General features: G+C 65.2%; 49 protein-coding genes (1 of these 49 running past the window's edge). 33 read left to right on the top strand and 16 right to left on the bottom strand.

The features are described from left to right. The 5 genes in view from AB4Y43_RS02295 to AB4Y43_RS02275 are tightly spaced (at most 49 nt apart) and all read right to left on the bottom strand, a layout consistent with a single transcriptional unit that may run on beyond the window. A protein-coding gene (locus AB4Y43_RS02295) for an NAD(P)/FAD-dependent oxidoreductase (protein WP_368726937.1) crosses the window boundary here: on the bottom strand, positions 1-761 show its 5' portion. Its footprint begins 382 nt before the window's first position; 761 of the gene's 1,143 nt are visible here — the first part of the coding sequence; its start codon is at positions 759-761; its stop codon lies beyond the left edge, outside the window. Beyond that, positions 758-1,555, bottom strand: a complete 798-nt coding sequence (locus AB4Y43_RS02290; RefSeq protein WP_342948888.1) for an ABC transporter permease — start codon at positions 1,553-1,555, stop codon at positions 758-760. The genes AB4Y43_RS02295 and AB4Y43_RS02290 overlap by 4 nt, the downstream gene beginning before the upstream one ends. 12 nt (positions 1,556-1,567) lie before the next feature. Continuing rightward, positions 1,568-2,440, bottom strand: coding sequence for an ABC transporter permease (locus AB4Y43_RS02285; RefSeq protein ID WP_368618659.1), 873 nt, complete (start codon positions 2,438-2,440; stop codon positions 1,568-1,570). Then, positions 2,427-3,497 carry an ABC transporter ATP-binding protein gene (locus tag AB4Y43_RS02280; RefSeq protein WP_368602571.1) on the bottom strand — a complete coding sequence of 357 codons (1,071 nt, stop codon included), beginning with the start codon at positions 3,495-3,497 and terminating at the stop codon, positions 2,427-2,429. Before AB4Y43_RS02280 ends, AB4Y43_RS02285 begins: the two co-directional genes overlap by 14 nt. A 49-nt stretch (positions 3,498-3,546) precedes the next feature. Beyond that, entirely contained in the window at positions 3,547-4,614 is a 1,068-nt protein-coding gene (locus tag AB4Y43_RS02275) for an ABC transporter substrate-binding protein (RefSeq protein ID WP_342948887.1), read from the bottom strand. 180 nt (positions 4,615-4,794) lie between these two features. Here AB4Y43_RS02275 and AB4Y43_RS02270 point away from each other — a divergent pair, with 180 nt between their 5' ends. Next, positions 4,795-5,742 (top strand): LysR substrate-binding domain-containing protein, encoded by a 948-nt coding sequence (locus tag AB4Y43_RS02270; protein ID WP_069263667.1) that lies wholly within the window; start codon positions 4,795-4,797, stop codon positions 5,740-5,742. 20 nt (positions 5,743-5,762) lie between these two features. Here the strand turns inward: AB4Y43_RS02270 and AB4Y43_RS02265 are convergent, their stop codons facing one another. Beyond that, entirely contained in the window at positions 5,763-6,692 is a 930-nt protein-coding gene (locus AB4Y43_RS02265; RefSeq protein ID WP_368726936.1) for a LysR family transcriptional regulator, read from the bottom strand. Between the two features lie 127 nt (positions 6,693-6,819). On the opposite strand from AB4Y43_RS02265, the gene AB4Y43_RS02260 reads away from it, so the two are divergent. The 3 genes from AB4Y43_RS02260 (at position 6,820) to AB4Y43_RS02250 (ending at position 10,541) form a co-directional block, all read left to right on the top strand. After that, positions 6,820-7,770: a hydroxymethylglutaryl-CoA lyase gene (locus AB4Y43_RS02260; protein ID WP_368726935.1), complete on the top strand. Its 951-nt coding sequence runs from the start codon at positions 6,820-6,822 to the stop codon at positions 7,768-7,770. A gap of 16 nt (positions 7,771-7,786) precedes the next feature. Then, on the top strand, positions 7,787-8,938 hold the full coding sequence (locus tag AB4Y43_RS02255; protein ID WP_368726934.1) for a CaiB/BaiF CoA transferase family protein: 1,152 nt from the start codon (positions 7,787-7,789) through the stop codon (positions 8,936-8,938). Between the two features lie 163 nt (positions 8,939-9,101). Then, positions 9,102-10,541 (top strand): MFS transporter, encoded by a 1,440-nt coding sequence (locus tag AB4Y43_RS02250; RefSeq protein ID WP_368726933.1) that lies wholly within the window; start codon positions 9,102-9,104, stop codon positions 10,539-10,541. A gap of 49 nt (positions 10,542-10,590) precedes the next feature. Here AB4Y43_RS02250 and AB4Y43_RS02245 read toward each other — a convergent pair whose 3' ends face one another. The 3 genes from AB4Y43_RS02245 to AB4Y43_RS02235 form a co-directional block, all read right to left on the bottom strand. Next, complete coding sequence (locus AB4Y43_RS02245; protein WP_368727040.1) at positions 10,591-10,929, bottom strand: DUF2322 family protein; 339 nt, start codon at positions 10,927-10,929, stop codon at positions 10,591-10,593. A 180-nt stretch (positions 10,930-11,109) separates the two neighbouring features. Then, positions 11,110-11,541, bottom strand: a complete 432-nt coding sequence (tssE, locus tag AB4Y43_RS02240; RefSeq protein WP_342948882.1) for a type VI secretion system baseplate subunit TssE — start codon at positions 11,539-11,541, stop codon at positions 11,110-11,112. 29 nt (positions 11,542-11,570) lie between these two features. After that, positions 11,571-11,690 carry an AAA family ATPase gene (locus tag AB4Y43_RS02235; protein WP_368726932.1) on the bottom strand — a complete coding sequence of 40 codons (120 nt, stop codon included), beginning with the start codon at positions 11,688-11,690 and terminating at the stop codon, positions 11,571-11,573. A gap of 133 nt (positions 11,691-11,823) precedes the next feature. On the opposite strand from AB4Y43_RS02235, the gene AB4Y43_RS02230 reads away from it, so the two are divergent. From AB4Y43_RS02230 to tssJ, 4 genes are all read left to right on the top strand, one after another. Then, entirely contained in the window at positions 11,824-12,633 is an 810-nt protein-coding gene (locus AB4Y43_RS02230) for an ImcF-related family protein (protein WP_368726931.1), read from the top strand. A gap of 142 nt (positions 12,634-12,775) precedes the next feature. Then, positions 12,776-14,590, top strand: coding sequence for a type VI secretion system baseplate subunit TssF (gene tssF, locus AB4Y43_RS02225; protein WP_368727039.1), 1,815 nt, complete (start codon positions 12,776-12,778; stop codon positions 14,588-14,590). After that, positions 14,554-15,711 carry a type VI secretion system baseplate subunit TssG gene (gene tssG, locus AB4Y43_RS02220; RefSeq protein ID WP_368726930.1) on the top strand — a complete coding sequence of 386 codons (1,158 nt, stop codon included), beginning with the start codon at positions 14,554-14,556 and terminating at the stop codon, positions 15,709-15,711. The genes tssF and tssG overlap by 37 nt, the downstream gene beginning before the upstream one ends. A 14-nt stretch (positions 15,712-15,725) precedes the next feature. Further along, the gene (gene tssJ, locus AB4Y43_RS02215; protein WP_368727038.1) at positions 15,726-16,256 is read left to right on the top strand and encodes a type VI secretion system lipoprotein TssJ; all 531 of its coding nucleotides are present in this window, start codon (positions 15,726-15,728) and stop codon (positions 16,254-16,256) included. Positions 16,257-16,384: 128 nt separating this feature from the next. On the opposite strand, the gene AB4Y43_RS02210 is transcribed toward tssJ, so the two are convergent. Further along, a complete protein-coding gene (locus AB4Y43_RS02210; RefSeq protein ID WP_368685316.1) occupies positions 16,385-17,851 on the bottom strand; it encodes an MFS transporter in 1,467 nt (488 codons plus the stop codon). 206 nt (positions 17,852-18,057) lie between these two features. On the opposite strand from AB4Y43_RS02210, the gene AB4Y43_RS02205 reads away from it, so the two are divergent. Next, a complete protein-coding gene (locus AB4Y43_RS02205) occupies positions 18,058-19,662 on the top strand; it encodes an EAL domain-containing protein (RefSeq protein ID WP_368726929.1) in 1,605 nt (534 codons plus the stop codon). 168 nt (positions 19,663-19,830) lie between these two features. Here AB4Y43_RS02205 and AB4Y43_RS02200 read toward each other — a convergent pair whose 3' ends face one another. Then, complete coding sequence (locus tag AB4Y43_RS02200) at positions 19,831-20,367, bottom strand: hypothetical protein (RefSeq protein ID WP_368605216.1); 537 nt, start codon at positions 20,365-20,367, stop codon at positions 19,831-19,833. Positions 20,368-20,714: 347 nt separating this feature from the next. Further along, positions 20,715-22,142: a PLP-dependent aminotransferase family protein gene (locus AB4Y43_RS02195; protein WP_342947602.1), complete on the bottom strand. Its 1,428-nt coding sequence runs from the start codon at positions 22,140-22,142 to the stop codon at positions 20,715-20,717. 366 nt (positions 22,143-22,508) lie between these two features. On the opposite strand from AB4Y43_RS02195, the gene AB4Y43_RS02190 reads away from it, so the two are divergent. From AB4Y43_RS02190 to AB4Y43_RS02180, 3 genes are all read left to right on the top strand, one after another. Continuing rightward, a complete protein-coding gene (locus AB4Y43_RS02190; protein WP_368685325.1) occupies positions 22,509-23,840 on the top strand; it encodes an amino acid permease in 1,332 nt (443 codons plus the stop codon). Then, a complete protein-coding gene (locus AB4Y43_RS02185) occupies positions 23,840-25,072 on the top strand; it encodes an NAD(P)/FAD-dependent oxidoreductase (protein ID WP_368726928.1) in 1,233 nt (410 codons plus the stop codon). The genes AB4Y43_RS02190 and AB4Y43_RS02185 overlap by 1 nt, the downstream gene beginning before the upstream one ends. A 77-nt stretch (positions 25,073-25,149) precedes the next feature. Beyond that, positions 25,150-26,298: a branched-chain amino acid ABC transporter substrate-binding protein gene (locus AB4Y43_RS02180; RefSeq protein WP_368726927.1), complete on the top strand. Its 1,149-nt coding sequence runs from the start codon at positions 25,150-25,152 to the stop codon at positions 26,296-26,298. Positions 26,299-26,315: 17 nt separating this feature from the next. Here the strand turns inward: AB4Y43_RS02180 and AB4Y43_RS02175 are convergent, their stop codons facing one another. Further along, positions 26,316-29,252: a PAS domain S-box protein gene (locus AB4Y43_RS02175; protein ID WP_368726926.1), complete on the bottom strand. Its 2,937-nt coding sequence runs from the start codon at positions 29,250-29,252 to the stop codon at positions 26,316-26,318. 245 nt (positions 29,253-29,497) lie between these two features. Between AB4Y43_RS02175 and AB4Y43_RS02170 the strand changes: the two genes are divergently transcribed. From AB4Y43_RS02170 to AB4Y43_RS02120, 11 genes are all read left to right on the top strand, one after another. Then, the gene (locus AB4Y43_RS02170; protein WP_368726925.1) at positions 29,498-30,358 is read left to right on the top strand and encodes a Ku protein; all 861 of its coding nucleotides are present in this window, start codon (positions 29,498-29,500) and stop codon (positions 30,356-30,358) included. Positions 30,359-30,399: 41 nt separating this feature from the next. Beyond that, positions 30,400-33,003, top strand: coding sequence for a DNA ligase D (gene ligD / locus AB4Y43_RS02165; RefSeq protein ID WP_368726924.1), 2,604 nt, complete (start codon positions 30,400-30,402; stop codon positions 33,001-33,003). Between the two features lie 177 nt (positions 33,004-33,180). Then, a complete protein-coding gene (locus AB4Y43_RS02160) occupies positions 33,181-34,593 on the top strand; it encodes a PLP-dependent aminotransferase family protein (protein WP_069263710.1) in 1,413 nt (470 codons plus the stop codon). Positions 34,594-34,701: 108 nt separating this feature from the next. Further along, positions 34,702-35,682, top strand: coding sequence for a hydroxyectoine utilization dehydratase EutB (gene eutB, locus AB4Y43_RS02155; RefSeq protein WP_368726923.1), 981 nt, complete (start codon positions 34,702-34,704; stop codon positions 35,680-35,682). 1 nt (position 35,683) lies between these two features. Next, positions 35,684-36,709: a cyclodeaminase gene (locus tag AB4Y43_RS02150; RefSeq protein ID WP_368726922.1), complete on the top strand. Its 1,026-nt coding sequence runs from the start codon at positions 35,684-35,686 to the stop codon at positions 36,707-36,709. Between the two features lie 9 nt (positions 36,710-36,718). After that, entirely contained in the window at positions 36,719-37,927 is a 1,209-nt protein-coding gene (gene doeA, locus AB4Y43_RS02145) for an ectoine hydrolase DoeA (RefSeq protein WP_368726921.1), read from the top strand. Between the two features lie 5 nt (positions 37,928-37,932). Then, positions 37,933-38,961, top strand: a complete 1,029-nt coding sequence (doeB, locus tag AB4Y43_RS02140) for a N(2)-acetyl-L-2,4-diaminobutanoate deacetylase DoeB (RefSeq protein ID WP_368726920.1) — start codon at positions 37,933-37,935, stop codon at positions 38,959-38,961. 7 nt (positions 38,962-38,968) lie between these two features. Further along, a complete protein-coding gene (locus AB4Y43_RS02135) occupies positions 38,969-39,451 on the top strand; it encodes an Lrp/AsnC family transcriptional regulator (protein WP_368726919.1) in 483 nt (160 codons plus the stop codon). A 129-nt stretch (positions 39,452-39,580) separates the two neighbouring features. Then, complete coding sequence (locus AB4Y43_RS02130; protein WP_368726918.1) at positions 39,581-41,059, top strand: NAD-dependent succinate-semialdehyde dehydrogenase; 1,479 nt, start codon at positions 39,581-39,583, stop codon at positions 41,057-41,059. A gap of 20 nt (positions 41,060-41,079) precedes the next feature. Further along, the gene (locus tag AB4Y43_RS02125) at positions 41,080-42,474 is read left to right on the top strand and encodes an aspartate aminotransferase family protein (RefSeq protein ID WP_368726917.1); all 1,395 of its coding nucleotides are present in this window, start codon (positions 41,080-41,082) and stop codon (positions 42,472-42,474) included. Between the two features lie 361 nt (positions 42,475-42,835). Next, positions 42,836-43,492, top strand: a complete 657-nt coding sequence (locus AB4Y43_RS02120) for a helix-turn-helix domain-containing protein (RefSeq protein ID WP_028203801.1) — start codon at positions 42,836-42,838, stop codon at positions 43,490-43,492. Positions 43,493-43,550: 58 nt separating this feature from the next. Here the strand turns inward: AB4Y43_RS02120 and AB4Y43_RS02115 are convergent, their stop codons facing one another. Then, complete coding sequence (locus tag AB4Y43_RS02115) at positions 43,551-45,200, bottom strand: alkaline phosphatase family protein (RefSeq protein WP_069263722.1); 1,650 nt, start codon at positions 45,198-45,200, stop codon at positions 43,551-43,553. A 275-nt stretch (positions 45,201-45,475) separates the two neighbouring features. Here AB4Y43_RS02115 and AB4Y43_RS02110 point away from each other — a divergent pair, with 275 nt between their 5' ends. After that, positions 45,476-46,471, top strand: coding sequence for a Gfo/Idh/MocA family oxidoreductase (locus AB4Y43_RS02110; RefSeq protein ID WP_342947589.1), 996 nt, complete (start codon positions 45,476-45,478; stop codon positions 46,469-46,471). 22 nt (positions 46,472-46,493) lie between these two features. Here AB4Y43_RS02110 and AB4Y43_RS02105 read toward each other — a convergent pair whose 3' ends face one another. After that, positions 46,494-47,429, bottom strand: a complete 936-nt coding sequence (locus AB4Y43_RS02105; protein WP_342947588.1) for a LysR family transcriptional regulator — start codon at positions 47,427-47,429, stop codon at positions 46,494-46,496. Between the two features lie 138 nt (positions 47,430-47,567). Here AB4Y43_RS02105 and AB4Y43_RS02100 point away from each other — a divergent pair, with 138 nt between their 5' ends. From AB4Y43_RS02100 to AB4Y43_RS02090, 3 genes are all read left to right on the top strand, one after another. Then, positions 47,568-48,404, top strand: a complete 837-nt coding sequence (locus AB4Y43_RS02100) for an MFS transporter (protein ID WP_069263730.1) — start codon at positions 47,568-47,570, stop codon at positions 48,402-48,404. A gap of 49 nt (positions 48,405-48,453) precedes the next feature. After that, the gene (locus tag AB4Y43_RS02095; protein WP_342947587.1) at positions 48,454-48,975 is read left to right on the top strand and encodes a hypothetical protein; all 522 of its coding nucleotides are present in this window, start codon (positions 48,454-48,456) and stop codon (positions 48,973-48,975) included. A 98-nt stretch (positions 48,976-49,073) separates the two neighbouring features. Continuing rightward, positions 49,074-49,502 carry a nuclear transport factor 2 family protein gene (locus tag AB4Y43_RS02090; RefSeq protein WP_342947586.1) on the top strand — a complete coding sequence of 143 codons (429 nt, stop codon included), beginning with the start codon at positions 49,074-49,076 and terminating at the stop codon, positions 49,500-49,502. Positions 49,503-49,581: 79 nt separating this feature from the next. On the opposite strand, the gene AB4Y43_RS02085 is transcribed toward AB4Y43_RS02090, so the two are convergent. Then, the gene (locus AB4Y43_RS02085; RefSeq protein WP_342947585.1) at positions 49,582-50,988 is read right to left on the bottom strand and encodes an MFS transporter; all 1,407 of its coding nucleotides are present in this window, start codon (positions 50,986-50,988) and stop codon (positions 49,582-49,584) included. Between the two features lie 469 nt (positions 50,989-51,457). Here AB4Y43_RS02085 and AB4Y43_RS02080 point away from each other — a divergent pair, with 469 nt between their 5' ends. The 6 genes from AB4Y43_RS02080 to AB4Y43_RS02055 all read left to right on the top strand — a co-directional run. Next, positions 51,458-52,426 (top strand): AraC family transcriptional regulator, encoded by a 969-nt coding sequence (locus AB4Y43_RS02080; protein ID WP_342947584.1) that lies wholly within the window; start codon positions 51,458-51,460, stop codon positions 52,424-52,426. A 135-nt stretch (positions 52,427-52,561) separates the two neighbouring features. Then, on the top strand, positions 52,562-53,620 hold the full coding sequence (locus AB4Y43_RS02075; RefSeq protein WP_342947583.1) for a sugar ABC transporter substrate-binding protein: 1,059 nt from the start codon (positions 52,562-52,564) through the stop codon (positions 53,618-53,620). A gap of 60 nt (positions 53,621-53,680) precedes the next feature. Then, a complete protein-coding gene (locus AB4Y43_RS02070) occupies positions 53,681-54,526 on the top strand; it encodes an ATP-binding cassette domain-containing protein (RefSeq protein WP_342947582.1) in 846 nt (281 codons plus the stop codon). 11 nt (positions 54,527-54,537) lie between these two features. After that, positions 54,538-55,833: a sugar ABC transporter permease gene (locus AB4Y43_RS02065; protein ID WP_342947581.1), complete on the top strand. Its 1,296-nt coding sequence runs from the start codon at positions 54,538-54,540 to the stop codon at positions 55,831-55,833. A 34-nt stretch (positions 55,834-55,867) separates the two neighbouring features. Next, positions 55,868-56,596, top strand: a complete 729-nt coding sequence (locus AB4Y43_RS02060; RefSeq protein ID WP_342947580.1) for an SDR family oxidoreductase — start codon at positions 55,868-55,870, stop codon at positions 56,594-56,596. A 45-nt stretch (positions 56,597-56,641) separates the two neighbouring features. Continuing rightward, positions 56,642-57,671, top strand: a 1,030-nt coding sequence (locus tag AB4Y43_RS02055) for an FGGY-family carbohydrate kinase (RefSeq protein ID WP_368726916.1), incomplete at its 3' end; no start/stop codon positions are given.

The raw sequence follows: 57,671 nt of genomic DNA, 5'->3' as shown, positions 1-57,671 counted from the left end.
ACATTGATGGTCGGAAAGCGCAGAAACGGCTCGACGCGCTCGCTCACGAGTACCTGGCCGCGATTGGGCGCAACGGGGGCATTGAGGCCCACGTGCGGCGCGAGCGCACGGTTGCCGAGGCCGGCCGCGAGCACGACGCGTGCAGCGTGATACACGCCGCGCCGCCCTTGCACGCTGAACCCGCCCGGCCCGGTGGCAATACGCTCGGCGCGCTCGCCCGAGACTAGCCGTACGCCGCGCCGCTGCATGGCGACGTGCAGCGCGCGCAGCAGCTTGAGCGGGTTGACGTGGCCGTCCATCGGCGTATAGCTCGCGCCAACGACCGCGGGCCCGATGCCAGGCAGCCGCTCGCGCAGTTCGGAATGATTTAGCAGTTCGAACGGATAATCGCCGATCTCGGCCTGCAGGGTGGACAGCCGTTTGTGGCGCTCGGCGAGTTCTTCGTCCGAGAAGCAGATGTGAAAGCCGCCAGGCTGGCGTAGCGCGACGTCCACGCGCGCCTCGTCGGCGAGGCTTTGCGCGAGCAGCGGCCAGCGCTGCGCCGAGCTGCGCGACCAGCGCGCGTAGGGCGAAAGGCCGTAACCCTTGCCCTGAATCCAGACGAGGCCGAAGTTGCCGCGCGAGGCGCGAAAGCCGCCGTCGTCCTCGTCGAGCACGGTCACGCGTGCGCCTTCGCGGGCGAGCCCGTAGGCCACGGCGGAGCCGACGAGGCCGCCGCCGATCACGAGCACGTCGGGGCTCGCGGTGGAGTTTTGTGTCATCGGGCTTCTCCGATCAGGATGCGGTCCAGCCCGACCATGCGATCGAGCAGCAGCATCAGCAGGATCGTGCCGACGATCAGCACCGCCGACACCGAGGTGACGAGCGGATCGATCGTCTGCGCGATCTGGTTGTACATGGCGACGGGCAGCGTGGTGGTGCCTGGCGTCGCGACGAAAATGGTCATGGTGAGCTCGTCGAAGCTCTGGATGAACGACAGCACCCAGCCGCCCGCCACGCCCGTGCGGATCATCGGCAGTACTACGCGGCGGAATGCCGTGAAGCGGCTCGCACCGCAGGAAAGCGCCGCGCGCTCGGCGTCGCGATCGAGGCCGACCGCCGAAGAAAGCGCGAGACGCAGCGCATACGGCAGCACGATCACCACGTGGGCGGCGACGAGCGCCCAGAACGAGCCGTTCAGGTTCAGCAGCGAGAGAAAGCGCAGAAACGCGATGCCGAGCACCACGGCAGGAATCATCATCGGCGAGAGGAAAAAACTCACCAGCGCGCCGCGGCCCGGAAAACGGTAGCGCGCGATGGCGAGTGCGGCAGGCACCGCGAGCGCCACGCCGATGGTGGCCGCCGCGAACGCGAGGCGCACGGAGAGCCAGAACGCGGAGACGATGTCGCCGTTCAGCCAGATCGCGCGAAACCAGCGCAGCGAGGCGCCGTCGAACGGCATGGAGATATAGCCCTTGTCCGTGAAGGCCACGAGCAGCACCACGACGATCGGCGCGAGCATGAAGGCGAGAAAGAGCGCGTTGAATGCGAGCCCAAGGAATCCGTTGCGTTTCATTGCGGAGCCCCTTCAGTCGAAGATGTGCTTGAAACGGCGTTCGGCGAGACGGCTGCAGCCCATCACGATCGCCACGTTGGCGATCAGCAGCAGCACGGCAATGCTCGCGCCCAACGGCCAGTTCAGGGTGCCGAGGAACTCGTCGTAGGCGGCCGTGGCGACGACCTTCAGACGTCGTCCGCCGATCAGCGCGGGCGTGGCGAATGCGGAGGCCGAAAGCGCGAACACGATGATCGAACCCGAGAGCACGCCCGGCATGATCTGCGGCAGGATCACGCGGCGGAACACGCGCAGTGGCGAGGCGCCGAGCGAGCGCCCGGCCCATTCCACCTGCGGATCGAGCTTTTGCAGCGTCGCCCAGACCGACATCACCATGAACGGCACGAGCACGTGTGTGAGCGCGATGATGGTGCCCGTCATGGTAAAGACGAGGCGAATGGGCTCGTCAGTGATGTGGAGTGCCTGCAGCGCGTTGTTGAGCACGCCGTTATTGCCCAGCAGGATTTGCCAGCCGAGCGTTCGCACCACCACCGAGATCAGCAGCGGCCCGAGCACGATCAGCAGGCAAACCGACTGCCAGGGTCTGCGCATGCGCGCGAGCACCAGCGTTTCGGGCACGCCCAGCACGACGGAAAGCAGCGTGACGGCGAATGCGAGTCCGGCAGTGCGCAGGAAGATTTCGCCGTAGTAGGGATCGCTCAGGATCTCCAGGTAATTGGTGACGGTCCAGCCGCGTTGCACACCCGCGATGTCGCTGAAAACATGAAACGAGAGCACGAAGGTGAGCAGGAGCGGCACCAGCAGCAGCGCGAGAAAAAGCAGCAGCGCAGGGGCGGAGAGCAGCCACGGCGCGGCGCCCGCGCGCGAGTCGTCAAGCGTTGCCATGGGTGCCCTCCCGCGTGAGCACGCGCAGATCGTCGTCGGTCCAGGCGAGTCCCACTTCGTGGCCTTCCTCCGGCGGCGGTGCGCCGTGGTTGGGCTGTGCGACGTGGAGCTTGCCGAGTGAGGTTTCCACCGCGAGCAGCCATTGATTGCCGACGAACACGCGCGTCGTCACACGCCCTCTGAGGCGCGCGTCGCCGTTGGCCAGATGCACTTTTTCGGGGCGGATGTACACGTTCACGGCGCCCGCCACCTCGCGGCCTTCATGGGGCACGTGCAGCATCGTTCCGCCGACCTCGACCTCGGCGCAGCGCGGATTGCGGCGCAGCACTTCGCCAGCGAGCGTATTAGTGCGGCCAAGGAAGGTGGAAGCGAAGGGTGTGGCCGGGCGCTCGTAAGCGTCGAACGGCGTGCTCAGCTGCGCGATGGTGCCGCGGTGCATGACGGCGATGCGGTCGCTCATCGTCATCGCTTCCACCTGGTCGTGCGTGACGAGCAGGGTCGTGATGCCAAGGCGTTTCTGGATCGCGCGCAGTTCGATATGCATCTCTTCGCGCAGCTTGGCGTCGAGGTTCGACATCGGCTCGTCGAGCAGCAAGAGTTCGGGCTGCATCGCAAGGGCGCGGGCGATCGCCACGCGCTGGCGCTGGCCGCCCGACAGCTCCTTCGGGTAGCGCGCGTCGAGTCCGCGCAGACGCACGAGTTCGAGCGCCTCGGCAATGCGCTCCGCGCGTTGCGCACGCTTCATTTTCTGCATCTCGAGACCGAAGCCCACGTTGCCGGCCACGGTCATGTGCGGAAAGAGCGCATAGCTTTGGAACACCACGCCGATGCCGCGCTTCTCCGGCCGTTCGTTTGTGATGTCGCGGCCGTCCAGCATGATGCGGCCCGTGCTCGGCGTGACGAAGCCCGCGATCATCTGCAGCGTGGTCGTCTTGCCGCAACCCGAGGGACCGAGCAGCGAGAGAAACTCGCCGCGCTCGACCGAGAGGTCGAGCTGCTCGATCGCCGTGAAGTCGCCGTAGCGCTTCGAGATGCCTTGCAGGGTGAGGAAGCTCATGAGCGTCGGTCCTCGCTGTGCGTTGGGTGCGGGGCGGAGAGCGCGCGCATCAGCGCTCGACCGAACGGTTCCAGCGCTCGGTCCACTCGGTGCGATGCTCGTTGATGGTGGTCCAGTCCATCGCCGTGAGCTTCGCGATCTGGTCAGGACCGTAAGGCACGCGCGCGGCCACTTCAGGCGTGAGCTTGACGTTCTTGTTGACGGGGCCGAGGCCGATGTCCGCCGCCTGCTGCGCCTGCACCTCGGGGCTCAACAGGAACTGGATGAACTGCTGCGAGAGCTGCGGCTGGGCGTTCTGCGCAATGGAGCACGCGGCCACCTGCAGCGCCACGCCGCCTTCCTTCGGGTAGATGAACTTGAGCGGGAAGCCGGTGTTTTGCAGCGCCACCGCGCGGCCGCTGCCGTAAGGCGCGATGATCACGTCGCCGGACTGCATGAGGCCGTCCATTTCGCCGGGCGTGGGTGCCCACGAAAGCACGTTGGGCGCGACCTGCTTCGTCATGGCCTTGAAGCCGGGGTCGATGTCCTTCTCGCCGCCGCCGTTCAGGCGCGCGAGCATCACGAGCGTATGCAGGCCGTAAGTGTTGGTGATGGGCGGCACGCCGAGCTTGCCCTTCACGCGCGCGTCTTCGAGCGACTTCCACGAATCGGGCGCGGGCAGGCCGAGCTTTTTGAACGCCCGTTCGTTATAGCCGATGCCGGTCGCCACCATGCCCACGCCCACGGCGGTCGGGCCGATGTGCGCGAGCGGATAGAGGTCCTTCATGACCGGGGCGTCGTCGAGCTTGCCGCACAGGCCGAGTTGCATCGCCTGATACATCGGGCCGTCGTCCATCACGGCGACGTTGATCTGCTCGTGGCCCTTTTGGGCCTGGAGCTTGGCGAGCGTGTCGCTCGAATTGCCCGCTACGTACACGATCTTGACGTCATGCGCCTTTTCGAACGCCGGGATGATCTTCTGACGATAGAGCTGCTCGTTGGAGCCGCCGACGTTGGCGACATACAGCGTGGTTTCGGCCTGGGCGAGCGAGGCCGCGGCGAGCGTGCCGGCGACGGCAAGTGCGACGAATGCGGCTTTGGGAGGGAAGGTTGAACGACGGCGCATCGCGGCTCTCATGACGACGATCTCCATTCGAATGTGGGGAGCGGCGAACCGGACAGTGCGCCGATGCATCGCAGTCTGTGCCGGGCTGGCCATATCGTCCAATACGAATAAAATGCCAACCTATACGGGAATGATATGGACCAGGGTTACGCCCTGGCGCACGAATCAGGGTTAAGCCCAGGGGAGATCACCTTGAATCTGAAGCACGTCGAGGCGTTTCGCGCAGTGATGGTGTCAGGCTCGATGACGGCCGCCGCGAAGGCGCTCTACACCTCCCAGCCCAACGTGAGCCGCCTGATCGGGCAACTGGAGCGCGAGACCGGGCTTACGCTGTTTCAGCGCGTGGGCATCCGCCTGATTCCCACGAGCGAGGGCAATGCGTTTTTTCGCGAAGTCGAGCGCGCGTACGTGGGCCTGCAGGGACTCAGTAACGCCGCCGCGCAAATCCGCAATCTCGGCAGCGGGCGTTTGCGCATTGCCGCCATGCCATCCGCGGGGCTCACGCTCGTGCCACACGCCATCGACAAGTTTCGCCGCCTCTTTCCGGGCGTGACGGTCTCGCTGCACGTGAATACGTCGGGCACGGTGAACCACTGGACCGGTTCGCAGTTCTGCGATCTGGGTGTGGCGGTGTACATCAGCGAAGCGTCGAACTGCGAGGTCGAACTGCTTTCGAAGGTTGCGGCCGTCTGCGTGATGCCTGCCACGCATGCGCTCGCGAAAAAGGCCACGATCCGGCCTGCCGACCTGGAAGGTGAATCGTTCATCTCGCTGTGCCACGGCGACGGCACGCGTACGCAAATGGACGAAGTGTTCCAGCGTGCGGGTGTAGAGCGCGTGCTCGCCATCGAGGCCCAGTACACGGCGATCTGTTGCGAGATGGTCCGCTGCGGCATGGGCGTGACGCTCGCGCATCCCATCGTCGCGCGCGATTTCGCGGGGCCGGACATCGCGATCCGGCCGTTCTCGCCGGCGGTGCTGTTCCCCACATACCTGCTGTTTCCGCCGAATCGGCCGCGCGAGCGTCTCGTGGCCGAATTCGTCGAGGTGCTTCGCGAGCACCACGACGGTTTGATTGCGCAGATGAAAACCGCCGATCGCGAGCCCGCGCGCAAACGCGCGAAGAAAGCGGCGGCTTGACGGTGGCTTGAGGCGCGCGCTCAGGCGTTGCTCTTCGCGCCGCGCTTCTTCGGCGCCGCGCGCTCCACGAGATGTTCGACCATGCGCTGCGCCGCGGGCTGAAGCGTGTCGAACGCACGAAAGCAGACGATGAAACGCCGCCGCGCCCAGGCGTCGGTGAGGGGAATGGTGTGCACGTCCATGATGCGCCGGTAGGTGTTGCTCACCTCCTGGGGCACGACGCTGATGCCGAGATTGGCGGCCACCACGCGAAACGCAGCGTCGAGCGTCGAGACCACCGCGCGATAGGCGACCGTGCGCCCGCCGCGCGCCGCCGACTGCCGCAGCATCGTATGCACGGCCGTGGAGGTCGGCAGGCCCACGTGCTCGTAATCGAGCGTTTCCTCGAAGGCAATCGTACGGCGTTTCGCGAGCGGGTGCTCGGGATGCACGGCGAGCACCAGCCGGTCTTCGCGCCAGGGGCGCGATTGCAGCCCCCCGAGATCAACGTTGTCCCAGCACACGCCTAGCGAGGCCGCGCCGTCGCGCACACGTTCCACGAGTTCGTGCGAGGTACGCTCTTCCACGTTCACGCGAATGTTCTTGTAGGCAGGCAAGCGCATGAACGACGCGAGATCGTCGAGCAGGGCCTCGGCGATCGCGGAGGCCGAGGCGCACACGCTCACGCTGCCCGAGAGGCCGCTGCCGAGCGCGGCGACGTCGCTGGCCGCGCGCTCGAGCGTGAAGATCACGCTGCGCGCGTGTTCGAGCAGAGCGACGCCTGCCGCTGTGGGTTGCACGCCGCGGCGCGAGCGCGTGAGCAGTGGCACGCCGAATTCAGTTTCGAGCTGGGCGATGCGCTTGCTGATGGCCGAGGGCTCGATGTGTTCCTCGCGCGCCGCGCGCCCCATGTTGCCGTACTCGCACACGCTCACGAGAAGGCGAAGGGTCTTGAGGTCGATGTCGTGCACGGTGTCTCCTTGCCGCGTTTTCTGTGTTTCCGAATTGGAATCTTGAGACTTCCAAAATACCGCTTTATGTATTTTGCGGAATGCCTAAAGTTAGCACATCGCTGGAGACAAAAACGGAGACACCCTCATGCCCCCATTACCTCAATGGGCCCGGACGCGTGCCGTGATACGCGAGGTCGGCCTGCGCGACGGCCTGCAGAGCATCCAGACGGTGCTGCCGACCGAGCACAAGATCGAATGGATCCGCGCGGCGCACGAAGCCGGACAGCGCGAGATGGAGGTGGGTTCGTTCGTGCCCGCGCGCCTCCTGCCGCAACTCGCGGATACGGCGGAACTCGTCGCTTACGCAAAGACGCTGCCGGACCTCTTCGTCTCGGTGCTAGTGCCGAACCTGAAGGGCGCCGAGCGAGCGCTGGACGCGCAAGCGGACCTGCTGCTCGTGCCCCTTTCCGCTAGTGAGGCGCATAGCCTCGCGAACCTGCGCAAGACGCCCGATGAAGTCGTGGCCGAAGTGGCGCGCATCCGCGCCGCGCGTGACGCGAGCGGCGCGAAGACGCTGATCGAAGGCGGCATCGGCACGGCGTTCGGCTGCACGCTGCAAGGGCGCGTCGAACCCGCCGAGGTGCTGCGCTGCATGCAGGCGCTGCTCGACGCGGGCGCGGACCGCGTGAGCCTCGCCGACACCGTGGGCTACGCCAATCCCGCCGCCGTGCGCGAACTCTTCGAGGCCGCGCGCGAGATCGCGGGTGAGCGGCTGTGCTGCGCGCATTTTCACGACACGCGCGGCCTCGCGCTCGCCAACGTCTATGCGGCGCTGGAGGCGGGCGTCACGCGCTTCGACGCCACGCTCGGCGGCATCGGCGGCTGTCCGCATGCGCCGGGCGCGAGCGGCAATGCATCGAGCGAAGACCTCGCGTTCATGCTCGCCGACATGGGCATCGATACCGGCATCGACATCGAACGGCTGCTGGCGCTGCGCACGCGCGTGGCCCAGTGGCTGGCGGGCGAAACGCTGCACGGCACGCTCTGGCGCGCCGGCCTGCCGAAGACCTTTGGCGCAATTGCACAGCACGTCTGACTAGTTTGAGATCCTTATGAATACGCAAAACCGTTTGCCGCTCGAAGGCGTGCGCGTCGTCGAATTCACGCACATGGTCATGGGCCCAACCTGCGGGATGATCCTCGCGGACCTGGGCGCCGAAGTCATCAAGATCGAACCGCCCGGCGGCGACAAGACGCGCAACTTGCCGGGTCTCGGCATCGGCTTTTTCCGCTCGTTCAACCGCAACAAGAAGAGCGTGATGCTCGACATCAACACCGAGTCGGGCCGTGCGGCAGCCGTCGAGCTGATCGGCGAGTGCGACGTGATGCTCGAAAACTTCCGTCCCGGCCTGATGGAAAAGTTCGGCCTCGATTACGTCACGCTCTCGCAGCGGTACCCGCGCCTCATTTACGTCTCGCACAAGGGCTTTTTGCCCGGCCCTTATGAAAAGCGTCTCGCGCTCGACGAAGTCGTGCAGATGATGGGCGGCCTCTCGTATATGACCGGGCCTGCGGGGCGGCCGCTGCGCGCGGGGACATCGGTGAACGACATCATGGGTGGCATGTTCGGTGCGATCGGCGTGCTGGCCGCGCTGCGCGAGCGCGACGCGACCGGGCGCGGCCAGGAGGTGCAGAGCGCGTTGTTCGAGAACTGCGTGTTCCTGAGCGCGCAGCACATGCAGCAGTACGCCATGACGCACGAAGCGCCGCCGCCCATGCCTTCGCGCGTGTCGGCGTGGAGCGTGTACGACGTGTTCACGCTTGCCGAAGGCGAACAGCTCTTCATCGGCGCGGTGAGCGACAAGCAGTTCGTGACGCTGTGCGACGTGATCGGCTGCCCGCAGCTCGCCGACGAGCCGCACTTCGCGAACAACGCGCTGCGCGTGGCGGTGCGGCCCGAACTGCTCGAGCGTCTCGGCGCCGTGCTCGCCACGCAGCAGGTGGCCGAACTCATGCCGCGTCTCGAAGCGGCCGGCATTCCGTACGCGCCGATCGTGCGCCCCGACCAGTTGCTCGACGACCCGCACCTCAAGGCGAGCGGCGGACTCGTGCCGATGCAGACCGACGACGGCGGCATGACCGAAGTCGTACTGCTGCCGCTCATGATGGGCGGTCGCCGTCCCGGCGTGCGTCAGCCGCTCGCAAAGGTGGGCGAGCATACCGAAGAGGTGCTGGCGGGCCTGAAGTCACACGCAGCGCCCTGAGCGAGCGGCAGACGAAGTAGAAGTAGTAGGTTCGCAGTTCCCCCGCCGGTCTGCCATATGGTTGCGCGTGCCACGAGCCGGCAGAAGCTCGCACGCGCCGCACGCTCGCGGCCCCGGCGTTCACAAGAATGACGCCCGACGAGGCGTCGTCACGGAGACAAGCATGCAACGAACCCTCGGCGCGGACGCCCCGCTCGATGCCGTCACGGCCCCACCCACAGGCAATCGCGCAGCGGCAGCGCTTTCCGCGCGGCTCGACCGCCTGCCCGCCACGCGCCAGCTCTGGATGCTGGTCATGCTGATCTCGCTGGGCGGCTTCTTCGAGGTCTACGATCTCATCTTCACGGGCTATATCGCCCCAGGCATGGCAAAAAGCGGCATGCTGCAAACCACCACGCATGCATTCTTCGGCTTCGACGGCATCGGGGCCTTCGTCGCCGCGACCTTCGCGGGGCTTTTCGTCGGCACCTTCTGCTTCGGCTGGTTGCCCGACCGATTCGGACGACGAAGCGTCTTTACTTTCTCGCTGCTCTGGTATTCGGTGGGCTCGGTGGCGATGGCGTTTCAGCATACCTCGCAGGGGCTGATCCTGTGGCGCTTCATCACCGGCATCGGCGTGGGCATCGAGATCGTCACCATCGACAGCTATGTCACGGAGCTGGTCCCGCAGCAGATGCGCGGCCGCGCCATGGCGCTGAATCAGGCGATCATGTTTGCTGCGGCGCCCATTTCGGCGCTGCTGTCGTGGTGGCTCGTGCCGCAGGCGCCGCTCGGTCTCGACGGCTGGCGCTGGGTCGTGCTCGCCGGATCGCTCGGTGCGGCGATCGTGTGGTTCGTGCGCCGCGCCGTGCCGGAAAGCCCGCGCTGGCTCGTCACGCACGGTCAAACCGAAGCGGCCGAACGGGTGATCGCGCATATGGAGCAACGCGCCTTGCGCGAAAGCGGCAAGCCCTTGCCCGAGCCTTCGCCGACGCTCGTGCTGCCCGCGCACCGGCGCGCTTCGCTCGCGGAACTCTGGAAGCCGCCGTATCGGGCGCGCCTCATCATGCTGATCGCGTTCAACCTGTGCCAGGCCGTGGGCTATTACGGCTTCGCGAACTGGGTGCCCACGCTCCTGATCGGGCAGGGCGTGACCGTCACCAAGAGCCTGCTCTATGCGGTCGTGATCGCCATTGCGCTGCCGTGCGGGCCGCTGCTCGCGATGCTTGTGGCCGATCGCATCGAGCGCAAGTGGCTCATCGTCGGTTCGGCCTTTGCGGTGTTCGTGTTCGGCTTGCTGTTCTCGCAGGCGCGCGGGCCGCTCGCGCTGATTTCGCTCGGTGTCCTGATCAGTCTGGCGGGGCAGACCATATCTGTGTGCTATCACGCTTATCAGGCCGAGCTTTTCCCCACTGCGGTGCGGTGCAGCGCTAACGGCATCGTTTATTCCGCGAGCCGCGTGGGCGCGATGATGTCGGGTTTCATCATCGCCGCGTTGCTGCGCGATTTTGGCGTGAGCGGTGTGTTCGCCGGCATCACCGTGTGCATGCTCGCGGTGATGATTTCGATCGGCGGATTCGGGCCGCGCACGAATGGCGTTCGGCTGGAAGAACTTTCGGCTTGAGTTGCCAGGCAAGGAGGCGCGCCGGCTGGCACGCCTGCGAAGGCAACGCTCAGGCTGCGGCGATCACGTCGATGCGCAGCGTCGGGCCGCCTGCTGCGATTTCGAGCAGACGATCGACGTTCGGGTGTGCGCCCGGACGGTTGCTCGCGTCGGCGGTGTGCTCGGCGAATACGGCGAGGCCATGCTCGGCGGCGTTGGAGTCGAGCGTGCCGAAAGCTTCGCGCAGATAGTGGTAGACCGCGAGCGAGCCCTGCTTGCCGGGCTTGTTTTCGATGCTCGCGGCGATGTTGCCCTGAGCGTCCACGAGATCGATGCGCTCGATGCCGTCGATGCCCGGCAGCAGTGCGAGATTGTCCTTGAAGGCGGCGCCCGGTTGAATTGCCTGAATCACTGAAAACACTCCGTTGGTTCGAAAAATGGCTTTTGTGGAGCCGTATCTTAGCTGATCGGCGCGGGCGCCGTCGGGCATCGGGCTCGATGTGGCGATTTCCTGTGAAAGGCTACTGTAAATCTCCCGTTGCCACATTTCGGACTCGAGGCCCCGTCGCGCAAGTTGATCGAAAACGCGCTAGCGCTTAGGCTCACGAATGACGAGCCGCTCGATACGCATGCGCCCGGGTGGCTCGAAGTAAGTTCCGAACCGAACCAGCCCGGCCTTCCGGAGATGGCAGACCATCGTAAAGCTCACCAGAAGCCCTGGATCGGGCTTGTCGCTGATCTCGATGTCAATCGAACGCAGACGTGGCTCGAACTTGAGCAGCGTCTTCTCCATCTGGTTGCGCAAATCGTGGACTGACGCTGGCAGGTTCTTGTAGACGTCGGTCAGGTCCGGCAATCCGAAGTCGGGCACATGCTTGAGCGCACCCGCACGCGTGTTCAGGATTCGCCCAATGTTTGCCTGGACGCTCAGGATTTCGAGCGTATTGTCATCGTGGTTTTCGAGTGCCTCGCCATTGATGTGGCCAAGCAGCATGTCATAGAGGGACGGGCCTGTCGGCATGGCGAGGGCTCCATTAGCCGGATGTTGTTTCAGTCGTGATTGCGACCGGCTGAGCGCTGTCGCACCGTCTCCGTGAGCACGCCGCCGCGGCCAAAACCGACATAGCCCGGAGGCGAGCCCTTGAGCTGCGAAACCGTGTGGGCTGCCATTCACCGGACTTCTGTGCCAGCCTTACCTTCGAGATCATTGTCTCGGAGGGCTTGTTTGGGCTGACGTCCACCCCCAAGGGTAGCGCGCTGTCGGGACTCGTGTTGCAGACGTCCCGCTCGCGCTACTGGCGCCATGCCGTGCACGGGCTGCTGTTTGCACCACTTTTCAAGGCGCAGGAACTGGCGCGACCCGCAGCCACGGAAGATCCGGCGGACGCAGGAGAAGGCGATGCCGTTACGCTGCAACCGCGCACGATCTGGCAGACCGTTGCCGACCACAGCCGCAAGATTCACGGCCGCCGTGTCGGCCTTTCGTTTTCCACGATCGCCGCCTGGATCACAACGGCTGCGATTGGCCTCTGGATCGTCGGCACGATGGCATCGGGTTTCACAAACCGCGCAACGATCGGTGCAGCGCAGGACACGCTCGCGAAACTGTCGGGAAGCGGAACTGCGTCAACGCTACTTCGACGACTATGCGCGCGCATGGGCGCAGTTCCTCAACAGCCTGCGCTGGCAGAGCGCCTCGACACTGTCTGCCACCGCCGACCAGCTCTCGCTGCTGGGCGACCCGCAACGCTCGCCGCTGGTTACGCTCATGAATGCCATCGTGTATCAGGCCGGCGCGGGCGTCACGGCGCAATCGCTTTCGGATACGCTGGTCAGCAAGGCGCAGCACCTGGTCGGCGCCGACGAGAAAGATCCGTCGAAGCGGGCACAGCCCCAGCTCGCCCCCCTCGCGAATGCATTCGGTCCGATCCTGCGGCTCAGCGGCAGCGATCCTGCGCTCGTCTTCGAGGTGAAGCATCAACTGCTGCGGGCGCTGAAGGCGGCGAGCAACCGCAAGGATGCCGACAAGCCAGCGCTCGCGCGTCGCATTGGCGAACTGCAGGGCGAGATGACGGTACTCGACCCGGCACGCGCACTGGCGCTGGCCCAATAAGGCGCGCGGGATCCGTGCGGCGGCCATCGGAAAGCGTGGCCTGGTGCATGCGAGCCCGACACTGACCGGCACCTGAAACCTGTAGATGAGGGAAGAGCATGGATTTCGGTCTGATTTGTACTGCGAATTAAAAACAGGAAGTATTGCGATGGACAATCCGATTCTGCGCTACTACGAAGCCCAGATGCGCTATCTGCACGAATCCGGCAAGGAGTTCGCGAAGGCGCATCCCGACCGGGCGCGCCTGCTCAATCTGGATCGCGTGGGCGATCGCGATCCGTACGTCGAGCGTCTGCACGAGGGCTTTGCTTTTCTGACCGGCCGCCTGCAGCAGAAGCTCGACGACGAATTGCCGGAACTGACAGAAGGGCTCGTGAGCCTGCTATGGCCACATTATCTGCGGATGATGCCGTCGCTGTCGGTCGTCGAGCTGATTCCGCTGCGGGAGAAACTCCAGAGGACTGAAATGGTGCCGGTGGGTGTGCCGGTGCGTTCCGCGCCCATCAGTATGCCGTTCGCCGCGGGCGCCGAGGGTACGACGGCCCGCACCGTGCAATGCCTTTACCGGACCACCCAGTCAGTGACGCTGCAGCCGCTCACTATCACGCATGCCGGACCGTCGGTGCGGCACGACGGCCGCTCGGTCATCCGGCTGGGGTTCGAGCTCCATCATTCAGCGCGGCGCGAAGAAACCGACCTGTCGCGCGTGCGCCTGCACCTGAACGCCGATCTGCCAGTGGCGTTTTCCATGCACCTCGCGCTTACACGCCAGGTCGACTCGATCCTTTGGCGTATCCCGGAACTGCGCGACGGCGAAGCGCTGCCGCTGTCTGGCGTCACGCTGGAGCCCGCGGGTTTTTCACCCGAAGAGCGGCTGTGGCCCAAGGCCGACGCGGCGTTCTCGGGATACCAGCTCCTGCTCGAATATTTTTCTTTCAGGGAAAAGTTCCTTTTCGTCGATCTGTGTGGACTCGACGTGGCCAGGTTGCCCGCGGGAACGACACGCTTCGAGCTGGAATTCGTCCTGAGGGAGGCCTACCCGTCTGACCAGCGTTTCAGCCGTGACAACGTGCGACTGTTCTGCTCGCCGGTCATCAATCTCTTCGAACTCGACGCCGAGCCCATCGAGATCAACCACCACGAGACGGAATACCGTGTCGTGCCGGGGGGCCATCAGGGTGAACACGTCGAAACGTATGCAGTCGATGCGATCGAGGCCTTCGACCATGTGACGGCAGAGCGCTACGAATACGTCCCGTTTGCCACGTTCCGGCATCGCGGGGGCATGCTGCGTCACGAGGCGCCGGAGCGGTATTTCCACGCGCGGGTGCGCCCCGGCATGTCGGGACTACATGATACGTGGGTCGTCCTGGGTGGACACGCCTGGGAGACGATGGAGACGTTGCCGGAAGAAAGCCTCTCGCTGCGCGTGACCGGCACCAACGGGATGCTGCCGCGCAAGGGGCTGCGCGAGGCGAGTCTCAGTGAACTCGCCACGAGCACGCCGAACGTCGCCGGCGTGCGCAACCTCGTCGCGCCGACGCTGCCGCTCTATCCCCCGACGGATGACCGGTTTCAGTGGCGGGTTTTATCTCATCTGGCGCCCAACTTCCTGTCGCTGATGGATGCGGAGGTGCTGCGCGGCGCGCTCGGCCTCTACGACTGGACCGACGACGAACTGAACCGGCGGCGCCTGGACGGCATCCTCTGGGTTTCGGAGGAACTACTCGAGGAGGTTTCGGGCGGCTCGGTCGAGCGTGGCGTGCTGATCGAGGTTACGCTCGATTCCCATGCGTTCGCGGGTGAGGGCGACGTGATGCTGTTCGGCGAACTGCTGCACCGGTTCTTCGCGCTGTACGCGGAAATCAACCTGTTCACGAAACTTTCGATCGTAAGCCTGCCATCGCAGACCCGCACAGTATGGCCGCGCAGCAAGGCAGAGCGCTCCCCGCTATGAAGCCAGAGGAGTTTCCCAATCTCGAGCCCCTGGTTGCGTCGCTGCTGGCCCGCGCGCCCCGGATGAACTTCATGCAGTTGTGCCGCCTGCTCGAGGTGAGCGTGCCGGATCGAGCGGGCTTGGGCACGCGCGACACGCCCGAGCACGAACCCGTGCGGTTCGGGTCGTGGCCGCGCGTCGGATTTCCTGCGGGCGAAGTCGCCGCGGTCGACTTCGGCGACGCGGCAGATGAAACCGCGCGGTCGGTGCGGCCCACCGTGCGCACGACCTTCATGGGTCTGTACGGCGTCGACTCGGCGGTGCCGCCGCACATGATCGACGACATCGTCCTGCGCGAGGAGGGGCATGAGGCGGTCGAGTCGTTTCTCGACCGGTTCGATCACCGCTTCGTCACGATGCTGTACCGCGCATGGAAGAAGTACCGCTATCCGGAGAGTTTCCGGCCGGGCGGGACCGACGCTCATTCACGCAACCTGCTGAGCCTGGTCGGATTTGGCTGGGGCGGCAAGCCCGGGCGCGCGGGCTTGCCTGATTGCCGCATGCTGGCGCTGCTGGGCCTGCTATGCCTGAAGACCCGCACGCCAGAGGGCCTTGCGGGAGTGATTGCGCTGGCCGTTCCGGGCGTGGATGTGCGCGCCGACGAGTTTTTCCCGGTGTACGCCCGTCCCGGCCAACCGAGGCCGCTGGGCTCACGTCCTCCGGCGCAGGAATCGGGGAGCGGCGCCCAGCAGGGACTGGGTGGGGGCTACGTGCTGGGCAGGCGGCTGGCCTGGCGTGGTCGTGCGGTTCGGGTGACGCTGCGTCCCGCCAACGCACAACAGGCACACGATCTCCTGCCGGGGGCGTGGATGAACCGTGAACTGCTCGCATTCGTGCGCCTTTACGTGGGTGTGAAGGCCGACGTTCATCTGCGCATGCAGGTGTCGTCGCGGATCGCGCCTTTGCCGGCCATCGGCACGATTGGCACTATCAGCACGGCATCGGCCACGCCAGCGCCGCGTCTTGGCTGGACCACGGTGCTGCCTGCCGGGGAAGAGCGCACGATTACCATTCCGCTAGGTGTGACCGAGGCGTTCCCCGCACCGGCGCCCAATCCTTACCTGAGTCCGAAACGCACATAACCGGGGAAACCATGATGTCTATCCGCCTGGCCATTGCCACTGTTGCATCTGCCTTTCTGCTGTCGGCCTGCGGGGCCTGGCAGGCCGTGTCAGACACGTCGTCGAGTGCCTGGCACGCCGTGTTCTACAAACAGGTCAAGGTACTCAACGTCGATCTGTCCGCGCGCGAGGCCCTGAATCCGGACGATGCCGGCCGGCCGACATCGGTCGCGGTACGCATCTACCAGCTCAGGGACCGCAAGCTGTTCGATGGCGCATCCTATGACGATCTCCTGAAAAACGACCGCACGGTACTCGCGCAGGACCTGCAGGACGGCATGGCCGCTGCGTTGAACCCGGGGGCGTCCGCGAGTCTCTCGCAGCCGATGAAAGCCGACACGAAGTACGTGGCCATCGTCGCGTTCTACCGAAACCCGGGTAACGGCAACGGCTGGAAATACGTGATCGAGAAAACGAAGCTCGACGCCGATAAGCCGCTGAACCTCCAACTCGTCGACCAGCTTCTGCTCGCCGCAGACGACTCGTCCCGGAAAGCCTCACAGTGAGATCAGCGATAGCCGGGTGTCGTTCAATATTCCTGAGATGAAGAAATCATTGCCCGAGCTGTTCGTCGAACTCGACGCGCTGGACCGCGACGCACCTCCACAAAAGGCAACGCAGTAACGCCGCGAACCTACTCCTCGCCGACAGACGAAAGCGGCGCGGCCACATGTTCGAGCGACTTGCGCTCTGCGTCCACGCCCCAGATCGCGGCCACGAGTGCAGCCGCGATCATGAGCGCCGATCCCACCGCATAGCCCGTGAACACTTCGCTGCGCTGGTGTGTATCGATCAGTCGTCCGAAGAACGCCGGGCCGATGATGCCGCCCAGCGCCGTGCCGAACGCATAGAACACGGCGATGGCAAGCGCCCGGATCTCCAGCGGAAACGATTCGCTCACGGTCAAATAGGCGGAACTCGCGGCGGCCGAGGCGAAAAAGAAAATCACCATCCACGCGGCGGTTTGCATCGTCGCGGTGAGCATGCCTTGCTCGAACAACCAGCCGCTCGCCGTGAGCAGCACGCCCGAGAGCGCGTAGGTCGCGGCGATCATCGTGCGCCGGCCGATCACGTCGAAGAGCCGCCCCAGCACGATCGGACCGAGGAAGTTGCCGAGTGCGAACGGCAGCAGATAGAGGCCCACGTCGCCTCCCGGCACGTGATAGAACTCAGTGAGCACGAGCGCGTAGGTGAAGAAAATCGCGTTGTAGAAGAAGGCCTGCGCGGTCATGAGCGATAGACCCACCAGCGCGCGACGGCGGTGCCGCACGAATATGGCATGAAACACCGCGCCCAGCGGGGTATGGCCGCGCGCATGCAGACGCAGCGGGTCGTCAGGCGGGTCTTCCAGCGTATGGCCCGCATCACGAAAACGCGTCTCGATGCCTTCCACGATGTGCTTCGCCTCGTCGTGCTCGCCGTGCGTGAGCAGCCACCGCGGGCTTTCGGGAATCCAGCGGCGCATGGGCAAGATGATGAGCGCGAGTACCGCGCCGATGAAGAAGCACACGCGCCAGCCCCAGTCCGCGGGCAGCAGGTGCGGGTCGAGCAGCACGAGCGAGCCCGCCGCGCCGATGGCCGCGCCCACCCAGAACGTGCCGTTGATGCTGAGGTCGGTCCAGCCGCGCACGCGCGCGGGCGTGAACTCCTGGATCGTCGAATTGATGGCGGCGTACTCGCCGCCGATGCCCGCGCCCGTGATCGCGCGAAACGCGACGAAACTCGCGAAGCTCCATGAAAACGCTGTCGCGGCGGTGGCCAGCAGATACACGGCGAGCGTGATGAAAAAGAGCTTGCGGCGGCCCAACCGGTCCGTGAGCCAGCCGAAGCCGAGCGCACCGCACACCGCGCCGGCAATATACGCGCTGCCGGCCAGGCCCACCTGCGCATTGTCGAGATGCAGCACCGGGCTTGTTTTCAGCGCACTCGCTACCGCACCGGCCAGCGTGACTTCGAGACCGTCGAGCAGCCAGGTGACGCCCAGCGCCACGACGATGAGCACGTGAAAGCGGCCCCACGGCAAGCGATCGAGGCGCGCGGGCAGCGTGGTTGCGATGATGGCGGGCTTATCAGTCGTCTCGGTCGTATTGGGAGGATTCATCGGGCAAGGCCGGGTTCAGCACGGGATGCGTAGTAGCATGCGCCGTTCCCGGAAGGCGGGGCGCGCGTGAAAACAGAAAAATCAACATGTGAGGAAGCGGTTGACGTAACGTATCGTCTGTTCATACAAAAGGCGGGTGACGTGCAGGGAGCCTATGCCCGGATCATGTCCGGAACGGGGCACGCCATCCATGCACAGGTGTGCCCATGACAAAACCAGCTACGTGGTCTTCGATTCGCAAGTCCCTTTGGTCGGGCCTCACGCCCACGCTCGCCGCCATCGTCACGTTCGTGTGCGCCGCAAGTCTGCTGTTGCTCGCGGCGGCCGCCGGCGTGAGGGAAGGCGACAAGTCGATCCGCAAGCATGAAGGTCTGATCGCGCAGGATATGGTGTCCGCGATCGAGCACATTCTCGATAGCGTGCTCACCGCACAAAGTGCCGCGTTGGCCGCACTTCCGGGGCAGCCTTGCGAGCGTGTGGCGCGGCAGTTCGCCGAGCTGAGAACGCACGTCAACTACGTGCGCGGCATCAATCTCGTGGCGAACGGGCGGCTCTACTGTTCGTCTGCGCTCGGCCCCTACGACCTGCCGCTCGCTCCGTTCTTCGCGCATGTACCTGCGAGCACTGCGGTCACGCTGATCGGCGGCTCGCCCTGGCAGGCCCACGTGCCGGTCATGCCGCTCTATGTACCCACCGGCGAGAACGTTGGCCTGCTTTACGTGATCGAGTCGGCGTATCTGACCGATGCGCTCGCGCACGGCGTGCGCTACGGCGCGGGCCGCGTCACGCTTTCCGTGCCGGGCGCTGCGGCGATAGACGACCGTGGTGCGCTGCTCGCCGCCGGCGACGCGGCGCGCCACGCGGGTGCGCGTGCCACATCTTCGCGCTGGGGCTTCGCCGTCGACGTGGCGTTCGCGGCAAGCGCGCATCGCGACGCACGCTGGAAATACGGTCTGCGCTTTGGCGCGGCGGCGCTGCTCGTCGATCTGCTGATCGGCGCGGCCTGGCTCATCGCATTCGCGCCGCGCCGGCTGCTGCTCTCGGCGGTGCGCCGCGGCCTGCGGCACGGCCAGTTTCATGTGGTCTACCAGCCCGTGGTCGAACTGGCGACCGGCCGCGTGAGCGGCGCAGAGGCGCTCATTCGCTGGACCCATCCGAAATTCGGCGCAGTGAGTCCCGCCGTGTTCATGACCGACGTAGAGGGTAGCCACCTGCTCGGACCGGTCACGCGCTTCGTGCTCGAACGCGCAACCACAGAGATGGTGCGCGCGACGAGCGAGCGTCCGTTTCACCTCGCCGTCAACGTTGCGCCGCTGGACTTCGAACGCAAGGATTTCGTGGCGGACGTGCTCGGCGCGGTCGAGCACCTGCCGCCGGACATCATCCTGATTCTCGAAGTGACCGAGCGTTTCCTGCTCGAACAGCGCGCTCGCACCGAGGCGGTGTTCGAGACGCTGAAGGCGCGCGGCGTGAAATTCGCTATCGACGACTTCGGCACGCATCACAGCAACCTCGACACGCTCGGGCGCTTTCCGTTCGACTACGTGAAGATCGACGGGCAGTTCGTACGACAACTCGAGCGGCGCGGCGATCAGCTTGTCAAGGGGATCGTGGCGCTGGCCAGTCACTTCGAAATGGAAATCATTGCAGAGGGTGTCGAGACCGAGGCGCAACACGAGATGTTGCAACGTCTGGGCATTCGCTATGGGCAGGGGTATTTCTACCGGCGGCCGGGCTCCGCTGCGAGTATTGCCGAAATGCAGCGCGACGCGAGGCTCGTGCGTTATGCGGTGTCGTCGCCGGTGCGCTAGCGCGAATACGTATGAACGGTCTTGAATAACGAATTCCGTAAGCCGAAGTTGCGAAGTCTGCAATCCTTACCGAAGGTTGTCTGCAAAAGCGCACTTGCTTCCGGTTGCGCCATTTCCTGTTTCGATTATTGTCTTTCTCGATTCGACAGTTAAATCAGATACGCGGATCTAGAAGCCGCGCCGAACGGTAACCGTTGCGCCTGTGCTATGCGAATGAAGAATGGCGACGCGTGCGGTGGCGGAAAACACCCACTCGTCGACGGTCAGCGAGAGCCTGCGCTGAGGCTGCGCGCCGATGTTCAGCGTGCTGTCCGGCACCTGAAGAATCGAGATTTGCGGCGCTGTGGAAGGGCCCATCTGCAGATAATCGGCACTCGACCGTGCAGCCTGCTGCTCACCGTAACGGCTTCCGGGCGCGGATTTCACGAAGTCGTAATGGTATTTGTCCTGTGCCACCGGCGCGCTATAAAAGCTTTCGACTTCCGCGTAAAACGGCTTTGACTGATTCGCCTGATATTCCATTTCGTACCGGTGGAGGTACGCCTGGGGTTCCGGTGGCAGCGCTGGAACCACTTCCATCGGCATTGACGGGATATTGGCGACCGTCATGGTTTCGGGAATGTTCAAACCGGTGCTCTGAGCGAATGCGTAACCGCTCAGCATAAAAAAGGCTGCACCGACAATCTTTTCGTTCAGGCACGTCATGAGCATGCCTCCAATGACGAACTCGAAACATCAAACTGTCGAACGTTCCTGCCGAACTGACTGCCTTTGCATCACTTGCACCAATGCATTCTAGTACCTGATTTGCTTCCTGCCAGCCGAATGTGTGCGTACGCGATGCAGATGGATGCGAAGTCCACCAGAGCGCGGTTGACGTGCACCGTCGTTGCCTAACATCGCGGACGTTATGACCGATTCGAGCTGCGCGAGGCGCACTCGCAGCGGAAGAAATTGCGCATGGACGTGCGCATGCTCGATGGGCTCACGCAGCAGGCGAGCCCATCGACGCCACATCGACGCCAACCCATTGGGGAAAATCCGGGTGCGGCCTAGATCGTGCCGAAGAGCGCGCGCGGCCGGTCCTGCAGTGTGCGAGCGAGAACCTTCAGTGCGCGCGCGAGTTGCTCCCGCGAGGTTGCACACGCGAGGTTGATACGCACGCCGTGCTCGAGCGTCGAGCGGTCCACCGCGAAGGCCGAAGCGGGCATGGTATTCACGCCGCGCGCGAGCGCGTTCGCGGCGAAGTCGTCGGAACGCCACGGCGCCGGTACGCGCAGCCAGACGAACATGCACGCCGGGTCGCTGTTGAGCAACTCGCGCGGCAGGATCTGGAGAGCGAGTTCCTGGCGCGCCTGCAGCTCCGCACGCTGCGCTTCGAGGATGAGGTGCGCGGTGCCGTCCTCGATCCAGCGCGTGGTGATGAGCGTGGTGAGCGGCGCAGGCATCCAGGCCGTCGTACGCACCGCTTCGGCTGCGAGCGGTGCACCGTGCGGCGGCGTGAGCAGATAGCCGATGCGCAGCCCGGGCGCGAGCACCTTCGAGGTGGAGGCCACGTGGAAGGTCAGCTCGGGACACAGGCTCGCGATGGTCGGCAGGCGCTTGCGCAGCAACGGCCCGTACACGTCGTCCTCGATGATGGCGACGTGATGTCGCCGGGCGATCTCCACGAGCGCGAGGCGCCGCTCGAGGCTCATCGTGACCACGCTGGGGTTCTGCAGGTTCGGCACGGTGAAGATGGCCTTCACCGGCATGCGGCGGCAGGCATCTTCGAGCTGGTCGGGCAGGAGGCCTTCGGCGTCGCTCGGGATACCGACCAGCTCGAACTGGAATACGGGCGCGAGCGCCTTGAGGCCGTAGTACGTCAGCTTGTCGGAAAGGATCACGCCTTCGTGTCCCATCAGGCTGCTCAGGACCGCATAGAGGCCGTGCTGCGCGCCGCTCGTCACGACGAGATTCTCGGGCGAGGGCGTGAAGCCCGGAGCGGCGATCCACTGCGCGCCCGCGGCGCGCGCCCATTCGGCGCCCTGGGGCGGCTGGTATTCCTGGGTTTCCGCAAAGCGCGGGTCGCGCGAGATCGACGCCATCGTGCGGGCGAGCTGCGCGAGAAATTCGCCGGTCGCCGGCCGGTTGACGGTGAGGTCCACCACGCCACCCGCTTCAGCGCCGCTCGCCTGGCTGCCGCGCTGCGCCGCCGCGCCGACGGCAGGCATGGCGCCGCCGGTGACGATCGAGCCGCGCCGCTTGCTCGCCACGATCAGCCCACGCGCCTGCAATTCCTTATACGCGCGCGAGACCGTGGAGACGTTGATGCCCAGTTCCACGGCCAGATCGCGCTGCGGCGGCAGGCGGCTGCCGGGTGGGTACTGACCGCTGCGCACCTGCTCCTCGAGATTGCGGGAGACCTCCAGATACGTGGCTTGACGACCTTTTGTCTGGAGATCGTCATCCGATTTTGTCTGGTAATCGTCGGCTTTCATGCAAGTAGTAACTCCATACAAAATTCGATCGTTTGCCACGTTACCTTGCTGCTGTGAGATGGGCTGCCAGCGCCGCCACCGCATCGTTACGTCAATAGTACGATATCTGGCCGGAGTTTGGCTGCCTTTGTCCCGGGCCGAAAGGTCACCCACCAGGGAATTTCCTGGTCTCCACACAAAGCATTTTTAATTGCACACAAAAAATTATTGTGTGAGTATGAATTCAAGGTTTTGTTCGGTCGGCAGTTCGGCGCAACACGCACTGTATTACAGGAGGACAGGCTCGTGGCAACCCGGCAACCCACACCCGCTTCAGACGCAACATCCACACCCCTTGGCCACTCGCTGCGCAAGCGGCACGTCACGATGATTTCGCTCGGCGGAATCATCGGCGCGGGGCTCTTCGTCGGGAGCAGCGCGACCATCAGCGCGATGGGGCCGGCTGCCTGCCTGAGCTATCTGCTGGCCGGCATCGTCGTGCTGTTCGTCATGCGTATGCTCGGCGAGATGGCGCTCGCGCATCCGGGTGTCGGCTCGTTCACGGAGTTCACGCGCATCGGTCTCGGCGACTGGGCCGGTTTCACGAACGGCTGGCTCTACTGGTACTTCTGGGTCATCGTGGTCGCCGTGGAGGCGGTGGCGGGCGCGGGCATCCTGCAGCGCTGGATTCCCGCACCGGTCTGGGTAATCGGGCTCGTGCTCCTGTCGCTCATGACGGCCGTGAACCTGCTCTCGGTGAAATCGTATGGAGAATTCGAGTACTGGTTCGCGTCGATCAAGGTGGCGGCGATCATCGTGTTCATCGTGGTGGGCGCGAGCTATCTGTTCGGGTTCAGCTCGTGGCACCAGACCGTGAACAACCTGAGCGGCGACCACGGGTTCATGCCGTTCGGCGCGATGTCGATCTTCGCGGGCGTGCCCACGGTGATTTTCGCGGTGGGCGGTGCGGAGATCGCGACCATTGCCGCGGCCGAATCCGACGATCCGGGCCGCAACGTGGCGTCGATGACGCGCTCGGTCATCCTGCGCGTCATCACGTTCTATGTCGGCTCGCTCTTCGTGATCGCCTGCATCGTGCCGTGGGCGAGCATCAAGGTGGGCTACTCGCCGTTCGTGGCCGCGCTCGAAACCATGCATATTCCGGGCGCCGCGGACATCATGAATGCAATCGTTCTGGTGGCCGTGCTCTCGGCGCTGAACTCCGGGCTCTACGTGTCCTCGCGCATCGTGTTCCGGCTCGCCGAGCGCCGCGACGCCCCGCGCGCGCTGCTCACGCTCTCGAAGAGCCGCGTGCCGCGCCTCGCTGTGCTCGCGAGCAGCATCGTCGGCTACGTGGCCATTGTCGCGGCCATCGTTTCGCCCCAGGGCGTGTTCCTCTATCTCGTCAGTGCATCGGGCGCGATCATGCTGTTCGTGTATCTCTCCATCGCCGTTTCGCAGATCGTGATTCGCCGGCGCCTCGAGGCGACGGCGCCCGAACGGCTCACATTCAAAATGTGGCTCTTTCCCTGGCTGTCGTGGGCCGTGGTGGCCGCGATTGCCGGCGTGCTCTGCGCGATGGGCTTCGACCATGCGCTCGCGGGCCAGCTCATGGCGAGCCTGGCGAGCCTGGCGGTGGTGTCGGCGGCTTACCTGCTCACACGCAAGAGGACTCACGTGCAGGAATTCCGTGAGCCTGCAACCAACTGGAAGAAGTAATGGCGCAAGTGGCTGTCATCGGCGCGGGCTTCGTGGGGTTGTCGTGCGCGTACTGGCTCATGCGCGACGGGCACAGCGTGACGCTGTACGACGCGCAGGGGCCGGGCGAGGGCGCCTCATACGGCAACGCGGGCACATTCGCGAACTATGCGTGCATTCCCGTGAACAACCCGGACGTGTTCCGCAACATCCCGCGCTTTCTATTCTCGTCGACGAGCCCGCTGCGCATCCGCTGGGGCGACGTGCCGGCGCTCGCGCCCTGGCTCACGCGTTTCCTGCTGAGCGCGACGCCCCGCCGCTATGAGGGCAGCGTGAATGCGCTCGCGCAATTGCTTTCGCGCGCCTTTGAAGGCTACCGCGAAATGCTGGCCGTCGACACGCTCGCGGCCTTCGTGCGTGAACGCGAATGCCTTTACCTGTATTCGAGCGCAGCGTCGTTCAAGGCCGCGCAGCCGGCGCTCGAGCTACGGCGCTCGCTCGGCGTGGCGTTCGAAACGCTCGCGCGCGATGAGATAGCGCAACTGGAGCCCGGCCTCGCGCCGCTCTTTTCTCAAGGCACGCTCTTCAAGGGCAGCTGGTTTCTGAGCGATCCGCGCGGCTTTCTGCAGGCCTTGCACGCGATGTTGACGCAGCGCGGCCTGGTGCACCGGCGCGTGGCGGTCGATACGCTGAAGCCAACGTCTGGTGCGGTGAAGCTGATCGATACGGCGGGCGAGGCGCATGACGCGGAACAGGCCATTGTCTGCGCGGGTGCGTTTTCGGGGCGCCTCGCGCGCCAATGCGGCGACGCAGTGCCGCTAGGTGTGGAACGTGGCTATCACGTGCGCTTTCCTGGCACCGCTAATCGAATTTCGCGTCCGTGCGGCTGGGCCGAACGCGGCTTCTACATGACGCCGATGGACGGCGGCATCCGCGCGGCGGGCACCGTCGAGCTGGCGGCCAGCGGAGCGGGCAAGAATGCGGACCTGCTGCGCCTCTTGACGCGCTCCGCGCAGGAGGCACTGCCTGGACTGCCCGAGCCGGACAGCGACTGGCTTGGCTTCAGGCCGAGCCTGCCCGACGCGTTGCCCGTAATGGGCGCGTCGAGCCGCTCGCCGCGCGTGATCTACGCGTTCGGGCACCAGCATCTGGGCGTGACGCTCGGCGGCGTGACGGGCAGCGTGGTCGCCGATCTCGTTGCAAGGCGTGCGCCTCCTTTCGATCTTGCGCCTTATAGTCCGCGACGCTTTTAACCCGTGATTCAAGCCACTTTCCAGCCAACCGCCACGTAACCACCCACCGCAACAGTCTCCCAGCGAGGATGAGCATCATGAACCGCCGCACTCTCGTACTAACGATGGCCCTCGGGCTGATGGGCTTGCACGGCCCCGCGCAGGCGGCCGACCCCGAGGTTGTGAAGATCGGCTTCGCGGGTCCGCTCACCGGCCCGGTGGCGCGCGTCGGCAAGGACTTGCAGTACGGCGCGCAGCTCGCGATCGACGAGGAGAACGCCAAACACCCCATAATTGCGGGCAAGCCGGTGAAGTACGTGCTCGACGTGCAGGACGACCAGGCCGATCCGCACGTGGCCGTGCAGGTGGCGCAAAAGCTCGTGGACGACGGCGTGGTCGGCGTGATCGGCCACTACAACTCGGGCTGCAGCATTCCCGCTTCGACGGTGTATCACAATGCGAATGTCGCGATGATCACGCCGGGCTCGACGAATCCGGCGCTGACCCAGCAGGGCTACGCGAACGTGTTTCGCACCATGGGCAACGACGGCATCGGCGGCGTGATCGCCGGCAAGTTCGCGGTGGAGCAGTTGAAGGCGAAGCGCATCGGCATCATCGACGACCGCACGGCCTTTGGCCAGGGGCTCGCCGACGCGTTCGAGAAAGGCGCGAAGGAGGCCAACGGCAATATCGTCGACCGCGAGTTCACCAATGACAAAGCCGTCGATTTTCGCGCCATTCTTACCTCGCTCAAGCAGAAGAACGTCGACGTGATTTTCTTTGGCGGCCTCGACGAACAGGGCGCGATGCTCGCCAAGCAGATGCGCACGCTCGGCATGCCGGCGCGCCTGTTCGGCGCGGGCGCATTGAAGAGCAATGCCTTCCTGCAGATCGCGGGCCCGGCGGGCGAAGGCACGCAGGACCTCGAACCGGGACCGGCGCTCGACAAGCTGCCTTCCGCGCAAGCATTCGCGAAGCGCTACAAGGCGCGCTTCAATCAGGATGTCGAACTGTATGCGCCGTTCGCCTATGATGCCGCGCTCGCGATGATCAAGGCGATTCGCGACGCCGATTCGCTCGACCGCGCAAAGATCGTCGCGAGTTTCCCGAAGGTGACGGTGGTGGGCGTGACGGGCAATATCGCGTTCGATCCGCACGGCGACCTCATCAAGCCGCCTTATACGCTCTTCGAGGTGCAGCAGGGCCAGTGGAAGAGCCTCAAGACGCTCGGGGGCAATGGCGTGTAAAGCGCGTGAGGGGCCTTTCAGCGCGCGACCAGCAGCTCGAATAGCGTGTGGAAATCGACCGGCTTCGTGAGATGCGAATCGATTCCGCTCATGCGCGAGCGCAGCCGGTCGGCGTGCTGGCCCCAACCCGTTAGCGCGATGATCTGCAGGCCGGCGTACCGCGGGCTTTGACGAATCTGTCGCGCGATTTCATAGCCGTCCATGCCGGGCATACCGATGTCGAGCACGACCGCATGTGGCACCGACTGCGCCAGCGCACCGAGCGCGGCGGCGCCGTCGTAGACCACGCGCACCTGCGCGCCTTCGCCCGAGAGCACCATGGCGAGCGAATCGGCGGCGTCGCGGTTGTCGTCGACCACGAGAATGCGCTTGCCCGCGAGCGGCTTCGCAGCGCGCGCCACGCTCGCCGGGGTCTCGCGCGCTTCCGTGGGTGTCTGCTGCGAGAGCGGCAGGCGCACCGTGAAGGTGCTGCCTTTGCCGGGGCCGGCGCTTGCCGCCTCGACGGTGCCGCCGTGCATGCGCACGAGATGTCGCACCATGGTGAGGCCAATGCCGAGGCCCCCCTGGTTGCGGTCGGCTGGGCGGCTGACCTGAGTGAACAGTTCGAACACCTGATCGATCTGCCCCGCCGACATGCCGATTCCGGTATCGCTCAGTGCGACGACGACCCACTCGCCTTCGCGCGTGGCGTCGAGCCGGATCTGGCCGCCCGTGTCGGTGTAGCGCGCCGCGTTGTTGAGCATGTTCGCGAAGACCTGCGTGAGCCGCACGCGATCGGCATCGAGAACGAGCGGCGTGTCGGGAAGCGTGATGCTCAGTTCATGATGGGCCTGATCGATGGCGGGGCGGCTCGTCTCGACGGCATTCTCGATGATTTCCGCGAGCGCCACGGGCGCCTTCACGAGGCCGATCTTGCCGCGCGTGATGCGCGACACTTCCATCAGGTCGTCGATCAGCCGCACCATGTGATGCACCTGACGATCGAGCATGTCGAGGATCGGCGCGGAGTCCGGTGGAAACTCGCTGTGCCGGATGAGGTGCAGCGCATTGGCGATCGGCGCGAGCGGATTGCGCAGTTCGTGCGCGAGCGTGGCGAGGAATTCGTCCTTGCGCCGGTCCGCTTCCTTGAGCGCGTCTTCGGCGTTCACGGCTTCGGTCACGTCGATCGATACACATACGTGGCCGCGAAACTCGCCGTTCGCGGAAAACCACGGCGCACAACAGGTTTCGAACCAGTGCCAGCCTGCATCCTTGATTTTCACGCGCAGCCGGCTCTGGAACGCGCAATGGTCGAGTTGCGCAGCCTGTAGGCGCGACAGAAAGCCGGGCAGGTCGCGCGGATGCACGATGGTTTGCCAGCCGGTTTCGAGCAGCTGTCCGGGCGTGAGGCCGATCGCCGTGAGATAGCGCTGGTTCAGATAGACCGTATTGCCTTGCGTGTCGATTTGCCAGATCAGTGCGGGCGACGCTTCGGCTAGCGCGCGAAAGCGCGCCTCGCTCTCGCGCAGCGCTTCCTGTGCGCTGCGGCGGTCGTCCACGTCGATATTCATGCCCACCCACTTGCGCACCGTGCCGTCCGGATTCCAGATCGGCGCGGCGCGCACGTTGGTCCAGCGCCAGCCACCCGCGGCGACGCGCAGGCGATATTCCGCGTTCACCACGCGTTGTGCCGCAATCGCGTCTTTCCATTGGCGCAGCGCGTAGGCGCGGTCATCGGGATGGACGGCGTTCGCCCAGCCTTCGCCGAGCCATTCTTCGCCGGGCTGCCCGGTATATTCCGACCAGCCCGGCGAGACCGACTCGGCCTGACCTTGGGCATCGGCTTCCCATACGGCCTGCGCAAATCCTTCCACCAACGCGCGAAAGCGCTCCTCGCTGTCAGCGCATTCAGTTTCCACGCGCTTGCGTTCCGTAATGTCCAGTGCGAATTCGGCGCACCTGGAAGCCATGCCCGTGCCCGAGATCCGCGTGGGCGCGAAAAGGCCCCACCAGCGCGTGCCGTCCTTGCGGATCAACTGCCGTTCATAAGGCTGTGTGCGTCCGGTGGTGGCGAGGTCGGTGACCGCACGCGTCGTGACGCCGAGAAATTCGAGCGGCACGAGCCGGTCCCAGTGCGCCGCGGCGCGCAAATCCTCGCGGCTATAGCCGCTCATCTGCTCGAAAGCGCCGTTGGCGTCGGCCATGGTGCCGTCGAGGTCGAAGAACAGCACGCCCACGGTTTCGATGGAGATGGCGGCCTGCAGGCGCGCCTCGCTCTCGCGCAGCGCCTCTTCGACCTGCTTGCGGTGCTCGGCTTCGTCGTGGAGCTTCGTATTGATGTTCTGCAGCGTGCGCGTGCGTTCGGCCACCTGCTGCGCGAGATTGCGGCCCGCGTCCTGGGCGTCGCTCAGCGCGCTCGTCAACTGGTGGGCGGCGCTCGCGCAGGAGGCGAGACCTTGTAGCTGGCGCGCGTCCTCGGCGTCGAAATGTCTTTCTTCGCCGTGCGTCACGGCCCAGACCGTGCCGACCACCGTGCCGTTGACGCGCCATGGCACGTGCAACGCCTCGCTGATGGGTGGATCGATCGCGCGGTACGAAGCAAAGCTGCGTGCCGGCCGGTCGAAGAGAAGCATGGTATTGCGCCCCTCGGTCACGCCGCAGGGACAATCGTCGCCGGGAAGCGTGCGGTCCACGTCGGCAGCCAGTTCGCCGGCCACCGCGCCCCAGCGGAAGCGGGCCGTGGGGCCGTCGCGCTCGGGCACGCTCACGCCGGCCGACTCGGCGCGGCAAAGCGTGAGGGCGAGCCGCGCGAGCATAGGCAGCACACCTGAGGGATTGTTCGCCATTTCATGCGCGAGCGCAGCAAGCGCACGGCTCTCGCCCTGGTAGTCGGGCAGTCGGTTCGGGCGGTTCACCAGGGCTTCGGTGATCAGCGTTTCCTCGACCGTGAGCGCAGGTGCGCCGTTGTCTTGCATGCTGCCTCCGCTTTAGTCGTCCGCCGCCCCGGCGTTCGCATCTTCGGTGCAAAGTTGCTAACGCAGGTGGAGCCCATTGTGTTTGCGGGTAAGCATCGCGTATTCCCGTAGATAAAAACCGGGAGATGCCAGCACGTTTTGTTGCGTCCCTTTGAACACAGCGCACTTCTGAACGGGCCGCAAGGGCGGCGGGCATTGTATTTGCGTGATGGCCGCACGATACGGAAGGCGAGGAGGATGCGAGCATGCCACGCGCGATATGGAAAGGCGCCATCACCTTCGGGCTCGTGTATGTGCCGGTCGAAGTGTTCCCGGCTAAGCAGAGCGAGCGTACCGGCTTCAACCTGCTCGATCGGCGGACGCTGGACCCAGTCGGCTATCAGCAGATCAACAAGCGCACGGGCAAGGCGGTCCAGCACGCCGACATCGTGCGCGGCTACGAGTATGAAAAAGGCGCCTACGTGGTGATGTCCGACGAGGAGATCAAGGCCGCGAGTCCCGAATCGACGCAGACGGTCGAGCTGCTCGCGTTCGTCGAGGCGTCGCAGGTCTCCTTTCTCTACCTCGACACGCCGTACTGGCTCGCCCCCGATAAGCGCGCGGGCAAGACCTACGCGCTCTTGCGCGACGCGCTCGCGGCGAGCGGCAAGCTCGGCATTGCGAGCGTCGTGCTGCACAGCCGGCAGCATCTCGCGGCGCTCGTGGCGGTGGGCCCCGCGCTTGCGCTGCAAACGCTGCGGTGGGCCACCGAGGTGCGCGAGTTCGATGCGGTGAAGCGGCTGCCCAGCAGTGCAAAAGCCGCGGGCGTGAGCACACAGGAACTGCAAATGGCGCGCAAGCTCATCGACGACATGAGCACGGACTGGGACCCCGAAACGTATCGCGACACCTACCTCGACGCGATTCTCGAACTGGCCGGGCGCAAGGCGCGCGAAGGCAAGGCGCACGAACTCACGCCCGTTGCGGCACCCGCGCCCGAGCGGCGCGGCGCGGATATCGTCGACCTTTCCGAGCTGCTCAAGCGCAGTCTCGGCAAGCGCAGCGAGCGCGGCGCGAGTGCGCCGCCGCGGAAAACGGCGCCGAAGCGCGGACGGCGCGCGGCATGATGAACGCAAATGCGGCTCAGAGAGCGCAACAAGGGTGAACGATGAAGCACAAACTCGAAGTCTACGAACAGAAGCGCCGCTTCGATGAAACTCCGGAGCCGCGTGGTCGCACTGCGCGACGCAGCGCGAAACCGCGAGAGGGTGAAGGATCGTTCGTGATACAGCGTCACGATGCGCGGCGGCTGCACTACGACTTTCGCCTCGAGCTGGACGGCACGCTCAAGTCGTGGGCTATTCCCAAGGGCCCGAGCCTAGACCCGACGGTGAAACGGCTCGCCGTGCATGTGGAGGATCATCCGCTCGAATATGGCTCGTTCGAAGGGCGCATTCCGGAAGGCAGCTATGGCGCAGGCACGGTGGCGATCTGGGACCACGGTGTGTGGCGCCCCGAGGGCGGTTTGCGCGGCGCGCGCGAAGGGTATGCGCAAGGCAAGCTCAAATTCACGCTGGAGGGCGAGCGGCTGCACGGCGGCTGGGCGCTCGTGCGGAGTCCCATGCACGACGGCAAACAGGAGAGCTGGTTGCTGATCAAGCAGCGCGACGACGAGGCCATGCCTGAAGACAAATTCCATGTAGTCGAGGACGAACCTGCTACGTCGAATACGTCGAAAACATCAAAAAAGGGCGCCCGCGCGGGCAACCGGGCCGCGAAGCAGGAGGCAGCCACGGCACTGGAAGGCGCAGTGCGCGCATCGATGCCAGAGACACTTGCCCCGGAACTTGCTACGCCGGTCGACGCTCCCCCGCACGGCGACAACTGGCTCTACGAAATGAAGTTCGACGGCTACCGCGTGCTGGCGCGCATCGACCGCCACGCGCGCGGCAAGGGCGATGTGCGTATCTTTACCCGCACCGGCAACGACTGGACAGCGAAGTTTCCGCGTCAGGTGCAAGCGCTGCGCGCGCTGAAGGTCGAATCGGCGTGGCTGGACGGCGAGGCCGTTGTGCTCGACGCGGCGGGCGTGCCCAACTTCCAGGCGTTGCAGAACGCGTTCGACGCGGGCCGTGCGGGCGACATCACGTTCTGGCTCTTCGATCTGCCTTGGCTAGACGGCGCGGACTTGCGCGGCGTGGCGCTCGAGGCGCGCCGCAATAAGCTCTCGGCGCTGCTCTCACAAAAGCCTGACGATGCGCTGCGTTTTTCGGCGGCCTTCGAGGGCGAACCGCAGGCCCTGCTCGAAGCCGCCTGCGAGGCGAATCTCGAAGGACTCGTCGCCAAGCGGCGCGATAGTCGCTACACGTCCACGCGCAGCGCAGCGTGGCTCAAGCTGCGCTGCTCGCGGCGCCAGGAATTCGTGATCGGCGGCTATACGGAACCGAAGGGCAGCCGCGAGGGGTTCGGCGCACTGCTGCTCGGCGTGTATGGCGACGATGGCGCGTTGCAATATGCCGGCAAAGTGGGAACGGGTTTCGACGCGGCGCGGCTCGAAGCGATGGCGGGCGAACTGCGTGCGCGCGAGCGCCAGAACTCGCCGTTCGCGGCGGTGCCGGCGGCCGAGCGTCGCGCGGGCGTGCACTGGGTGCGGCCCGAACTCGTGGCGGAGGTGCGCTTCAAGACATGGACGAGCGCGGGCGTGGTGCGCCAGGCGTCGTTCGTCGGACTGCGCGAGGACAAGCCCGCAAAGGACATCGTGCGCGAAGGGCAGCCGACGCCCGTGCAGGCGGTGGCGAACCAACGCGAAAAGAAGGTCGCGAAGCAAGCCTCGACGGACGCACCAAAGACTGTGAGCCGCACGCGCCGGGCCGCGCACGACGAAGCCGAAGTCGCCGGCGTGCGAATCACCCATCCCGAGCGGGTGATCGACGCGCAAAGCGGACTGCGCAAGATCGATCTCGTTGAGTACTTCAAAGCGATTTCCGCATGGCTGCTGCCGCACGTGCAAGGGCGCCCCGTTGCGCTTGCTCGTGCGCCCAAGGGCGTGGGAGGCGAGCTGTTTTTCCAGAAACACGCCAAAGCGTTGCAGATTCCCCATGCCACGCAGCACGCCGGTCTCGATCCAGGCCATGCACCTCTGCTCACGCTCGATTCCACCGAAGCGCTGGTCGGCGCCGCGCAGATGGATACGATCGAACTGCACACCTGGAATGCGCTCGCGGCAAGCATCGAAAAGCCCGACCGCATCGTCTTCGACCTGGACCCCGATCCCTCGCTCGGTTGGGAGCGCATGCTCGAGGCCGCGCAGCTCACGCGCGAGCTGCTCGAGGCGCTGGGCCTACGGGCATGGTGCAAGACGAGCGGCGGACGGGGCCTGCACCTGGTGGTGCCGCTCACGCGCCCTGCCGGCTGGGACGAGGCGAAGGACTTCGCGCGCGCGGTGGCGAGCCACATGGCGGCGACGCTGCCCGAGCGCTTCAGCGCGAAGATGGGGGCGCAGAACCGCAAGGGCCGGATTTTCGTGGATTATTTGCGCAACAACCGCGGCGCGAGCACAGCTGCGGCTTATGCGCCGCGGGCGCGGCCCGGTCTTGGCGTATCGGTGCCGGTCGATTGGGACGAACTGCACACGCTCACAAGCGGCGACCAGTGGAATGTCGCGAATGTGCGCGGGCGGCTCGAAGCGCTGCGCGCCGATCCGTGGAGCGGCTACGAAAAGGCGCGCCAACGGATTACGGCCGCTATGTGGAAACAACTCGGCGTGAAGTGAAAGCTTATCGTCAGATGCCAACCAGGCTCGCAAGCTCGTCGCCTCCGAAGTGGGTTCGCTGGCGCAGCGCGAGCGCGGCGCGCTGATTGTCCTTTTTTTACACGCAATTGTCCTGAGACAATAATTTTCCGCCCCGTTTCTGAGCGACCATGAACGCTTACCGAGGAGCGGATCGAGATGGCGTGGGCGACGATTTCGGGCGAGTGGCGTGACGCGGTCGGGGCCGCGCACGGCGCAGAGTCCAAATACAAACGGCTGGTCAAGGCGATTGCACAGGACATCGAGCGCGGCGCGCTCGTTTCCGGCGTGCGCCTCGCACCGCAGCGCGAGGTGGCCTCGGAACTGGGCGTGAGCGTGCAGACGGTCACCAATGCCTACAAGGAACTCGAAAGACAGGGCCTGATTCGCTGCGAGGTGGGGCGCGGCAGCTTCGTCGCCGCGCGCGTGACCGAGTCGATGTCGAACTATATTCTCGACACGGCCGAGCGCGAGATCGTCGACTTTTCCATTGCGCGCATCGTTCACACGCCGCAGCACGACGCCGCGTGGCGCGATGTGTGCGCCACGCTCGCCACGCTGGACGATCAACCGTGGATTCGCTCGTTTCGCCCCATCGCGGGCTTCGAGCATCATCGCCAGGCAGGCGCGGCGTGGCTCGCCTCGCTCAACATGCCGGTGAAACCCGAATCGCTCCTCATCACCAATGGCGCGGCGCACGGCATTTTCCTCGCGCTCGCGTCCACGGTGGGCCCCGGAGACACGGTGCTCTGCGAAAGCCTCACGGACCACGGCGTAATCGGCTCGGCGAACGTGCTGGGCTTCACGCTCAAGGGGCTCGAAATCGACGAGTACGGCATCCGTCCCGAGCATTTCGAGGAGATGTGCGACAGCGAGCGCGTGAGCGCGCTCGTGTGCACGCCGACCTTCAACAATCCCACCATGGCCGTCTTGCCCGATTCGCGCCGCCGCGCGATTGCGCGCATTGCGGAGCGCTATGGCGTGTACGTGATCGAGGACGATGTGTATGGCGCGCTGCCCGCGAAAGCCAACACGCCTGTCGCGAGCCTGATTCCCGAGCTGGCGTTCTATTGCACGAGCATGACCAAGTCGGTGCTCACCGGTCTGCGCACGGGCTATCTCGCCATGCCGCGCCGCCTTGCGCTGCGCGTGGAAAGCGTGTTGCGCGTGAGCAGCTGGATGGCGACCTCGCCGATTGCGGAAATCGCCACGCGCTGGATCATGGACGGCACCGCGCGGCGCCTCGTGGAACTGCAGCGCGAGCGGCTCGCCGCGCGCCAGGCGATGGTGCGCGAGGCGTTGGGCGACTATGTGCTCGGCGCGCATCCCAACGCGCTGTCCGCCTGGCTGCGCGTGCCCGACTACTGGCAGGCGGACCGCCTCGTGCGCGAATTGCGCAATCGCCAGATTGCCGTGACTTCGCCGGACCCATTTCTCGTGGGCGGCACAGCGCGTCCCAATGCGGTGCGCATCAGCCTTGGCGCGGAAGCGTCGGACACCGCGTGCCGCAACGCGCTGCAGACCATGGCGGGCGTGTTCGAGCAGTATCCGCACGTGCACGATTTCAACTAGACGTTGCGTCTGCCCATCCGGGCGCGCGGATTGTACCAGGACATTAGAAAGCCCGTTTTGGCTCATTAGACTGGATTGCACAGATTCACAGGAAGGAACGTGCATTTCATGTCGTCGCTTTCGTTTTCGTCACTCTCGCTTGCCGATGTCTACCGCGCGCGCCAGCGGCTCGCCGGCCGCGTAGCGCACACCCCGCTCGTGGCGTCTCCCACTTTGTCGGCGCGCGTGGGCGTGCCGGTCTACTTCAAGCTCGAAACCGTGCAGCCCACGGGCAGCTTCAAGTTGCGCGGCGCGACCAACGCGGTGGCGCATCTCGCCGAGTCGGGAGTGAAGCGCGTCGTCACCGCGTCCACCGGCAATCATGGCCGTGCACTCGCGTGTGCGGCACACGCGCTCGGCATGGAGTCGGCCGTCTGCATGTCGTCGCTCGTGCCGCCCAACAAGGTCGAAGCCGTGGCTGCGCTGGGCGCGCGCGTGGTGATCGCGGGCAAGAGCCAGGACGAAGCGCAGATCGAAGCGCAACGCCTCATGCGCGAAGAAGGCTATGCGTTCGTGCCGCCGTTCGACGACTTGCACGTGATCGCCGGGCAAGCCACCATCGGCCTCGAAATTCTCGAAGCGCTGCCCGACACCGCGACCCTCGTGGTGCCGCTTTCGGGCGGCGGACTGTTCAGCGGCGCAGCGTTTGCGGCGAAGCAGATCCGGCCGGACGTGCGCGCCATCGGCGTTTCGATGGCGCGCGGCGCGGCCATGCATGCGAGCCTCGCGGCGGGCCATCCCGTCGACGTTGAGGAAAGCGAAACATTGGCCGATTCGCTGGGCGGCGGCATTGGTCTCGACAATCGCCACACCTTCGCGCTGACTCGCGCGCTGGCCGACGAAGTCATCCTGCTCGGCGAGCCTTCGATCGCGCACGGCGTGGCCCATGCGTACCGCGAAGAACGCCTCGTGGTGGAAGGCGCGGGCGCGGTGGGCATGGCGGCGCTGCTCGACGGGCACATCGAGCGCAGCAAAGGCCCGCTCGTGGTCGTCGTGAGCGGCGCGAACATCGACATGACGGTGCACCGCCGTCTCGTGACGGAGGTTTGAAATGCATTCCGAGTTGTCACCTGAGTTGCCGCCGGTTACGTTGCTGGGCGCACAGCAACTGCGCGAACTCGTCCCGCTCGATCTTGCGGCAGTGGATCAGGTCGAATCCGCATTCGTTGCGCTCGCAACCGAAGCCGTTGTCATGCCGCCCATTCTCAATCTCGCGCTGCCCGAGCGGCATGGCGAGGTCGATGTGAAAACGGCGTATCTGCCACGCTTCGAACAGTTCGCCATCAAGATCAGCCCCGGCTTTTTCGACAATCCCTCGTTGGGCCTCCCGAGCCTGAACGGGCTGATGCTCGTGCTCTCTGCGCGCACGGGTCTTACCGAGGCCGTGCTGCTCGACAACGGTTATCTGACCGCCGTGCGCACCGCTGCGGCGGGCGCAGTAGCCGCGCGCTGGCTTGCGCGTCCCGATGCGCGCCATGCGGCGATCATCGGCGCGGGCGAGCAGGCGCGCCTGCAACTCGATGCCCTCATGCTGGTGCGCAAGATCGACAGCGTGAGCGTTTGGGCCCGCGATGCGGCGCGCGCTTCGGTCTTCGCCGCCGACGCCGAACGCCGCCACGGCGTGCGCGCTCGCGTCGCCGCTTCGGTGCACGACGCACTCGCGCAAGCCGACGTGGCCGTGACGACCACCCCCAGCCGCACACCGCTCGTTCACGCGGCGGACCTGCACGCCGGTTTGCACCTCACGGCCATGGGCTCCGACGCCGAGTACAAGAACGAACTCGCGCCCTCGGTATTCGAATCGGCGCGCTATGTCTGCGACCGCTTGCAGCAAACGCGCGTGCTCGGCGAACTCAGGCACGCGATCGAAGCGCACAAGGTCGCGCCCGATCGCGGCTTCGCGGAGCTGGGCGAAGTGATCGCGGGCCGCCGCGAGGGCCGCGTAAGTGCCAACGACATCACGATCTGCGACCTCACCGGCACCGGGGCGCAGGACTCCGCCATTGCCGTTCTCGCCTTGCAGCGCGCCCGCGCGACCGGTGCGGGCGCGGTGTTTCACAACGCAGTCACGCCTTGAGAGGGAAAGATGTCCGCAGCTACTGAAAAGAGTGAGGTGGCGCCGCGCCTTGTGTTCGCACGCAGCGAATACGACGCGCGCATTGCGAAGACGCGCCGCGCGATGCAGGACGAAGGCATCGATCTGCTGATCGTCACGGACCCGACCAACATGAACTGGCTGACCGGCTACGACGGCTGGTCGTTCTATGTCCATCAATGTGTGCTGCTGACCATGGACGGCGAACCCGTCTGGTTCGGTCGCGGCCAGGACGCGAACGGCGCGAAGCGCACGGCGTTCATGTCGCACGACAATATCATTGGCTATCCTGATCATTATGTTCAGTCGCCTGTGCGTCACCCCATGGACTATCTGAGCACGGAAGTCATCGCCGCGCGCGGCTGGGACTCGCTGAGCGTTGGCGTGGAGATGGACAACTATTACTTCAGTGCAGCAGCCTACGCGTCACTCCAGCGTCATTTGCCCAAGGCGCGCTGGGTGGACGCCACCGCGCTCGTGAACTGGCAACGCGCGGTGAAGTCGCCGCGCGAGATCGAGCACATGCGCGTCGCGGCGCGCATCGTCGAGAAGATGCATGCGCGCATTCTCGATGTGGTCGAGCCGGGCATGAGGAAGTGCGACCTCGTTGCGCAGATCTATGAGGCGGGCATTACGGGCGTGGAGGGCCACGGCGGCGACTATCCCGCCATCGTGCCGCTCCTGCCCACCGGCGCCGATGCCGCCGCCCCGCACCTCACGTGGGACGATTCGGTATTCGCGGCGAACGCGGGCACGTTCTTCGAGATCGCGGGCTGCTACCACCGCTATCACTGCCCGCAGTCGCGCACGGTCTATCTCGGCAAGCCGCCAAAGCACTTTCTCGATGCGGAGAAAGCCGTGGTGGAAGGCATCGAGGCCGGCCTTGCCGCCGCGAAGCCCGGCAACGTGTGCGAGGACATCGCCAATGCGTTCTTTGCGGTGCTGCGCAAGTCGGGCATCGAGAAGAACAGCCGCTGCGGCTACCCCATCGGCGCGAGTTTTCCGCCCGACTGGGGCGAGCGCACCATGAGCCTGCGTCCGGGCGACCGCACGGTGCTCGAACCCGGTATGACGTTTCACTTCATGCCGGGGCTGTGGCTCGACGATTGGGGTCTCGAGATCACCGAAAGCATTCTGATCACTGAAATCGGCGTCGAAACGTTCTGCACCACGCCGCGCAAACTGTTCGTGAAGGAGTAGGGCCGATGCGTGCGTCACCGATTACGCCGACCGTCGATTACGACGCCAATGGCGTGCAACACGGCTTTTTGAGGCTGCCTTATTCGCGCGACGATTCCGCGTGGGGCGCGATCATGATTCCGCTTACCGTGGTCAAGCACGGCGAGGGGCCGACGGTGCTGCTCACGGGCGGCAATCACGGCGACGAATACGAAGGCCCGATCGCGCTCGCCAAGCTGGCGGGCTCGTTGCAGGCCGCGGACGTGAATGGCCGCGTGATCATCGTGCCGTACATGAACTATCCCGCGTTTCGTGCGGGCACGCGCACCTCGCCGATCGATGCGGGCAATCTGAACCGCAGCTTTCCAGGTCGCCCCGATGGCGGCGTGACCGAAAAGATCGCCGACTACTTCCAGCGTGAGTTGCTGGCGCGCGCCGATTACGTGCTCGATATTCACGCGGGCGGGCGCACGCTCGACTTCGTACCGTTCGCGGCGATTCATGTGCTGCCCGATGGTGATCAGCAGGCGCGTTGCGAGCGTGCGATGCGTGCGTTCGGCGCGCCGTACTCCATGCGCATGCTGGAACTCGATAGCGTGGGCCTGTTCGACAGCGCGGTGGAGGAAGCGGGCAAGGTGTTCGTTTCGACCGAGCTGGGCGGTGGCGGCACGTCCACCGCGCAGAGCGTGGCGATTGCGGATCGCGGCGTGCGCGGCTTTCTTGCGCACGCCGGCGTCATCGAGCGCAAGGCCAGCGAGCGCAGTGGGGGTCCGCGCACGACCACCTTGCTCGACATGCCCGACGGCACCTGCTACACCACGAGCGAGCATCGCGGCATGCTCGAGATGTGCCGCGATCTCGGCGATACCGTCGAGGCGGGCGACGTGCTCGCGCGCGTGCACGACATCGACCGAACCGGAGGGCGCGCCGTGGAATATCGCGCGCAATGCGGGGGGCTGTTAGCTGCGCGCCATTTCCCCGGCCTCGTGCAGGCGGGCGACACCGTGGCCGTGGTTGCCGACGTGGTCGAACGCAACCTGCCCGTCGCGGCATGAGCACGCCGTGATCAAGCTCGACCGTTACGATCTGGCCATCCTGCGCATCCTCGAGCGCGATGGCCGCATCACGAAATCGAAGCTCGCCGAAGAGGTCAACCTTTCCATTTCGCCGGCCTGGGAGCGCGTGCGCAAGCTCGAGGAAAGCGGCGTGATACGCGGCTACCACGCCGAGGTGGACTGGGTCGGCGCGATGCGTGGCAGCCGTATCGTCGTGGAAGTGACGCTATCGCGCCATACCGCGCCCGAGATGCGACGCTTCGAAGAGCGCGTGAGCGCGGCCGAAGAAGTCATGCAGTGCTATGCCACAGGCGGCGGCGTGGACTACGTGCTGCACGTGATGGCGCGCGACATCGACCATTACCAGCGCTTTATCGACGCGCTGCTGATGGAGGATCTCGGGATCGAGCGCTACTTCACCTACATCGTGACAAAGGTGGTGAAGTGTGCACCCAGTCACGCGCCAGCGTGGGGCCTGGAAAGCGCATGAATTTTTCGCGCCCGCGCGGGGTGGTTCAAAAGAAACCGCAAGTGTGCGGGGCCGAAAACCAAAAAAATCGCGACACCGCAGGCCCCAGAATGGATTGCATGTCGACAGACCTGACAAGGAGTAGACGAGATGCTGCCACGACACCCCATTCTGTTCAAATCGCTGTGCTACGTGGACGGCCGCTGGGTACATAGCGACAGCGCGGCCACCGTGGCCGTGCAGAACCCTGCGGACCAGTCGGTGATCGGCCACGTGCCTATGCTCGTGCGCGCGCAGATCACCGGTGCAGTCGACGCCGCTCAGCGCGCCTTCGAATCGTGGCGCTGGGTTTCGCAAACGCAGCGCAGCGCGGCGCTCCTGCGCTGGCACGAGCGGATCGTGCGGCACCAGGAGGATCTGGCGGCGCTGCTCTCGCTGGAGCAGGGCAAGCCGCTGGCCGAATCGCGCGGCGAAATCCGCTATGCGGCGAGCTTCGTCGAGTGGTATGCGCACGAGGCGAAACGCCTGGCAGGCCGTACGATTCCCACCCATATCGACGGCGCGCATCTGGGCACGGTGATGGAACCGGTGGGCGTCGCGGCGCTGATCACGCCATGGAATTTTCCGGTGGCGATGATCACCCGCAAGGCCGCCGCCGCGCTCGCCGCCGGCTGCACGGTCGTCGTCAAGCCCGCGCACGAAACACCGTATTCGGCGCTCGCTTTGGCGCAACTCGCGGAGGAGGCCGGCTTTCCGGCTGGTGTCTACAACGTGGTGCTCGGCGAGCCGCAAATGGCGATGGAAACGCTGGTGGGCGACACGCGCGTACGTGCCGTGAGTTTCACGGGATCGACGCGCGTGGGCTCGCTCGTCACGCAGACGGCGGCGCGCGCGGGCATCAAGAAGGTTGCGCTCGAACTCGGCGGCAATGCACCGTTCATCGTCACGGAAGACGCCGATCTCGAGCAGTCCGTAAGGATTGCCGTGGGGGCGAAATTCCAGACTTCGGGACAGGACTGCTGCGCGGCGAACCGTATTTTCGTGGCACGGCCGCTTTACGAAGCGTTCGTCGAGCGCTATGCGGCAGCGGTGCGCGAGCTCAAGACCGGCCCGGCGTTCGAGAAAGACGTGGATGTGGGCCCGCTCATGCACCAGGCCGCGTTCGACAGCACCGCACAGCGCGTGGACGATGCGCGCGAGAAGGGCGCGCGGATCGTGGCGGGCGGCCAGCCGCATGCGCTGGGCGGCTGGTACTACGAGCCCACTGTGATCGCCGATGCCGCGCCCGGCATGCGCGTGTACGACGAGGAAAACTTCGCGCCCATTTCGGCAGTCTGCGCGTTCGACACGCTCGACGAAGCGATCGCCAAGGCGAACGACACGGAATACGGCCTCGCGGCCTACGTGTGCGCGACGCGCATGGACACGATCTTCCAGTTGGTGCGGCGGCTCGACTTCGCGATGGTCTCGGTGAACGGCGTGAAGTTCACGGGCGCACCCATTCCATTCGGCGGCATGAAGGCCTCGGGCCTGGGCCGCGAAGGTGGCGCGGAGGGCTTCGAGCCCTTCGTGGAAACCAAATATTTTTGTCTTGGCAATCTCGGCCTGCCGCTCGCGGCCATGGCCTGAACCGGAATCAGGAGGACAACATGACTCAACGTATCGACGCACTCTTCGAGCAGGACCGCGCGCACTTCATGCACCCGTCCACGCACGCCTACGATCACGAGAGCGGCGCGCTGCCGGGCAAGATCGTGCGCGGCGGCAAGGGCATCCGCATCGAGGACCATCAGGGCAAGCAGTATATCGACGCCTTTGCGGGTCTTTACTGCGTGAACATCGGCTACGGCCGCACCGAAGTTGCGGACGCCATGTACGAGCAGGCGAAGCAGCTCGCGTACTACCACACCTATGTGGGCCATTCTTCGGATGCAATCATCGAGCTGTCGTCGCGCATCATCGAGTGGGCGCCTGCCGGCATGAAGAAGGTGTACTACGGCATGTCCGGTTCGGATGCGAACGAAACGCAGGTCAAGATCGTCTGGTACTACAACAATGTGCTGGGCCGCCCGAACAAGAAGAAGATCATCTCGCGCGACCGCGGCTATCACGGCTCGGGCATCGTCACGGGCAGCCTCACCGGCTTGCCGAGCTTCCATCAGCATTTCGATCTGCCGATCGATCGCGTGAAGCATACGGTCTGCCCGCACTGGTATCGCAAGGCGCCCGCGGGCATGAACGAGGCGCAGTTCGTCGCGTACTGCGTGGAAGAGCTCGAAAAGCTGATCGCGCGTGAAGGCGCAGACACGGTTGCCGCGTTCATCGCCGAGCCGGTGATGGGCACGGGCGGCATCATCGAGCCGCCCAAAGGCTACTGGCCGGCCATTCAGGCGGTGCTGCGCAAGCACGACATCCTGCTGATCTCCGACGAGGTGGTGTGCGGTTTCGGGCGTCTGGGCTCGAAGATGGGCGCGCAGCACTTCGGCATCGAACCGGATCTCATCACGGTCGCGAAGGGCCTCACGAGCGCATATGCGCCGCTTTCCGGCGTGATCGTGGGCGAGAAGGTCTGGGACGTGATCGCGCGCGGCTCACAGGAACACGGGCCGATGGGCCACGGCTGGACCTATTCGGGACACCCGGTGTGTGCCGCCGCGGCGCTTGCCAATCTGGCGATCCTCGAGCGTGAAAAGCTCGTGGAGAACGCGGCGCAGGTCGGCTCGTACTTCGGCGCGAAGCTGCGCGAGGCGTTCGGCGCGCATCCGCTCGTGGGCGAGGTGCGCAGCGTGGGCATGCTGGCGGCGCTGGAATTCATGGCCGACAAGGAAGCGCGCAAGCCGTTCGACCCGGCGCTGAAGATCGGGCCGAAGGTTTCGGCGGCGGCGCTGCAGCGTGGCGTGATCGCGCGCGCCATGCCGCATGGCGACATCCTGGGCTTCGCGCCGCCGCTCGTCATGACGCGCACCGAAGCCGACGAGATCGTCGGCGTCGTCAAGCACGCCGTGGACGAGGTGGCCGAGCGCAATCTTGTCGCGGCGGGGTGAGCCGCAAGGCACGCGTCAACCGTCAAAGGTGTAATTCCACGAGCCGCCGTACGCCTGTACGGCGGCTTTTTTGTTCCCGCAGGGCTTGCGCAGGTGTTGCATTTCGGTCGCTTGCGCTTGCGCAATAGGCCGTGAAACCGTTGCCTGACAAGGCTCAAAAGCCCGCGGTTCTGGTGCGCGGCATTTTGCCACCACGTTGACGCACGCGCACGGTGTGACAATGCGTCGAAACCTTAAAAAATGTTAAAGAAGGAGTCGTTCGATGCTCTCACCCGTCGCAGGATCGGCTATCGTCGTGCGCCAAAGCAGCCGCGCTCCTCTCACCGGAACGCCACCCAGCGCACGTTGTTCGGGGTGCGCGATGCGCCATCTTTGCATGCCGCAAGGTCTGCCGGCAGAAGACCTGCCGAAGCTCGAGGCGCTGATCTGCGGGGCGCGCAAGGTGCGCCGCGGCGAGGCCCTGTATCGCTCGGGCGACCGCTTCGACAGCCTGTACGCCGTGCGCTCCGGCTCGCTCAAGACGCTGATCGTCAACCGCGACGGCCGCGAGCAGATCACCGGGCTGCGTCTCGCGGGTGACGCGCTGGGGCTCGACGGCATCGCCACCGACGTGCACGCGTTCAGCGCCGTTGCGCTCGAAGACAGCTCGATTTGCACGCTTCCCTACGCGGCGCTCAAGGGCTTGTGCCGCGAAAGCGGCACGATGCAGGACCGGCTGCACCGGCTCATGGGCGACCAGTTCAACCAGGAAGCCTCGCAGATGATGGTGCTGGGCTCGCTCACCGCCGAAGAACGCGTGGCCGCCTTCCTGCTCGACGTGTCGTCGCGCAACTGGCAGCGCGGTTATTCGCAGGCCGAGTTCCGTCTGCGCATGTCACGCGAGGACATGGGCAGCTACCTGGGCATCACGCTCGAAACCGTGAGCCGGATCTTGTCGCGCTTCCAGAAGCGCGGCCTCATCGACGCGCAGGGCAAGCTGATCCGCATCTGCGATATCGAGGGCTTGCAGACGGTTTGAGCGGGCCGCCGACGCGGCAGCCATCGAACCTCCGATGACTGCCGCAGCCAGCCACGCCTTACTTCTCGTCGAGACCCAGCCCCGGCAGGCGATGCGTGCCTTCGAGCTGAACCGCGTGCAGCAGATGCGGATCGAGGTCGAGCGCGCTCAGGATCGTCGGTGCGACCTGGGTCGTGAAGACGTAGTGGTCGTCCGTACGGCCGGCGTGGTGAATGCCGGGGAACGACACGACGAGACCGAGGTGGCTGTCGTCGGGCGCGTTGCCGCCGTGCTCTTCATCCTTCGCCGTGCTCGACGTATAGATCACGCCCGGATTCGGCTGCACGATGATGTCCGGCGTGCGGCCGTTCGACGGATTGCCGAACCAGTCCGCAAGGCGGTCGCCCGTGAGGATGTACGCCTGCGGGCCATCCGCGCAAATGCCCGGCGCGTTACAGCTCAGGTTCGCCTGCAGCGTCTTCACCACGGCGTCCTTCTGGCTCTGATCGCGCAGCCAGATCAGGCCAACGTCGTCGGTCTGCACCATGCCCGTGCCCGAGAGGCCAGAGCCGTCGTTCAGGTTGCCCGTCTTCGTATTGTTCTGGCCGAAGTTGCCGGTCGAGTCCAGATAGTTGTTGGCTTCGAGCAGCTTCGTGAGCGTGTCGCCGTTCTTCACCAGCTTCGAGTGATCGGTCGGCGACTGGCCGTGCTTGGCCGTCACGATGATGAGCGTCGACGAGTAGAGGTTGCGCTGCTTCAGTTCCTGCACCACGCGGCCGAGCGAGTTGTCCAGGTACGTGATCGCGGCGGCGACCTGCGGGCCGGGCGTGAAGTCGGCGTCGAGATAGCCGCCTTGTTTCGCCACAGGCGACTTCTGCGCGACGCTAAGCGTCTGGAAGTTCGTGCCGAACATCGTGGGCACCGGCGCGCTCGTCTTGCCCGTCGAGTCGAGGCCGTCGATCTCGTTGATCAGCGCCTGCACGTGGATGTTGTCGAAGACTTCGGTATGCGTGTAGGTGTCCAGATAATACGTGCCGGTCTTCGGATCGATCGAGTTGATCTCGGTGCGCGCCAGATCGTCCACGCCCTTGCCCGAAGGACCGTTGACCCAGTCGTAGCCCCACGCATGCTTGTCCGCCCACGCGGTGCGCGCGCCGTGGATGTTCTGCTTGATGACTTCGAAGACGGTGTTCGTCTTGATGTAATTGTGCGGGTACACGGGCGTGCAAACGCCGTTGACCTTCGCGTAGGGAATGGCTTGCGGATTGAACGCGCCGCCGCCGTCGAGGTGGATCAGCGCGCCGCCGTTCTCTCCGTCGATGCCGGTCGTTTCATCGAACACGACGTTCCAGCCTTGCGGGCCCTTGCACTGCGAATCGAGCGGTGCATAGAGCGTACGGTCATATGACACGTCATAGAAGAGGCCCGCGCTCTTCGGCGAGCCGCCCGTGACCAGCGCCGTGAGGCCCGGGAACGAGTCGGACAGATGCGGCGTGTGGGCGTTCGTGTAGGTCACGCCCGACTTCGCGAGCAGCGCGAGGTTGGGGCAGGCATTGCTGCCGATGCAACGAGCCACATCCTGTTCATGCAGGCCGTCGAAACTGATGAGCAGGACGTGCTTCACATCCTTCATGTCGCCTGCATAAGCCGTTGTGTGCACACCCGCAAGTGCCATTGCACTCGCGCCAACGACTGCGCCTAACCGCGACCACCGGCTCGTATTCTCCATCTTTCACCTCGTTTTTGTATTGCATTTGTGGGGACCTGCGCACAGCCCGAGCAATGTGGGGCTGGAAGGCGAATCTCTCGTGACGGCGTGCTTTCATCTTGCCGTCAGTTGTTATCAGTTGTTGCAAGACGCGTTCGCGGACGCGTGAAGTGAGGGTTTTCGCGGGTGTAGACTCCTGCATTCGAGCGTTCGCGGTTCGCGGTGGAGCGCTCGTTAAGAGTGAGTACCATTCAGTCCATTCCGGGCATCGCATAATCGAATCCAAAGGGAACGTCATGGCAAAGGATGAAATCGTCTGGGGCATCCTGGGTACGTCGAAGATCAACGACAAGGTCGTCGTGCCCATGCACCACGCACCGAAGTGCCGCGTCAAAGCGATTGCTTCGCGTTCAGCGGAGAAGGCCCAGGCTGCCGCGGCGAAATACGGACTCGCGCAGGCGTACGACAGTTACGAGGCGCTGCTGGCAGACCCGGAAATCGATGCGGTCTATATCCCGTTGCCCAATCACCTTCACGTGGAGTGGACGATCAAGGCCGTCGAGGCGGGCAAGCATGTGCTGTGCGAAAAGCCGATCGGGCTCGATGCGCAAGAGGCGCAACGATTGATCGCCGCGCGCGACAAGAGCGGGCGGTATATCCAGGAAGCCTTCATGGTTCGTACGCATCCGCAGTGGCTGAAGGTGCAGGCGTTGATCGAAGAGGGCGCCATAGGCGAATTGCGGGCGGTGACAGGCGGCTTTACCTACTACAACACCAATGCGCAGGACATTCGCAACCATAGCGATATGGGCGGCGGCGGCTTGCTGGACATCGGCTGTTATCCGATCACGACCTCGCGCCTCATTCTCGGGCGGGAGCCGAAGCGCGTGGTCGCGCTCGTGGAGCGCGACCCGTCGTTCGAAGTAGACCGCCTTGGCTCCGTGCTCATGGATTTCGACGGCGTGCAAGCGAGCTTCTTTTACTCCACCCAGATTCATCCCTACCAGCGCATGCAGTTTCACGGCACGACGGGGCGCGTCGAGGTCGAGATTCCATTCAACGCGCCGAACGACCGGCCGACGCGGCTGCTGTTGAGCCAGCAGGGAGAAGCCGATCGCTGGCTGGAGCTTCCGGTATGCGATCAGTACGGCGTGGCAGCGGCGGTTTTTGCCGAGGCGATTTTGAACGGCACGCCCCAGGCGATTGCGCTGGAAGATGCCTGCGCGAACATGCGCGTAATCGACGCCGTGTTCCGCTCGGCCCGCTCGGGCGCCTGGGAAAGCATTGCTTGACGTCGAAGCGCCGCGGGCGGGTTCAACGGGTTTTGGCTTGACCCGCGCCCGCCTTGCGGCTTTTCACATGGTCGATGAATGCGCGCAGCTTGGGCATGATCTGCCGGCGGCTGGGATAGCAGAGAAACACGCCCGGCAGCATCGGCGCGTAGGCGTCGAGCACGCGCACGAGTTTGCCCGCTTTCACGGCATCGGAAACCATCGGCTCGGGTAGCTGCGCGAGGCCGATGCCTTCGAGCGCCGCGCCCATCATGGTCGGGAAGTCGCTGGCGATCAGCGGTCCGGAGACGGCGATTTCCATGGCGTGCCCGTGGTCGTCGAATGACCATGAGGCCAGCGCGCCGTTGGAGCGCCGCCAGCGCAAGCAGGCGTGCTCGCGCAGATCGTCCGTGTGGCGGGGCCGTTTATTGCCGGAGAAGTAGGCAGGACTACCTACGACAACGAGACGAAACGGCGGCGTCAGTGGCACCGCCACCATGTCGGCGGCGACGAGCTGTCCGAGCCGGATGCCGGCGTCGAAGCCTTCCGCCGCGAGATCGACCACTTCCTTGCTCACCGCGATTTCCACCTCCACTTCGGGATAAGCCTGGCAAAACGAAGCGAGCAGCGGCTCGAGCAGCAGTGGGACGACCGCGCGCGGCACGGAGAGCCGCAACAAACCCGTAGGGCGCTGCCCGAGGTCGCGCGCGACTTCGCTCGCGGCGACCAGTTCCTCGAAGGCGGGTTTTGCGCGCGAAAGAAACCGTTCGCCGGCTTCGGTCAGGCCGACGCTGCGCGTGGTGCGCACGAACAGCGCCGCGCCGATGCGCTCTTCGAGCACACGCACTGCCTGGCTGATAGCCGAAGGCGTCACCCCGAGGTCCGCCGCCGCCTTGCGAAAGCTGCGGTGCCTGGCAACGCTCAGAAACGCCTCCACGCCATCGAGCGCACCTTGCCTGACTGTGAAGTTCTGCTTCATAGCGCATCAACATTGTGATGAATAGTCGCTCGCGGGAAACGATGGTACACCTAACGTGCCAGCCGATGACGCGCGCAAATCGCCTTGCGCGCAGGCAGGATCCGCCGCGAAGTCTGGCATTCATCTGGAGAACCGCTGATGAGCACACCCGCCGTTCCCGTTGGCATCATCCCGCCGCGCCCGGCGTGGCGCAGCCTGCGCTGGATTGCGCCGCTCACGTTGCTGTGGATTGCCGTGATGTACTGGCTGCCGGCGATCCCTGGCAGCGGTTTTCAAACCACGGCGCACCAGCTCGTCGCCCAGATGTTCATGGCGCTCGGATTGTGGCTCGGCCTCGAGCGCACCGGCCTGACGCTGAGCCAGCGCCGCGCGACCTGGCTCGTGATTCTCATGGCGCATGCGCTTTGGTTCGCAGTCGTCTGGAGTGCGGCGATCCATGGCGTCTTTCGACTGAGCGCCGTCCCGCCGCCGTTGCCCATGCTGCCGTTGGCGATATTTTTGCCTGTGATGGTCGGCGCGCCGCTATTGCTGATGTCGAAGCGAATCGGGCAAGTACTCGACGCGATGCCGGCCGCATGGCTCATTGCGCTGCAGTTTTACCGCGTGTTCGGCAGTTGGGCGATCGCTGCGTGGCTGCATGGTGCGATGGCCGGCGTGGACGCGTTGCCGGCGGGCACCGGCGACCTGCTGACGGGCCTGTTCGCCGTGCCGGCGGCCATCGCGGTGGCAAGCGGCACGGCGCAGGGGCACAAGGCCGCCATCGCCTGGAACATTTTCGGGCTGATCGATTTCGCCGTTGCCGTGACCCTGGGGATGATCACGGCGCCCGGCCGATTCCAGCTGATCGCGCCGGATATGCCGAGCCTCAACGCGGGCACGTACCCGTATGTACTGACGCCCGCGTTCGTCGTGCCCAGTTCGATCCTGTTGCATGCGCTTTCGCTGCGTCAATTGTTCCGGCGCCGCGCCGCGTGAGCTCCCTTCATTTCATCCGCACATCGCAACGCACCTTGCAGGAGGCAACATGTCACCGGAATCGATCTTTCGCTTGCACCTCGCGCTCGGGTATGTCGCGTGGCTCCTTTGTTTTACCGTCTACGTCTGGCCCCGGCTCAGGTCGATGGAGCCATTCGAGGCGCAACGCGCGATCGCCACGCTGCACAGCTTCCGCTTCTTCGGGCTGGTCTTCATGCTGCCGGGCGTCGTGAGTCCCGATCTGCCCGCGAGTTTCGCCGTGCCCACGGCTTATGGGGACCTCGCAACGGGTGCGCTGGCCATGCTGGCGCTACTCGCGGCAAGAAAGCGGCCGGTGTTCTGGTTCTTCGTCGTGGCGTTCAATCTCGTCGGCGCGGTGGACCTGGTTCTTGCCTACTACCACGCCACCCAGGCCGGTGTGCCTGTACACGCAGGAGAGTTGGGCGCAACGTACGTGATTCCCGTAATTGTCGTGCCGCTGCTGGCAATTACGCACGGCGCCGCCTTTTATTTGCTGCTGCGTCCGCAGAGCAAGGGCGCGCGCGCGCTCGCCAACGCTACGCGCACCTGAAAGGCGGGGCGGCAAATTCACTGGACAGAGGCCAGGCGGCGTTGCTTTAATAAGCAGCCGTTCATTCGTCAACGCAACCTGGTTCAGGAGACAACACAGTGGACAAAGCCGCCGATCCGATCCTGCAGGTGCTGCACCAGTACAAGGCCGCGGTATTGGCCAAAGACGTCGATGCGTTCATCGCGCTCTACGACCCCGACATCCTGGCCTTCGACATGTGGGGCGCGTGGACGTACGAGGGCATCGCGTCATGGCGCAACATGGTGGAGGGCTGGTTTGGCTCGCTGGGCGCCGAGCGCGTGATCGTGGATTTCAGCGAGGCGCACACCACCGTCTCCCACGACCTCGCCGTGGTCCACGCCTTCGTGAGCTACAGAGCGGTGGCGGCGGACGGCGAGGAATTGCGCTCGATGGACAATCGCATCACCGCGACGCTCAGGCAAACGGACGAGGGCTGGAAGATCTTCCATCAGCATTCGTCCTCGCCGATCGATCCCGCGACAACGAAGGTCATTTTCAAACGTTAGTCGCCGCAAAGCAAAATGCCCGACACACGGTCGGGCATTTCGATCGGAGCATGACGGGCGCGAGCGGCCCGCCATGCCGTTACCGCTGCGCCTTGCCAGGCACCTGTTGCCCGCGCAACGAACAGCCCTTCGTCTCGATCACGAAGAAGAGTGCGACGGCGCCCACCGCGCACGCGGCCATCATGTAGTACGCCGGAACGAGCGGGCTGCCGGTCTTGTCCACGAGCCAGTCGCTCACGATCGGCGCGGTGCCGCCGAACAGCGAGGTCGAGACGTTGTAGGCAATCGCCATCCCCGCATAACGCACTTGCGTCGGGAACATGGCGGGGAACATCGCCGAGATGGTCGCGAGCTGCGGCGCATAGAGCAGGCCGAGCACGGCGAAGCCGATCAGCGCGCCGCCCACGCCGTGGCGCATCAGCATGAACATCGGCACGGCGGCGACGAACAGCCCGACGAGCGAAAACCACCAGAGCGTCTTGCGCCCCACGTGATCGGAGAGCCGGCCAGCGAACGGCAGCAGGGCCATCATCGCCAGCATGCCGATGAGCGGAATGAGCAGCGACATGTTCTCGCTCACGCCCAATTCCTTGTGCATGTACGTCGGCATATACGCGAGCAGCACGTAGTTCACGACATTGAGCGCGACCACGAGCCCGCCCAGCAGCACGAGCGGCACGCGATGCTCGCGCAGCAGGGTGCGCAGCGAAATGGCCGGGCGCTCCCGCTCCTGTTGCTCGAACTTCTCTTCCATCTCGCGGAATACCGGCGTGTCTTCGATGCGCGAACGCAGATAGAAGCCGATCAAGCCCAGCGGCGCCGCGACGAGGAACGGCAGACGCCAGCCCCACGCATGCATCGCATCGTTGCCGAGCGCGAGCGATGCCGCGAGCATCAGCAAGGCGCCCAGCGAAAAGCCGGCCAGCGTGGCGAACTCGAGGAAACTCCCGCAGAAGCCGCGCCGCGCGTCGGGCGCGTATTCGGCCATGAAGGTGGCTGCACCGCCATATTCACCGCCGGTGGAGAAGCCCTGGATCATGCGCAATACGATGAGCGCGGCCGGAGCGATCCAGCCGGCTTTCGCATAGGTCGGCAGCAAGCCCACGAGCAGCGTGGCGCCCGACATCAGCAGCACGGTCAGCGCGAGCACTTTCTTGCGCCCGAAGCGGTCGCCGAGCGGCCCCCAGAACAGGCCGCCGAGCGGGCGAATCAGAAATGAAATGGCGAAGGTGCCGAGCGCGAACAGCGTGGCGCTTGCCGTGCTGCCCGGAAACAGCGCCGCGGAGATATACGCGAGCCCATAGGCGTAGATGCCGTAGTCGAACCACTCGGTTGCGTTGCCGAGCGCGGCGGCGGTAATGGCGCGGCGTGGCAGCGTGTGCGCGCTGCCGGTGGGGGCGGCGTGCTGGTCGTGGTCGGGAGTCGACGTATCGTCCCATAGGGACCGGCCCGGCGTGGGGGAATGCCAAGTTTCGGCGAATCGCATAAGACGTCCTCTTGTCAGGAACCGCGGCCCGAATGGCGCGCTTGAGCGATCAAGTTAGTCCCGTCAATTTCTGTTTCCGATGTCATAGGACGATTTCGCATCGGGACTTTCCCTGCCTGCGCATCGCGCGTCCCTGTCGAGCGGGTGCGGTGGCGACTTTTGACCGCTCTTCGGGATTCGCCCTCGAGCGAGCGGCAGCAACATTTGCCGTTTTTCTGGTGGTTGGGCTGTCTCGCGGTTCGCTAGTGGCAACTGTTGCGATGCACAAAAATTGACTTCCGGCACACTGGAATCGGCCCAGGACTAACCCGAATGCAAGAAAGTATCAGTCTGCGGTCTGATTTTCAGTGGTGCAGGCGTGCCGCGGCGGGTAATTTTCAGGCATGGCGGCGCGTGGTCCGAAGACAGGTCGAGCGTATGCGCAAGTAGCCGTCGCAGAACAAGAAAAAACTGTGCAGGAGGAGTCGAGATGCAAACCATTGGGGCACCCGCGGCGCGCACGAACGCGCCCGGCGCCACGCATTCCCAGCCTGACCTCGAACTGGTCGCCGTGCCGCGCGACGAGTCGTTCAAGGTCTGGTCGCACGGCTACCCCTATCGGACGGTGCGCTGGCACTTCCATCCCGAGTACGAGATCCACCTCATCACCTCGACCACGGGCAAGTATTTCGTGGGCGATTTCATCGGCAGCTTCACGCCCGGCAATCTCGTGATGATCGGCCCGAACCTGCCGCACAACTGGGTGAGCAGCGTGCCGCACGGCGAGGCGGTGGACGAACGCTGTCTCGTCCTCCAGTTCGACGCGGCTTTCATTGCCCGCGCGATCGATGCGTTTCCCGAATTCAGGCGCGTGGAGGCGCTGCTCGATGCGTCGCGCTGGGGGCTGCTGTTCACGCCGGAAACGGGCGCGGCCGCCGAGCCGATCCTGCGCGAGATGCTGGGCGCACAGGGCATGCGACGTGTCACGCTCTTCATCGACCTGCTCGATCTGCTCGTGCAAAGCGAGGAGCCCGCGGCGCTCGCAAGCGAGGCGTATCGCGCCGACCCGGCCCGCTATGCGGGTACGCGCATCAATCACGTGCTCGCCTTCATCGGCAAGAATCTCTCGCAGGAGTTGCGCGAAACGGAGCTGGCGGAACTGGCCGGGCAGAGCGTGAGCGCATTCTCGCGCTATTTCCGCCGCCATACGGGCGTGTCGTTCGTGCGTTACGTGAACCAGCTGCGCATCAATCTGGCGTGCCAGCTGCTGATGTCGGGCGAACTGAACATCACGGACATCTGTTATCAGGTGGGCTTCAACAACCTCTCGAATTTCAACCGCCAGTTCCTGTTGATCAAGGAAATGTCGCCGTCGCGCTGGCGATCCTATCAGCGGCTCAACGCCGCGAGCGCGGCCAGCAAGAGCGAAGCCGTGTACGGCGCGCCCGCGATCGGCTAGCGGATCGCCCAGCAAAAGAGGTTCAAGCGCAGTGCGCATTTCAGGCATTGCGCAGGACGAACTCACACGTTCACAAGGCAGCACGACAGCACCGGCCACCCTACCAGGCATTCAACCAAAAAACGGAGACACCCAATGACCCGACTTCACACCCAACTGATCCGCGCCGCCGCGCTCAGTCTCGCCCTCGCGGGCATCACGTCGGCTTACGCCGCGCCGAGCGGCACGATCGCGTTCCTGATGCCCGATCAGGCCTCCACGCGCTACGAGCAGCACGACTTCCCCGGTTTCAAGGCCGAAATGGGCAAGCTCTGCCCCGACTGCAAGGTGCTGTACCAGAACGCGAATGCCGATGCCTCGCAGCAGCAGCAACAATTCAATTCGGTGATCGCCCAGGGCGCGAAGGTCATCGTGCTCGACCCGGTGGACTCCACGGCCGCGGCTTCGCTCGTGCACATGGCGCAAAGCCAGGGCATCAAGGTCATCGCGTATGACCGGCCGGTGCCGTCCACGCCTGCCGACTACTACGTCTCGTTCGACAACGAGGAAATCGGCAAGTCCATCGCCCAATCGCTCGTGCAGCATCTGAAGGAGTCGGGCGTGGCCGGGAGCAAGGGCGGCGTGCTCGAAGTGAACGGCTCGCCGACCGACGCCGCCGCGGGGCTCATCAAGAAGGGCATTCACGAAGGGCTGCAGGGCAGCGGCTACAAGACGCTCTCCGAGTACGACACGCCGGAGTGGGCGCCGCCCAAGGCGCAGCAATGGGTGAGCGGGCAGATCACGCGTTTCGGACCGCAGATCGTGGGCGTCGTGGCCGCCAACGACGGCACGGCGGGCGGTACCATCGCGGCCTTCAAGGCGGCGGGACTCAATCCGGTTCCGCCGGTCACGGGTAACGATGCGACCACCGCGGGCCTGCAACTGATCATCGCGGGCGACCAGTACAACACGATCCTCAAGCCCAGCGAGATCGTGGCGGGCGCGGCGGCGAAGGTGGCCGTGGGCTTCCTCGACGGCAAGCCCGTGAAGGGCGAAACAACGCTCTTCAAGACGCCCACGCAGCTCTTCAAGCCGGCCGTCATCACGCAGAAGAACATCAAGGCGGAAGTGGTGGACAAGGGCTTCGCGAAAGCGTCGGATCTGTGCACGGGCCGTTACGCCGATGGCTGCAAGAAGCTCGGCATTGACGGCTGATACGAATGGCTGGGCCCGGCGCGCGCCGGGCCCTGAGAGCAACGAAGAGGTACCCATTTCATGACTGACGAATCCACCAACCGCGCAACGGACAGCGCCACGGACCGAGCCACGACAAGCGACGGCGCGCCCGGCGAGCTGGTGCTGAGCCTGCGCGGCATCTCGAAGCACTTCGGCGCGGTTTCGGCCCTCACGGATATCGAGCTCGACGTGCACGCGGGCGAGGTAGTCGCCCTTGTCGGCGACAACGGCGCGGGCAAATCGACGCTCGTGAAAGTTCTTGCGGGCGTGCACCAGCCGAGCGCCGGGACCATCACGTTTCGCGGCCAGCCGGTAAACCTGTCCGATCCGGGCACGGCGCTCGACCTGGGGATCGCGACGGTGTTCCAGGACCTCGCGCTTTGCGAAAACCTCGACGTCGTGGCGAACATCTTCCTCGGCCGCGAATTGAGCCCTTACCGGCTCGACGAGGTCACGATGGAAGTGAAGGCCTGGACGCTCCTCAACGAGCTTTCGGCGCGTATTCCCAGCGTGCGCGACGTGGTCGCCTCGCTCTCGGGCGGCCAGCGCCAGACCGTGGCGATCGCGCGCTCGCTGCTGCTCGACCCGAAGCTCATCATGCTCGACGAACCGACCGCCGCGCTCGGCGTGGCCCAGACCGCCGAGGTGCTGAACCTGATCGAGCGCGTGCGCGACCGCGGGCACGCCGTCATCATGATCAGCCACAACATGGAAGACGTGCGCGCCGTCGCCGACCGCATCGTCGTGCTGCGCCTTGGCCGTAACAACGGGATTTTCTATCCCGACTCCTCCAACGCCGAACTCGTGGCGGCGATCACCGGCGCGACGGAAAACGCGGTGTCGCGCCGCGCGGGCCGCCGCCAGGCGCAACAGGATGTCCAGTGAAAGGAACGATCGTGAGCAAGACTATCCATGGCGCTGCGCAGCCTGAAAACCCGGATGCCTCAAAGCCCGATGCGAAACCATCCACGCTGCTCGACCGCAGCGACGTGCGCGTGAAGCATGCGAGCGGAATCGGCGAGAGCGTGTCGGCATTCGTCGACCGCGTGCGCTCGGGCGACCTGGGTTCGCTCCCGGTCATCGCGGGGCTCGTCATCATCTGGACGGTATTCACGAGCCTGAACCCCGTGTTTCTCTCCGCCGACAACCTCGTGAACATGCTGTTCGACTGCTCGACGGTCGGCGTCATTTCGCTTGGCATTGTCTGCGTGCTGCTGCTCGGGCAGATCGATCTCTCCGTGGGCTCGATGAGCGGCTTCGCTTCGGCGCTCGTCGGCACGCTGTGGGTCAACGACGGCTGGCCCGTGCTGCTCGCTATCGTCGCGGCCATTGCGGTGGGCGCGGTGATCGGCGCACTGTATGCGCTGCTGCTCAACTGGATAGGCATGCCAAGTTTCGTCTCGACGCTCGCGGGCCTGCTCGCCATCCTCGGCATGCAGCTCTACGTGCTCGGCTCGACGGGCTCTATCAATTTGCCCTACAGCTCGGCGATGGTGAACTTTGGACAACTGATGGTGATTCCGCCGCTCGTCTCGCACGTGATCGCGCTGCTGCCCGGTATCGTGCTCCTGCTGCTCGGCCTGCGTACGCGCACGCGCCGCCATGCGGCCAGGCTTTCGGCGCCTTCGGTCGCAGGCCTGCTCGGGCGCGCGGTGGCGCTGACCGTGTTCCTCGAAATCGTCGTGGCCTATCTCAACCGCGGGCGTGGCGTGCCGCTGATGTTCGGCCTCTTTCTGGGTCTCGCCGTCGTCATGCAGTACGCGCTCACGCGCACGCGCTGGGGCCGCTCGATGCACGCCGTGGGCGGCAATCACGAAGCCGCGCGGCGCGCGGGTATCAAGGTCGGCGCGATCTATACGAGCGCCTTCGTGCTGTGCGCGAGCCTGGCCGCAATCGGCGGCGTGCTGACCGCGGCGCGACTCGCTTCGGCGAGCCAGCAGGCCGGCACCGGCGACGTCAACCTCAACGCCATCGCGGCAGCCGTGATCGGCGGCACGAGCCTGTTCGGCGGGCGCGGCAGCGCATGGTCGGCCGTGCTCGGCATCATCGTGATCCAGTCGATTGCGAGCGGCCTGACGCTGCTGAACCTGTCGTCGTCGCTGCGCTTCATGATCACCGGCGCCGTGCTGGCCATTGCCGTGATCGTCGATTCGCTCGCCCGCCAGTCGCGTGTTTCGCATGGCCGCGCCTGAGGCGTCGGCACCTGATTCAAGGAGAAAGTCACCCATGTCTGAATCGATCAAGGGTAAGGTCGCCGCCATTACAGGCGCGGCGTCCGGCATCGGCTTCGCGTGCGCGCGTGCGTTCGTGGACGAAGGCGCGAAAGTCGTGCTGATCGACCGCGCAGAGGACCGGCTCGCGAAATGTTGCGCGGAGCTGGGGCCCAACGCGCTGCCCCTCGCCATGGACCTGCTCAACGCGGCGGACTATGCGACGATGCTGCCCAGGATCCTCGATCTCGCGGGCGGGCTCGACATCTTCCACGCCAACGCGGGCGCGTATATCGGCGGCGAAGTGGCGAACGGCAACCCCGACGAATGGGATCGCATGCTCAACCTGAACATCAACGCCGCGTTCCGCTCGGTGCATGCGGTGCTGCCGCACATGATCGCGCAGAAGTCGGGCGACATCGTTTTCACGAGTTCGGTGGCGGGCGTCGTGCCGGTGGTGTGGGAGCCCATTTACACGGCCTCGAAGTTCGCGGTGCAGGCGTTTGTGCACACCGTGCGCCGCCAGGTCGCGAAGCACGGCGTGCGCGTGGGCGCGGTGCTGCCGGGCCCTGTGGTCACGGCCTTGCTCGACGACTGGCCCCAGGCGAAGATGGATGAAGCGCTGGCCCAGGGCAGTCTCATGCAGCCGAAGGAAGTGGCCGATTCCGTGGTATTCATGCTCACGCGGCCGCGCAACGTCACCATTCGCGACCTCGTGATCCTGCCGAACAGTGTCGATCTTTAGGGCCTGTTATCAGCGTGAACAGGCCCTAACCACAATCAACGAGCCATGACCTCAATTAACCAGGCCGGCGGAGCACGCCATACCGTCGGTGTCGATGTGGGCACGGGCAGCGCCCGCGCCGGCATTTTCGATTCCGCCGGTCGCATGCTTGCGTCGGCGAAACACGACATCAGCGTGTTTCATGAGAGCGGCGCCATCGTCGAGCAATCGAGCACGCAGATCTGGAACGCCGTGTGCCAGGCCGTGAAGGAGGCGCTCGCGCAGGCCGCGATCTCGCCGGAGCAGATCGCCGGCATCGGCTTCGACGCCACCTGTTCGCTCGTCGTGCTGGGCGAGGGCGGCACGCCGTTGCCCGTTGGCCCCTCCGAAGTGGCCGAGCGCGACATCATCGTGTGGATGGACCATCGCGCCGTGGAGCAGGCTGAGCGCATCAACGCCACGGGCCACGATGTGCTGCGCTTCGTGGGCGGCAAGATCTCTCCGGAGATGGAAACGCCCAAGCTGCTGTGGCTGCTGGAAAACCGGCCCGAGGTGTTCGCCGCGGCCTGGCAGTTCTTCGACCTGACCGACTTCCTCACATGGCGCGCCACGGGCGATCTTTCGCGCTCCACCTGCACCGCGACCTGCAAGTGGACCTATCTCGCGCACGAGCAGCGCTGGGACGAGAGCTACTTCCGCAACGTGGGTCTGGGCGTGCTTGCCGATGAAGGCTTTGCGCGCATCGGCCGCACGATCGTCGAGCCCGGGACGCCGCTCGGCAGCGGGCTCACGCCCGAGGCTGCCGCGCAGCTCGGCCTGCGCGCGGGCACTGCCGTCGCGACGGGCGTGATCGACGCGCATGCGGGCGGCATCGGCACGGTCGGCGCGCAGGGGCAGCCCGAGGCGTGCCTCGCGTACGTGTTCGGCACCTCGTCGTGCACGATGACGACCACGCGCGACCCCGTGTTCGTGCCCGGCGTGTGGGGGCCGTACTACGCGGCGATGGTGCCCGGGGCGTGGCTCAACGAAGGCGGGCAGTCGGTGGCGGGCGCGGCAATCGAGCGCTTGCTCGCGATGCATCCGCTCGCTGCAGAAG

This window comes from Paraburkholderia sp. BR10872, from assembly GCF_040965835.1.
GTDB classification, from domain to species: domain Bacteria; phylum Pseudomonadota; class Gammaproteobacteria; order Burkholderiales; family Burkholderiaceae; genus Paraburkholderia; species Paraburkholderia nodosa_A.
This window is presented reverse-complemented; position numbering and strand designations above follow the sequence as displayed.

Bases quoted from the DNA above. Each gene is read 5' to 3' on its own strand.
- AB4Y43_RS02290 (WP_342948888.1), bottom strand. From the start codon at position 1,555: ATGAAACGCAACGGATTCCTTGGGCTCGCATTCAACGCGCTCTTTCTC.
- AB4Y43_RS02285 (WP_368618659.1), bottom strand. From the start codon at position 2,440: ATGGCAACGCTTGACGACTCGCGCGCGGGCGCCGCGCCGTGGCTGCTC.
- AB4Y43_RS02280 (WP_368602571.1), bottom strand. From the start codon at position 3,497: ATGAGCTTCCTCACCCTGCAAGGCATCTCGAAGCGCTACGGCGACTTC.
- AB4Y43_RS02275 (WP_342948887.1), bottom strand. From the start codon at position 4,614: ATGAGAGCCGCGATGCGCCGTCGTTCAACCTTCCCTCCCAAAGCCGCA.
- AB4Y43_RS02260 (WP_368726935.1), top strand. From the start codon at position 6,820: ATGCCCCCATTACCTCAATGGGCCCGGACGCGTGCCGTGATACGCGAG.
- AB4Y43_RS02255 (WP_368726934.1), top strand. From the start codon at position 7,787: ATGAATACGCAAAACCGTTTGCCGCTCGAAGGCGTGCGCGTCGTCGAA.
- AB4Y43_RS02250 (WP_368726933.1), top strand. From the start codon at position 9,102: ATGCAACGAACCCTCGGCGCGGACGCCCCGCTCGATGCCGTCACGGCC.
- tssE (WP_342948882.1), bottom strand. From the start codon at position 11,541: ATGCCGACAGGCCCGTCCCTCTATGACATGCTGCTTGGCCACATCAAT.
- AB4Y43_RS02235 (WP_368726932.1), bottom strand. From the start codon at position 11,690: ATGGCAGCCCACACGGTTTCGCAGCTCAAGGGCTCGCCTCCGGGCTAT.
- AB4Y43_RS02230 (WP_368726931.1), top strand. From the start codon at position 11,824: ATGCCGTGCACGGGCTGCTGTTTGCACCACTTTTCAAGGCGCAGGAAC.
- tssG (WP_368726930.1), top strand. From the start codon at position 14,554: ATGGCCGCGCAGCAAGGCAGAGCGCTCCCCGCTATGAAGCCAGAGGAG.
- tssJ (WP_368727038.1), top strand. From the start codon at position 15,726: ATGTCTATCCGCCTGGCCATTGCCACTGTTGCATCTGCCTTTCTGCTG.
- AB4Y43_RS02210 (WP_368685316.1), bottom strand. From the start codon at position 17,851: ATGAATCCTCCCAATACGACCGAGACGACTGATAAGCCCGCCATCATC.
- AB4Y43_RS02205 (WP_368726929.1), top strand. From the start codon at position 18,058: ATGACAAAACCAGCTACGTGGTCTTCGATTCGCAAGTCCCTTTGGTCG.
- AB4Y43_RS02200 (WP_368605216.1), bottom strand. From the start codon at position 20,367: ATGACGTGCCTGAACGAAAAGATTGTCGGTGCAGCCTTTTTTATGCTG.
- AB4Y43_RS02195 (WP_342947602.1), bottom strand. From the start codon at position 22,142: ATGAAAGCCGACGATTACCAGACAAAATCGGATGACGATCTCCAGACA.
- AB4Y43_RS02190 (WP_368685325.1), top strand. From the start codon at position 22,509: ATGATTTCGCTCGGCGGAATCATCGGCGCGGGGCTCTTCGTCGGGAGC.
- AB4Y43_RS02185 (WP_368726928.1), top strand. From the start codon at position 23,840: ATGGCGCAAGTGGCTGTCATCGGCGCGGGCTTCGTGGGGTTGTCGTGC.
- AB4Y43_RS02180 (WP_368726927.1), top strand. From the start codon at position 25,150: ATGAACCGCCGCACTCTCGTACTAACGATGGCCCTCGGGCTGATGGGC.
- AB4Y43_RS02175 (WP_368726926.1), bottom strand. From the start codon at position 29,252: ATGCAAGACAACGGCGCACCTGCGCTCACGGTCGAGGAAACGCTGATC.
- AB4Y43_RS02170 (WP_368726925.1), top strand. From the start codon at position 29,498: ATGCCACGCGCGATATGGAAAGGCGCCATCACCTTCGGGCTCGTGTAT.
- ligD (WP_368726924.1), top strand. From the start codon at position 30,400: ATGAAGCACAAACTCGAAGTCTACGAACAGAAGCGCCGCTTCGATGAA.
- AB4Y43_RS02160 (WP_069263710.1), top strand. From the start codon at position 33,181: ATGGCGTGGGCGACGATTTCGGGCGAGTGGCGTGACGCGGTCGGGGCC.
- eutB (WP_368726923.1), top strand. From the start codon at position 34,702: ATGTCGTCGCTTTCGTTTTCGTCACTCTCGCTTGCCGATGTCTACCGC.
- AB4Y43_RS02150 (WP_368726922.1), top strand. From the start codon at position 35,684: ATGCATTCCGAGTTGTCACCTGAGTTGCCGCCGGTTACGTTGCTGGGC.
- doeA (WP_368726921.1), top strand. From the start codon at position 36,719: ATGTCCGCAGCTACTGAAAAGAGTGAGGTGGCGCCGCGCCTTGTGTTC.
- doeB (WP_368726920.1), top strand. From the start codon at position 37,933: ATGCGTGCGTCACCGATTACGCCGACCGTCGATTACGACGCCAATGGC.
- AB4Y43_RS02130 (WP_368726918.1), top strand. From the start codon at position 39,581: ATGCTGCCACGACACCCCATTCTGTTCAAATCGCTGTGCTACGTGGAC.
- AB4Y43_RS02125 (WP_368726917.1), top strand. From the start codon at position 41,080: ATGACTCAACGTATCGACGCACTCTTCGAGCAGGACCGCGCGCACTTC.
- AB4Y43_RS02120 (WP_028203801.1), top strand. From the start codon at position 42,836: ATGCGCCATCTTTGCATGCCGCAAGGTCTGCCGGCAGAAGACCTGCCG.
- AB4Y43_RS02115 (WP_069263722.1), bottom strand. From the start codon at position 45,200: ATGGAGAATACGAGCCGGTGGTCGCGGTTAGGCGCAGTCGTTGGCGCG.
- AB4Y43_RS02110 (WP_342947589.1), top strand. From the start codon at position 45,476: ATGGCAAAGGATGAAATCGTCTGGGGCATCCTGGGTACGTCGAAGATC.
- AB4Y43_RS02105 (WP_342947588.1), bottom strand. From the start codon at position 47,429: ATGAAGCAGAACTTCACAGTCAGGCAAGGTGCGCTCGATGGCGTGGAG.
- AB4Y43_RS02100 (WP_069263730.1), top strand. From the start codon at position 47,568: ATGAGCACACCCGCCGTTCCCGTTGGCATCATCCCGCCGCGCCCGGCG.
- AB4Y43_RS02095 (WP_342947587.1), top strand. From the start codon at position 48,454: ATGTCACCGGAATCGATCTTTCGCTTGCACCTCGCGCTCGGGTATGTC.
- AB4Y43_RS02085 (WP_342947585.1), bottom strand. From the start codon at position 50,988: ATGCGATTCGCCGAAACTTGGCATTCCCCCACGCCGGGCCGGTCCCTA.
- AB4Y43_RS02080 (WP_342947584.1), top strand. From the start codon at position 51,458: ATGCAAACCATTGGGGCACCCGCGGCGCGCACGAACGCGCCCGGCGCC.
- AB4Y43_RS02075 (WP_342947583.1), top strand. From the start codon at position 52,562: ATGACCCGACTTCACACCCAACTGATCCGCGCCGCCGCGCTCAGTCTC.
- AB4Y43_RS02070 (WP_342947582.1), top strand. From the start codon at position 53,681: ATGACTGACGAATCCACCAACCGCGCAACGGACAGCGCCACGGACCGA.
- AB4Y43_RS02060 (WP_342947580.1), top strand. From the start codon at position 55,868: ATGTCTGAATCGATCAAGGGTAAGGTCGCCGCCATTACAGGCGCGGCG.